The organism is Actinoplanes sp. NPDC049118, assembly GCF_040648555.1.
In the GTDB taxonomy this organism is placed as follows: Bacteria; Actinomycetota; Actinomycetes; order Mycobacteriales; family Micromonosporaceae; genus Actinoplanes.
On sequence record NZ_JBEZDY010000016.1, the window covers coordinates 153,020 to 200,958 of the forward strand.

The 47,939-nt window shown below is 68.5% G+C and carries 44 protein-coding genes and 8 pseudogenes (1 of these 52 cut by a window edge); 21 read left to right on the top strand and 31 right to left on the bottom strand.

The window, feature by feature from the left end; translation table 11 throughout:
* Together AB0B58_RS25750 and AB0B58_RS25755 are read right to left on the bottom strand one after the other, a co-directional pair.
* Positions 1–36, bottom strand: the beginning of a protein-coding gene (locus AB0B58_RS25750) for an SDR family oxidoreductase (RefSeq protein ID WP_360228440.1). It extends 720 nt beyond the left edge of the window; only the first 36 of its 756 coding nucleotides appear in the window; the start codon lies at positions 34–36; the stop codon falls past the left edge of the window.
* On the bottom strand, positions 33–1,046 hold the full coding sequence (locus AB0B58_RS25755; protein ID WP_360228443.1) for an NADP-dependent oxidoreductase: 1,014 nt from the start codon (positions 1,044–1,046) through the stop codon (positions 33–35). Before AB0B58_RS25755 ends, AB0B58_RS25750 begins: the two co-directional genes overlap by 4 nt.
* 141 nt (positions 1,047–1,187) lie before the next feature.
* Here AB0B58_RS25755 and AB0B58_RS25760 point away from each other — a divergent pair, with 141 nt between their 5' ends.
* Complete coding sequence (locus AB0B58_RS25760) at positions 1,188–1,796, top strand: TetR/AcrR family transcriptional regulator (RefSeq protein WP_360228446.1); 609 nt, start codon at positions 1,188–1,190, stop codon at positions 1,794–1,796.
* Positions 1,797–2,565: 769 nt separating this feature from the next.
* Here AB0B58_RS25760 and AB0B58_RS25765 read toward each other — a convergent pair.
* Complete coding sequence (locus AB0B58_RS25765; protein ID WP_360228449.1) at positions 2,566–3,594, bottom strand: M14 family zinc carboxypeptidase; 1,029 nt, start codon at positions 3,592–3,594, stop codon at positions 2,566–2,568.
* A gap of 250 nt (positions 3,595–3,844) precedes the next feature.
* On the opposite strand from AB0B58_RS25765, the gene AB0B58_RS25770 reads away from it, so the two are divergent.
* Together AB0B58_RS25770 and AB0B58_RS25775 are read left to right on the top strand one after the other, a co-directional pair.
* The gene (locus AB0B58_RS25770; protein ID WP_360228452.1) at positions 3,845–4,240 is read left to right on the top strand and encodes a hypothetical protein; all 396 of its coding nucleotides are present in this window, start codon (positions 3,845–3,847) and stop codon (positions 4,238–4,240) included.
* Between the two features lie 96 nt (positions 4,241–4,336).
* A complete protein-coding gene (locus AB0B58_RS25775) occupies positions 4,337–4,570 on the top strand; it encodes a hypothetical protein (RefSeq protein ID WP_360228455.1) in 234 nt (77 codons plus the stop codon).
* Positions 4,571–4,593: 23 nt separating this feature from the next.
* Here the strand turns inward: AB0B58_RS25775 and AB0B58_RS25780 are convergent.
* The 7 genes and pseudogenes from AB0B58_RS25780 to AB0B58_RS25810 all read right to left on the bottom strand — a co-directional run.
* Positions 4,594–4,981: pseudogene (locus tag AB0B58_RS25780) on the bottom strand (AAA family ATPase); the annotation flags it as partial.
* A 738-nt stretch (positions 4,982–5,719) separates the two neighbouring features.
* On the bottom strand, positions 5,720–5,995 hold the full coding sequence (locus AB0B58_RS25785) for a hypothetical protein (RefSeq protein ID WP_360228458.1): 276 nt from the start codon (positions 5,993–5,995) through the stop codon (positions 5,720–5,722).
* A gap of 244 nt (positions 5,996–6,239) precedes the next feature.
* Entirely contained in the window at positions 6,240–7,994 is a 1,755-nt protein-coding gene (locus tag AB0B58_RS25790) for a GMC family oxidoreductase (RefSeq protein ID WP_360228461.1), read from the bottom strand.
* Between the two features lie 167 nt (positions 7,995–8,161).
* Positions 8,162–9,514 carry an MFS transporter gene (locus tag AB0B58_RS25795; RefSeq protein WP_360228464.1) on the bottom strand — a complete coding sequence of 451 codons (1,353 nt, stop codon included), beginning with the start codon at positions 9,512–9,514 and terminating at the stop codon, positions 8,162–8,164.
* Positions 9,515–9,542: 28 nt separating this feature from the next.
* Positions 9,543–11,033, bottom strand: a complete 1,491-nt coding sequence (locus tag AB0B58_RS25800; RefSeq protein WP_360228467.1) for an NAD(P)/FAD-dependent oxidoreductase — start codon at positions 11,031–11,033, stop codon at positions 9,543–9,545.
* Entirely contained in the window at positions 11,030–11,881 is an 852-nt protein-coding gene (locus tag AB0B58_RS25805) for an SDR family NAD(P)-dependent oxidoreductase (protein WP_360228470.1), read from the bottom strand. Before AB0B58_RS25805 ends, AB0B58_RS25800 begins: the two co-directional genes overlap by 4 nt.
* A 35-nt stretch (positions 11,882–11,916) precedes the next feature.
* Positions 11,917–13,263: a cytochrome P450 gene (locus AB0B58_RS25810; RefSeq protein ID WP_360228473.1), complete on the bottom strand. Its 1,347-nt coding sequence runs from the start codon at positions 13,261–13,263 to the stop codon at positions 11,917–11,919.
* 569 nt (positions 13,264–13,832) lie between these two features.
* Between AB0B58_RS25810 and AB0B58_RS25815 the strand changes: the two genes are divergently transcribed.
* A complete protein-coding gene (locus AB0B58_RS25815) occupies positions 13,833–14,474 on the top strand; it encodes a hypothetical protein (RefSeq protein WP_360228476.1) in 642 nt (213 codons plus the stop codon).
* An 862-nt stretch (positions 14,475–15,336) separates the two neighbouring features.
* Here the strand turns inward: AB0B58_RS25815 and AB0B58_RS25820 are convergent.
* Entirely contained in the window at positions 15,337–15,573 is a 237-nt protein-coding gene (locus AB0B58_RS25820; protein ID WP_360228479.1) for a hypothetical protein, read from the bottom strand.
* Between the two features lie 385 nt (positions 15,574–15,958).
* Between AB0B58_RS25820 and AB0B58_RS25825 the strand changes: the two genes are divergently transcribed.
* From AB0B58_RS25825 to AB0B58_RS25855, 7 genes are all read left to right on the top strand, one after another.
* Positions 15,959–17,050 (top strand): ABC transporter ATP-binding protein, encoded by a 1,092-nt coding sequence (locus tag AB0B58_RS25825; RefSeq protein WP_360228482.1) that lies wholly within the window; start codon positions 15,959–15,961, stop codon positions 17,048–17,050.
* Positions 17,043–18,146 carry an ABC transporter ATP-binding protein gene (locus AB0B58_RS25830; protein WP_360228485.1) on the top strand — a complete coding sequence of 368 codons (1,104 nt, stop codon included), beginning with the start codon at positions 17,043–17,045 and terminating at the stop codon, positions 18,144–18,146. Before AB0B58_RS25825 ends, AB0B58_RS25830 begins: the two co-directional genes overlap by 8 nt.
* Complete coding sequence (locus AB0B58_RS25835; RefSeq protein WP_360228488.1) at positions 18,143–19,117, top strand: sugar ABC transporter permease; 975 nt, start codon at positions 18,143–18,145, stop codon at positions 19,115–19,117. The genes AB0B58_RS25830 and AB0B58_RS25835 overlap by 4 nt, the downstream gene beginning before the upstream one ends.
* 123 nt (positions 19,118–19,240) lie before the next feature.
* Positions 19,241–19,993, top strand: a complete 753-nt coding sequence (locus tag AB0B58_RS25840) for a carbohydrate ABC transporter permease (protein ID WP_360228575.1) — start codon at positions 19,241–19,243, stop codon at positions 19,991–19,993.
* 2 nt (positions 19,994–19,995) lie between these two features.
* Complete coding sequence (locus AB0B58_RS25845; RefSeq protein WP_360228491.1) at positions 19,996–20,271, top strand: DUF2160 family membrane protein; 276 nt, start codon at positions 19,996–19,998, stop codon at positions 20,269–20,271.
* Between the two features lie 22 nt (positions 20,272–20,293).
* Complete coding sequence (locus AB0B58_RS25850) at positions 20,294–22,081, top strand: ABC transporter substrate-binding protein (RefSeq protein WP_360228494.1); 1,788 nt, start codon at positions 20,294–20,296, stop codon at positions 22,079–22,081.
* 149 nt (positions 22,082–22,230) lie between these two features.
* Positions 22,231–23,226: a sugar-binding domain-containing protein gene (locus AB0B58_RS25855; RefSeq protein ID WP_360228497.1), complete on the top strand. Its 996-nt coding sequence runs from the start codon at positions 22,231–22,233 to the stop codon at positions 23,224–23,226.
* Positions 23,227–23,310: 84 nt separating this feature from the next.
* Here the strand turns inward: AB0B58_RS25855 and AB0B58_RS25860 are convergent.
* Positions 23,311–23,478, bottom strand: a pseudogene (locus AB0B58_RS25860) (IS3 family transposase); the annotation flags it as partial.
* Between the two features lie 408 nt (positions 23,479–23,886).
* A complete protein-coding gene (locus AB0B58_RS25865) occupies positions 23,887–24,774 on the bottom strand; it encodes a PIG-L family deacetylase (RefSeq protein ID WP_360228500.1) in 888 nt (295 codons plus the stop codon).
* Positions 24,775–25,064: 290 nt separating this feature from the next.
* Between AB0B58_RS25865 and AB0B58_RS25870 the strand changes: the two genes are divergently transcribed.
* Complete coding sequence (locus tag AB0B58_RS25870; RefSeq protein WP_360228503.1) at positions 25,065–27,416, top strand: helix-turn-helix transcriptional regulator; 2,352 nt, start codon at positions 25,065–25,067, stop codon at positions 27,414–27,416.
* Between the two features lie 3 nt (positions 27,417–27,419).
* Here the strand turns inward: AB0B58_RS25870 and AB0B58_RS25875 are convergent.
* Positions 27,420–27,726 (bottom strand): annotated as a pseudogene (locus tag AB0B58_RS25875) (transposase); the annotation flags it as partial.
* A gap of 99 nt (positions 27,727–27,825) precedes the next feature.
* On the opposite strand from AB0B58_RS25875, the gene AB0B58_RS25880 reads away from it, so the two are divergent.
* The gene (locus AB0B58_RS25880; protein ID WP_360228506.1) at positions 27,826–28,323 is read left to right on the top strand and encodes an NUDIX hydrolase; all 498 of its coding nucleotides are present in this window, start codon (positions 27,826–27,828) and stop codon (positions 28,321–28,323) included.
* 126 nt (positions 28,324–28,449) lie between these two features.
* Here AB0B58_RS25880 and AB0B58_RS25885 read toward each other — a convergent pair.
* Positions 28,450–28,575, bottom strand: a pseudogene (locus tag AB0B58_RS25885) (DUF4352 domain-containing protein); the annotation flags it as partial.
* A 507-nt stretch (positions 28,576–29,082) separates the two neighbouring features.
* On the bottom strand, positions 29,083–30,021 hold the full coding sequence (locus tag AB0B58_RS25890) for an alpha/beta hydrolase (RefSeq protein WP_360228509.1): 939 nt from the start codon (positions 30,019–30,021) through the stop codon (positions 29,083–29,085).
* A 9-nt stretch (positions 30,022–30,030) separates the two neighbouring features.
* On the opposite strand from AB0B58_RS25890, the gene AB0B58_RS25895 reads away from it, so the two are divergent.
* Positions 30,031–31,032 carry a WYL domain-containing protein gene (locus AB0B58_RS25895; protein ID WP_360228512.1) on the top strand — a complete coding sequence of 334 codons (1,002 nt, stop codon included), beginning with the start codon at positions 30,031–30,033 and terminating at the stop codon, positions 31,030–31,032.
* 370 nt (positions 31,033–31,402) lie between these two features.
* Here the strand turns inward: AB0B58_RS25895 and AB0B58_RS25900 are convergent, their stop codons facing one another.
* On the bottom strand, positions 31,403–31,741 hold the full coding sequence (locus AB0B58_RS25900; RefSeq protein ID WP_360228515.1) for a hypothetical protein: 339 nt from the start codon (positions 31,739–31,741) through the stop codon (positions 31,403–31,405).
* 416 nt (positions 31,742–32,157) lie between these two features.
* Between AB0B58_RS25900 and AB0B58_RS25905 the strand changes: the two genes are divergently transcribed.
* Positions 32,158–32,484, top strand: a complete 327-nt coding sequence (locus AB0B58_RS25905; RefSeq protein ID WP_360228518.1) for a hypothetical protein — start codon at positions 32,158–32,160, stop codon at positions 32,482–32,484.
* Between the two features lie 379 nt (positions 32,485–32,863).
* On the opposite strand, the gene AB0B58_RS25910 is transcribed toward AB0B58_RS25905, so the two are convergent.
* The 3 genes and pseudogenes from AB0B58_RS25910 to AB0B58_RS25920 all read right to left on the bottom strand — a co-directional run.
* The gene (locus tag AB0B58_RS25910) at positions 32,864–33,277 is read right to left on the bottom strand and encodes a patatin-like phospholipase family protein (RefSeq protein WP_360228521.1); all 414 of its coding nucleotides are present in this window, start codon (positions 33,275–33,277) and stop codon (positions 32,864–32,866) included.
* Positions 33,278–33,286: 9 nt separating this feature from the next.
* Positions 33,287–33,946: a hypothetical protein gene (locus AB0B58_RS25915; protein ID WP_360228524.1), complete on the bottom strand. Its 660-nt coding sequence runs from the start codon at positions 33,944–33,946 to the stop codon at positions 33,287–33,289.
* Between the two features lie 550 nt (positions 33,947–34,496).
* A pseudogene (locus tag AB0B58_RS25920) lies at positions 34,497–34,799 on the bottom strand (DDE-type integrase/transposase/recombinase); the annotation flags it as partial.
* Positions 34,800–34,992: 193 nt separating this feature from the next.
* On the opposite strand from AB0B58_RS25920, the gene AB0B58_RS25925 reads away from it, so the two are divergent.
* A complete protein-coding gene (locus tag AB0B58_RS25925; RefSeq protein ID WP_360228527.1) occupies positions 34,993–35,274 on the top strand; it encodes a hypothetical protein in 282 nt (93 codons plus the stop codon).
* 206 nt (positions 35,275–35,480) lie between these two features.
* On the opposite strand, the gene AB0B58_RS25930 is transcribed toward AB0B58_RS25925, so the two are convergent.
* From AB0B58_RS25930 to AB0B58_RS25940, 3 genes are all read right to left on the bottom strand, one after another.
* On the bottom strand, positions 35,481–37,619 hold the full coding sequence (locus AB0B58_RS25930; protein ID WP_360228530.1) for a fibronectin type III domain-containing protein: 2,139 nt from the start codon (positions 37,617–37,619) through the stop codon (positions 35,481–35,483).
* 360 nt (positions 37,620–37,979) lie between these two features.
* Positions 37,980–38,201 (bottom strand): hypothetical protein, encoded by a 222-nt coding sequence (locus tag AB0B58_RS25935; RefSeq protein WP_360228533.1) that lies wholly within the window; start codon positions 38,199–38,201, stop codon positions 37,980–37,982.
* 141 nt (positions 38,202–38,342) lie between these two features.
* Positions 38,343–39,053 carry a hypothetical protein gene (locus tag AB0B58_RS25940; protein ID WP_360228536.1) on the bottom strand — a complete coding sequence of 237 codons (711 nt, stop codon included), beginning with the start codon at positions 39,051–39,053 and terminating at the stop codon, positions 38,343–38,345.
* Between the two features lie 529 nt (positions 39,054–39,582).
* On the opposite strand from AB0B58_RS25940, the gene AB0B58_RS25945 reads away from it, so the two are divergent.
* Positions 39,583–40,788, top strand: coding sequence for a cytochrome P450 (locus AB0B58_RS25945; protein ID WP_360228539.1), 1,206 nt, complete (start codon positions 39,583–39,585; stop codon positions 40,786–40,788).
* A gap of 420 nt (positions 40,789–41,208) precedes the next feature.
* Positions 41,209–41,388 (top strand): annotated as a pseudogene (locus tag AB0B58_RS25950) (transposase); the annotation flags it as partial.
* A 60-nt stretch (positions 41,389–41,448) separates the two neighbouring features.
* Here AB0B58_RS25950 and AB0B58_RS25955 read toward each other — a convergent pair.
* A pseudogene (locus AB0B58_RS25955) lies at positions 41,449–41,520 on the bottom strand (hypothetical protein); the annotation flags it as partial.
* Between the two features lies 1 nt (position 41,521).
* A complete protein-coding gene (locus AB0B58_RS25960) occupies positions 41,522–41,785 on the bottom strand; it encodes an AAC(3) family N-acetyltransferase (RefSeq protein WP_360228542.1) in 264 nt (87 codons plus the stop codon).
* On the opposite strand from AB0B58_RS25960, the gene AB0B58_RS25965 reads away from it, so the two are divergent.
* The gene (locus AB0B58_RS25965) at positions 41,707–41,889 is read left to right on the top strand and encodes a hypothetical protein (protein WP_360228581.1); all 183 of its coding nucleotides are present in this window, start codon (positions 41,707–41,709) and stop codon (positions 41,887–41,889) included. The genes AB0B58_RS25960 and AB0B58_RS25965 overlap by 79 nt on opposite strands.
* A 59-nt stretch (positions 41,890–41,948) precedes the next feature.
* Here the strand turns inward: AB0B58_RS25965 and AB0B58_RS25970 are convergent, their stop codons facing one another.
* Together AB0B58_RS25970 and AB0B58_RS25975 are read right to left on the bottom strand one after the other, a co-directional pair.
* A complete protein-coding gene (locus AB0B58_RS25970; protein WP_360228545.1) occupies positions 41,949–42,347 on the bottom strand; it encodes a hypothetical protein in 399 nt (132 codons plus the stop codon).
* Positions 42,322–42,692: pseudogene (locus AB0B58_RS25975) on the bottom strand (DDE-type integrase/transposase/recombinase); the annotation flags it as partial. The gene AB0B58_RS25970 and the pseudogene AB0B58_RS25975, both read right to left, overlap by 26 nt.
* Positions 42,693–42,994: 302 nt before the next feature.
* On the opposite strand from AB0B58_RS25975, the gene AB0B58_RS25980 reads away from it, so the two are divergent.
* Entirely contained in the window at positions 42,995–43,552 is a 558-nt protein-coding gene (locus tag AB0B58_RS25980; protein WP_360228548.1) for a hypothetical protein, read from the top strand.
* Positions 43,553–43,783: 231 nt separating this feature from the next.
* On the top strand, positions 43,784–44,656 hold the full coding sequence (locus tag AB0B58_RS25985; protein WP_360228551.1) for a hypothetical protein: 873 nt from the start codon (positions 43,784–43,786) through the stop codon (positions 44,654–44,656).
* A gap of 141 nt (positions 44,657–44,797) precedes the next feature.
* Here the strand turns inward: AB0B58_RS25985 and AB0B58_RS25990 are convergent, their stop codons facing one another.
* The 4 genes from AB0B58_RS25990 to AB0B58_RS26005 all read right to left on the bottom strand — a co-directional run bounded on the left by AB0B58_RS25990 (position 44,798) and on the right by AB0B58_RS26005 (position 47,624).
* On the bottom strand, positions 44,798–44,935 hold the full coding sequence (locus AB0B58_RS25990; RefSeq protein WP_360228554.1) for a hypothetical protein: 138 nt from the start codon (positions 44,933–44,935) through the stop codon (positions 44,798–44,800).
* Positions 44,936–45,007: 72 nt separating this feature from the next.
* Complete coding sequence (locus AB0B58_RS25995; protein ID WP_360228557.1) at positions 45,008–45,262, bottom strand: hypothetical protein; 255 nt, start codon at positions 45,260–45,262, stop codon at positions 45,008–45,010.
* Positions 45,263–45,360: 98 nt separating this feature from the next.
* Positions 45,361–45,744: a hypothetical protein gene (locus tag AB0B58_RS26000; RefSeq protein WP_360228560.1), complete on the bottom strand. Its 384-nt coding sequence runs from the start codon at positions 45,742–45,744 to the stop codon at positions 45,361–45,363.
* 356 nt (positions 45,745–46,100) lie between these two features.
* Positions 46,101–47,624, bottom strand: coding sequence for a GGDEF domain-containing protein (locus AB0B58_RS26005; protein ID WP_360228563.1), 1,524 nt, complete (start codon positions 47,622–47,624; stop codon positions 46,101–46,103).
* Between the last annotated feature and the right edge of the window lie 315 nt (positions 47,625–47,939).

Sequence of the window (47,939 nt, forward strand, 5' to 3'; positions counted from 1 at the left end):
CACGATCGCCGTCCGCCCGGCGAACCGGCCGCTCACGCGGTCCCGACCTGGAGAACGAGCTTTCCGGTGTTGTCGCCGTTGAAGAGCCGAAGCAGGGTGTCGGGGAACGCCTGCACGCCGCCGCCCACCACGTCCTCCAGCGACCGCAGCTTTCCGGTCGACAGCCACCCTGCCAACTCGGCGGTGGCCTCGGGATACCGGCCGGCGTAGTCGAATACCACCATCCCGGTCATCGAGGCGCGGTTCACCAGCAGCGACATGTAGTTGGCCGGGCCCTTGACCTGATCGGTCGCGTTGTACTGCGAGATCGCGCCGCAGATGATGATGCGCGCGCCCCGCGCCAGACGGGTCAGCACGGCGTCGAGAATGTCGCCGCCGACATTGTCGAAGTAGACGTCGACGCCGTCGGGTGCCGCCTCGTGCAGAGCCTTGCGCACGTCCTCGGACTTGTAATCGATGCAGGCGTCGAAGCCGAGCTCCTCCACGACCAGACGGCACTTGCGCTCGCCGCCGGCGATGCCGATGACTCGACATCCGTTGATCTTGGCGATCTGGCCGACCACGCTGCCGACCGCACCCGCCGCGCCGGAGACCACGACGGTCTGGCCGCGCTCGGGTCGTCCGATGTCGAGCAGCCCGAAGTAGGCGGTCATGCCCGGCATGCCCAAGACACCGAGGTACACCGGCAGCGGCGCCTGCGCGGGATCGACCTTGGTCAGGCCCCGGCCGTCCGACAGGTGGTACTCCTGCACGCCGAGCATTCCCGACACGTAGTCACCGACCGCGTACTGCGGGTTGCGAGAGGCGATCACCCGGCCCACGCCGCCCGCGCGCATGACCGCACCGATCTCCACCGGGGGGATGTAGGACCTGCCCTCGTTCATCCAGCCGCGCATGGCCGGGTCCAGCGACAGATAGATCGTCTCGATCAGCAGCTGGCCCTCACCCGGCTCCGCGACCGGCTGCTCGACGAAGTCCCAATCCGAGGGCGCCGGCAGGCCGACCGGTCGCTTGGCGAGCCGGTACTGACGATTTGTGCGACCCATACGCCCCTCCTTAAACTGCTGACTAAGCGCTTGCTTACTTGCTCAGCTTGCGAGAAGCGTCCCGGTCCGTCAAGAGGTTCGGTCGCCGCGTGACGTGGCCCATCTCACACCCCGTCAGGCACCTGAGAGGATGGAAGCGCTATGACCGAGACCACGGACCTGCCCCGGGCTGCGGCCACCCGCGCGAGGCTTCTCGACGCCGCGGTAAGCGCGTTCGCCGAACGCGGTTTTCACGCCACGACGACCCGCGACATCGCAGCGGCGGCCGGGATGAGTCCCGCGGCCCTGTATGTGCACCACCAGTCGAAGGAAGAGTTGCTCTACCTGATCTCCCGGTCCGGCCACGAACGCACGCTCGCGCTCGTACGCGACGGTCTGGTCGGCTCCGAAGATCCGGTGAAGCAGCTGGTCAGCGTGGTGCGGCGGTTCGCCATCGACCACGCGCGCGGGCACACGGTGGCCCGGGTCGTGAACTACGAACTCGCAGCGCTCAGCCCTGAGCACTTCGAGGAGATCCGGCAGATCCGCCAGGAGATCGACCACGAGGTGCGACGCCTGGTGGAGTCCGGTATGGCCGCGGGCGTCTTTCAGGTCAGGGATGCAGGGATGACGACCCTGGCGCTGTTGTCGCTGGGGATCGATATCGCCCGCTGGTACCGGGACGAGGGCACGTGGACGCCGGAGGACATCGGCGACCACTACGCGGAGCTCGCCCTGCGGATCGTCGGAGTGGACCTGTCGAGCTTGTAGAGCGCCACCCGGGCTGGTCCCCCTTCGACAGGCGCTCGCTCTGATGAGTGGTGGGCGGGGGGAGCCGCTTTCCGTTGTGCAGGTGAATCCACACATCCCGGCGGCTGTCGGCCGCCCGGATGGGTTCTCGGTGGTGGGCTGTATCGGCCGGTTCGTCGGGCGTCCCTGTTCACCGTCACCGCCCAGGGCCGGGCCGAGGTGATCGCGCTGGCCGACGGCTCCGTCGTCACGACCGGAACGCTGCCGCGGCACGGGCTGGCGCAGACCGAGGACCACTCGGCCGTCACCATGCAGGGCCGGCAGCTCTACCAGGACCACACGGTGCGGGGCCGGACCACGATCACCGCCTACGACATCGACACGCCGCGGCAGCTGTGGACCGTCGGGCGGCTCGTTCGGCTGCGGGCCGGTGGTGTGCATCAACGACGGGGAGTCGCTGTCCGGCCACGACCGGGCGACCGGCGCGCGGCTGTGGCGGCTGACCGAGCATCCGGCCGAAGATCTTGCACGGAGCTTCCGGCGGCACACGCGTCCTCCGGGCGCACAGCGATGTGCTCCGGCGCCGTAACCGCTCACCCGTCCGGGGCGGGGCGGGGCGTGCCGGACGATGCCGGGAGCGCGGCGTCTTCTCGTCCGGGTCGGCGGTTGCGCATGGTGGGCCGCGGTGGCGGTGGCGGAGGCGGTCACGGCCGGGTCGGCGAACCGCGCGGCGGGGTGGATGCCGGCGTCGGGGCAGCGAGCTCGAGCGCCCCGACGACCTGTCAGCGGGTCAGGCGGCGTCCGCAAGGAGCAGCGTTGACGCGGCACCCGGCAGCGCCGGGCCGCGCTCGGGAACGGTGTCGGCGCGGGCCGGATCGGCGCGCCACAGCGAGCCGTCGGCGGCCCCCTGCGCCGTCGCGATCATCGACACGGAGGCCGTGCGGATCTGGAACTCCACCCGCTCCGCCGGGAGGTCGGAGAGCTCCACGAGGAGCGATGCGCTGCCGAGGATGCCATACGCGTTCCGCGCGATGCCCTCGTAGTCACCGCCCGGGTAGCGGGTGACGTTGGCCCCGGCCAGGCGGGTCATCGCGTCGTAGTTGCGCACCGCCAGCCGCCGCGACGCGGTGACCGCGGCACTCGGCGCCAGCGGGCTGGTCGGCCAGAGGACCGAGGCCGTCGTCTCCCGCCCGTCGGGCTGCAGATAACGCCCCTGCATGTGGTAGTCGACCACCACGCGGGGGTGGGTGGCGTGCCAGTACCGCAGCATGGCCCGGGACTCCGGTACGGGGTTGTCCACGATCGGCGTCAACGGGTTGTGGAACCGGTTGATGTCGTAGCCGACGCCCGGTTCCGAGTATTCGCCGGAGGCGCTCGGGTCGTGGTTGTAGCGCTGGTTGCGGACCGCGCCGTCCGGGTTGGCCTGCACCACCATGTCCACGGTCACCTGGCCGGCCAGCCACCGGTGCCAGGGCGTGCTCGGCACGCCGAGGGTCCACAGCGCCCGCACGGCGGCCGGGGTGCCCAGCGGCTCGTCGCCGTGCTGCTGCGTCACATAGAGCAGCCGCGTTGTGCCGTGCCCGAAGGTGGCCAGCCGCAGCGGCCGGCCCTCGTTGCTGCGGCCGATGACGCCGACCCGGACCCGCCCGTTACTCGCCTTGGCGATACGCGCCAGAGCCCGGCCCACCTCGTCCGGGCTGGGCCGGGCGGAGATCAGGCTGGTGGGCGCCGTGGGCGCCGTGGGCGCCGCTTTGGCGATGCCCGGAGTGGCGATCAGCCCGGCGGCGAGGAGAACGGCGGCGGCGATCTTCCATCTCAACGGACTGCCCTCCAGATCGAGCGATTTCGATGGCATCACCTACTCTAGGAGCACACTGCCCAGGTCGCATCACGGAGTGCCGCCACGGATCGGCAGGCGTCGTAACCGGACCCAACGGTCACCGAAATGAGCCGGGACCGCCTCGGGCATAGGCTTCGACGGTGGCGGCTCAGCGCCTCACACCGTGCTTTATGGATCGGAGGACATCATGCGGAAAATCGTGCCCGTTCTTGCGGCGTCTGTTCTGACCTTGTCCACCGCCCTCATGTCCCCCGCCGGTGCCGCCTGGGCCGCGCAGGCTGGCCTCACGGTCACCGCGCGCGTGGCGCTACGCAACGCGGGAGGCGAGAGCGTGACGCTGGCCGGCACGTACAGCTGCGGCCCTTTCACCGGTGGCGTGCCGGACCGAGGCGTGATCGACCTGACCGTCAGCCAGTCGGCCGGCGGCGTCTCGATCAATGGGTACGGATACCTGGAGCCGACGGTCTGCGATGGCGTTGCGCATCGGTACGCCGTCGAGGTGACGGCGGTAGGCGAGCAGGGGTTCCGGCGCGGCACAGCGCAGTGGAGCTCGTCCGGCTACGTCGAGGGCGATGACGGCCTGCAGCACGGCTCGGTGCCGCCCACCCCGATCCGGATCCGGTAGCAAGCACGGTGGCGGACCTGGGGATGCCGCCGGATCACACCGCCGACGAGTATTACTCCATGCTGCGGGGGCCCTACAACCCACGCCTGCCAACGGATGACGCACCGCTCGGGCCAGGCGGCCGGAGTAGCCCCGATCGGATCGGCCGATCGGGTCGTCGATGCGGTCCAGGCCTGGCTGGAAGGCGCGGGGGCGCGGCGCCACGAGGCCTGGCAGGACTTCGCCGCACATCCCCCGGCCACTCTGTCGACGTTCACCCACGGCGTCGAAACGCTGTTGGCCGCGACGGTGCGTGGGGTGCGGACCCGCGGCTGGTCTGCTGCCGTCTGAGCTCGTCGAGATCCTCGAACGGGTCATCCAGCCGCCGCAGGGAGGTAGGTATCCTCGAGGCTGGCCCGCCGCACCTCCAGATCACTGATCTCGGCGCCGTGCCGGGCGAACAACTCCCGCACGAACGTCGTGGGCTCCCGCGTGGATTCCACGAAGTGTCGTCCGTGGAGGCTCCACCGCACCTCGCCCTCGCCGGCGACCCGCCGGGCCAGTTGGTCGGCGCTGCCGTCGGCAACGATCCGGCCGTCGGCCAGGATCAGGATGCGGTCGGCCAGTTTCTCCGCCTCGTCCAGATCGTGGGTGGTCAGCAGGATCGTCGTGTCTTCGAGGTCGGCCAGGCGGTGGATCAGCTCGTGGAACTCACGCCGGGCATGCGGGGTCGAGTCCCGCCGTCGGCTCGTCGAGGAATACCCGATCGTGAGCCCGCGCGGCGCGAGGTCTAAGCCGATCACGATGCTGCCGTTGGCCATGTCGTCATCCCCGCCGGCCCATTCGAGTAGCTCGACGCGTTGCAGCGTTCGACCGGCCGGCTCGGCGAGTTGCGGCATGTGCTCTGGACGCCAGGCGAGACTGAAGAGGGAATTGCCGTCGCAGGGATCCTCGATTGCGTGGGCCGGGTCGACAGTGCTCCACGTGTCGCAGAGATCGCCGAAGCTTCTGATGATGGATTCCGACCCGCTCGTCACCGAGGTCCAGCATCGGTGCGCCTGTGAACCGGCCACCGGCATCGAGCTCCCAGACCCGCCAGACATGCTGAAGGGTGCTACCGGCCAAGCGCGCGAGTCGCCAGCCGTGGACGGCAGTGATGCTGTCCCGGCCGTTGAGCCAGCGCGGCTCGTAGTCCTGAAATCCGAAGCGCGCCATGCTCCGATTCTGTCGAGTGCCCGCCCGCAGACGCATTCGAATTTTGGGCCGTTGTGTTGAGCCGTCGACGGGCACGGCGAGCCGTCGGGTGATGCGGCTCGGATGGCTCGGGCAAGTTCGCTGACGCCGCGGACGAGAACGAGCCGCGCGGTCGCGCTGCAACGCCTCACGACTGCGGCCTCGCGACTCGCCGGGTACACCGGACCCTCAACGCCCTTGGTGTGCCGCCGCCGTCGGCGCACGACCGGGTCCCGCAAACCACACCGCGCCGGGACCGCCTGGACGCTACGAACGGTAGCCGCGATCTTGGCGAACCCGCGCTACACCGGCGCCGCTGAGCGCACGATCGGTGGCGCTGAGCCTGATGCGCGGCGCCCGGCCGCCGCGCATTTCGGCCCGTGACCTGACCTTGCTCGGGGAGATGTTCGCCATCTCCGCCGCGACCATGCGGGTCACGATGGCGCGCATGGTCGCGGCCGGGACCTCGTGGTCAGCGACGCGATCTACACGCTCGCGCCGCACCACCTGGAACGGCAGACCGTCACCGACAATCTGCTGCATCCGCGTCGCCGCCCGTTACGCCGGCATGTGGCGCATGGCCGTGGTGGTCGACCACAGGCGAGCCCCATCGACCGGCTGACCGCGGCCGCCGCCACGGTCCGACACCTGTGCACCGATCCCGCGCCGTCGACCACTCCCCTTGGAGCAGCGATGAAGACTCACGACGTGCTCAACCAAGCCCACGAGTGGCCGGTGCGGCGGCAGACTCGCCTCTCATGCCCTACACGCCCCTGCGCGAGCGGCCCTAACCGCCGGTGAGGTGGCGGGCCAGGCGCAGGCTCAGTGCGGCCAGGGTCAGCGTCGGGTTGGCCGCCGGCGAGGTCGGGAAAACCGAGTTGTCGCAAACGTACAGGTTGTCGTACCCGAGGAAACGCAGGTCGACGTCGACCACCCCGGCCCCGCCGCCGGTCATGCGCAGCGTGCCGACCTCGTGGGCCACGCCGCCGAGCTTGGCCGCGGCCAGGTCTAGGTTCTCGCCGGTGATGGCCTGGGCGCCGAAGCCGTCGAGGATCTGCTTGCCGATCCCACGCACCTCGTCCTGCACGGCGCCGCCCAGGGGCGCCGGCCGCACGTCGACCAGCACGGGCAGGTGCGGCGGCCCGGACACAGAGACCCGGTTGGTCGGCACCAACGGGGCGTGGAACAGGAACACGACCTCGCCGAGGGTGGCGCCGCCCTTCAGTTCGCGGTGCCGCCGCAGGTTGTCGGGGTCGACATAGCGGCCCTGGTTGAAGTCGGCGCCCAGCTCCAGCACCACGTTGTACGGGTGCTGGTCGGCTGAGGTGTCCCGGTGCCGCGACCAGACCTTCGCCGACGACTGGGCGCGCGACCACGGCGAGCCGGCCGGGACCGAGAAGTGCGTGTACAGGATCGGGTGGTCGGTGATGCCGTACCCGATGAGGCCGGCCGGGTCGTCGAGGCCGGACTGCAGCGCGATCTTCGCGGACTCGATGGTGCCGGCGCTGAGCACGACCGTGTTCGCACGGTACTGCCGCTGGCGGCGGGCAAGCAGGTCGTAGCAGTCGACACCGGTGGCGTGGCCGCCGTCGTGGAGGATCCGCTGGACGGCGTGGTTCAGGTTGATCGTCGGCAGCCGGGCGCCGGGGTCGGCGACCAGCCGGTCCTCGGTGAGCAGGTCGGCGGTGGAGAACATGCCGCCTGGGATGGACAACGGCGTGTAGCCCTCGTACTGCACGGCGACGGGCGCGTCGAGGTGGTCGTAGTCGGGCAGCAGCGTGGCCAGGTGCTGCTTGACGTCCTGCTGGTACGTGGAGCTGAGCGGGCCGTTGCGGTTGAGGGCGTCCTCGGCCAGCCGGTATCCGGTGGTCAGCAGGTAGTCGCGGACCGGCTGTGGCCAGGAGGCCAGTTCCCAGGCGCCCATCCGCGGGATGAGCCCACCCCAGAACACCGAGCGGCCACCGAGGTTGAACGCCTGCGCGCCGCCGAAGTACGAGCCGGGCACGTTCACGTAGTTGGCGAAGCTGAAGTCGGGGAACAGCCCCCACACGTTCTTGTCGAACTTCCCGATCTGCAGCCGCCTGGGGAGGTTCGCCACGTGGGTGGGGAACAGGTACGACCCGGCCTCGAGGACCAGCACGTCGGCGCCCGCGTCGCTCAACTGGTCGGCGAGCAGGCCGCCGCCCATGCCCGAGCCGACGACGATGACGTCGTACACGTGCTGTTGATCATGATTTGGCCGGAAGAAGAGCTGCTGCACGCGCGAGTTCTCGGTGACGACGGCCGGCATCGGATCGAAGCGCACGGCGTCGTCGTCGAAGTCGAACGGCCCGCCGCCAGCGGGGAGCGCCAGGTTCGGCCCATCCATCCACGTGCCGTCCAGCACGAACTTGAACTCGGAAGGGCCGTCCGGGAGGACGAACCGCCACGCCCCGTCCTCGAACACGCCCGGATGGTCCTCGCCCCAGGCGTCGCTCACGGTCCGGACGACCACGGACTCGTCGGGCGGATGAAGCTCGGTAAAGAAGCGCACTTCGGCCATGGCTCCAGTTCACCCCGGGCGGGTACCGGCGGCGCAGTCGTCGATCTGAATTCCGGTGGCCAGGAAAAGTATAGAATCACACCTTTGACGGATAATCTGTGTTGTACGGCAATACGGACACGCGGTCATGAATGTCGGCGACGGACCAGCCTGTCTCCGCCGCGCGGCTACCCGCCGGTGCCGCCACCGCGAGCGGTCCGGCCTGCCTGCTTCGCGACGGCCTGCTTCGCGGTGGCCGGCGAAACCCGCCGCCAGCCACCGCCGAACATGAACAGCGCGGGGAGGAAGAGCACGTTGCAGAGCGTCGCGATGAGCAGCCACCGGCTCCATCCCGTGCCACCGGCCGCGACGACCGGCGACCCGACCAGGACCACCACGATCATGAGCCGGACGGAGAGGCCGAACGCGCCCCAGGCCGTGGCCTGCAGGTCCGGCCGCAGATCCTCCATGTCCTCGGAGAAGAGCGCCATCCAGGGTGCATACGTAGCCGCGATCGCGACGCCGAGCAGTGCGTTGACCCCGATCAGCTGAGCGACGCTTGCCCGGCCGCTGTCGGCCAGCATGACGAGGAGGACCATGCCGACGATCCCACCGATGGCGCCGACCAGGATGACGGGCTTACGCGCCTGCAGGCGATCTGAGAGCCGCCCGGCGACGATCAGCGTCAAGAGAGTGAATGCCCAGTTGACGGCCATGACGGATGCGGCACGGCTCGCCGTGAGCCCGAAGGTCTGCACGAGCAGCGTCGGCCCGAAGATCTGCATTGTCCAGTACCAGACCAACCACAGGGTGATGCCCGCGAGGTGTGCCCAGAAGACCCGATACGCCGTGAGCCCTCGGGCGGCGCGCAGGTCGACCGCGCCGTCGCCGTCCGCCGCCGCCATGTCCGACTCCGAGGTGATGACGCGCGCCCGCAACTGCGGCGACAGGTCCGCGATGAAGAACATGATCACGATGCAGGACACCAGCGCGACGGTGCCCATGATGATGACCAGCGACTGCCAGGTCCCGGAGATAGGCAGCGCCACGCCGGCGATGCCGGCGGCCAGGAAGTTCGCACCGATCGGTCCCCAGGTCCAGAATCCGAACGCGGTGGCGCGTCCCAGCCGCGGCGAGAAGTCCCGGACCAGTCCGGCGGTCGTCGTGATCGCCGCGCCCTCGACGAACAGCAACAGGCAACGGACCACCAGAAACTGCGTCGGCGTCTGCACCAGCACGGTCGCGTAGTTGCACAAGGCCGCGAGCACCAGCGCGGGTATCAGAAGCAGGACGCGGCCGTGCCGATCGGCGAGCCGGCCACCGATCGCAGCCGAGATACCGCCGACGACCACGGCCACCGCGCCGATCAGGCCGTAGGTCTTCAGCGACATGCCCAGGTCGTCGAGCAGCAGCGGCACGACGGGCGAGATCTGGCCCTCGAAGTTGACGATGAGGCTGGCCATTACGGCCATAAGCAGGTAGCGCATCCGCCGGGAACCAGTGGGGTACTGCGCCAGCTCGCGTGCGTAGAACGGTCGCACGAGGTCACCTTCCCGCAGCGCTGGTCGGCTACGCCGTCTGGCGGGCGGCCTCGTGATTCACGGGTCGGCGGGAGAACCGCATGGCGCCATCCTCGATCCGGCCGTGTCTAAGCTTCAGTAGGTCGTGCGCGTAGCTCATGCCGAGCCGCCACGGTGCCCGCGAGCCGGCCTTGGGGAAATCGTCGATGGAGCGCAGCACGTAGCCGGCCTGGAAGTCGAGTAGTGGCCGCTCGGTGACGGCTGGGTCGTCGTTCGCCGGCACGCACTGGTCGTAGCCGTGCGCGTCGAGATACCGCAGCAGCCGGATGACGTACTCGCTGACGAGGTCGGCCTTGAGGGTCCAGGACGCGTTCGTGTAGCCGACCGTGAAGGCGAAGTTCGGTACGCCGCTGAGCATCATGCCCCGATAGGCCATGGTGTCCGGAAGCTTGACCGCGTGGCCGTCGACGGCGAGTCGGAGGCCACCGAGCGCCAGCAGCTGCAGCCCGGTGGCAGTGACGACGACGTCCGCCTCGAGTTCGGCGCCGGACTCCAGGCGCAGTCCCGCCTCGGTGAACTCCGCGATCCGGTCGGTGATCACGGACGCCCGGCCCTGGCTGATCGCGGCGAACAGGTCGCCGTCGGGTACGAAGCACAGCCGCTGGTCCCACGGCCGGTAGCGCGGTTTGAAGTGGGTGTCGACGGCGTATCCGGGCGGCAGCTGCCGGACCGCCGCCCGGCGCAGCATGGCCGCGACCATGTCCGGGCGCCGCCGGCTGAGCTGGTAGAGCAGCGTGCTGATCGCGACGTTCTTCCACCGCACGATCGGGTAGGCGCGGCGTGCACCGACCAGGCGCCGCAGCCGGTTCGCAATCGGGTCCTCGGCGGGCAACGACAGGATGTAGGTGGGCGAGCGCTGCAGCATCGTCACGTGTTCGGCCCGCTCGGCCATGGCCGGCACGAGCGTCACGGCCGTCGCACCGCTGCCGATCACGACGACCTTTTTGGCGGTGTAGTCGAGGTCCTCGGGCCAGCGCTGCGGGTGGACGACGGCACCGCCGAACCGCTCAATGCCGGGCAGGTCCGGCGCGTATCCGGCGTCGTAGCGGTAGTAGCCGCTGCAGACGTGCAGGAAGTTGGTGGTCAGTCGGACGGTCTCGCCGTCATGGACCGCTTCCACCGTCCAGCGCGCGTCCGGCGTGGACCACTCCGCGCGCACCACCCGGTGCCCGAAACGGATGCGTCGGTCAAGGCCCGCCTCGGCGGCGGTGTCGCGGATGTAGCGCAGGATGGCGGGCCCGTCGGCGATGGCCTTGGCCTGCGTCCACGGCCGGAACCGGTAGCCGAGCGTGTGCATGTCGGAGTCGGACCTTACGCCGGGGTATCGGAACAGGTCCCATGTCCCACCGATCGCGTCACGGGCCTCGAGGATCGCGAATGTCCGGCCGGGGAAGGCCGACTGGAGCTGGTGCGCGGCGCCGATGCCGGACAGGCCGGCGCCGATGATCAGCACATCGAGATGCTCGGTCGTCGTTGTCACACGGACTCCCTCTGCCGGGCACGCAGCCTGGCCTGCAGGCGCGAGATCACGCCGTAGTAGTGCGTTGGCGCGATCCGGGCGAGTGCATCGAACAGGTAGGCGTCCGGCCCGACGAGAATCCGGGCCTTGCCGCGCTCGACGCCGTGGTGGATGATCGCCGCCGCCTTGTCCGGCGACGTCATGGTGACGGCCTCGAACTGTGCCGCCATCTGTTCCTTCGTCCGCCCGAGGCCCTCGGGGTCAGTACGGAACCGCGCGTTGCGGGCGATGTTCGTGGTGATGCCGCCCGGGTGCACCGTCACGGCCCGCACGCCGGTGCCGCGCAGTTCCTGGCGCAGGGCGTCGGTGAACCCGCGGATGGCGAACTTGGCGGCGCAGTAGGCGCTCTGGTAGGGCACGCCGAGGAGCCCGAACACGCTCGAGGTGTTCACGATGACGCCGTCGTCCTGCTCGATGAGGACCGGTAGGAACGCCCGGGTCCCGTGGACCACGCCCCAGAAGTTGGTCTGGAACAGCCAGTCGTCGTCCTCCGGAACGGCGCCCGCGACGGTCGACGTGACGGCGACGCCGGCATTGTTGAATACCGCCGCCAGCGGCGCCGGGAGCCACCCGCGCACCTCGTCGGCGAACCGCAGCTGATCGGCCGCGTCCCGGACGTCCAGGACCCGGCTGAACACCGGACCGGACAGCGTCGCGGCGGTCGCCGCCAGCCCGGCCTCGTCCACGTCGGCGATGGCCACGGGCGAGCCCAGCCCCGACAGCCGCTGGGCCAGGCTGCGCCCGATGCCGGAGGCGGCGCCGGTGATCATCACGGGGCGGCCGGCGATCCGACGAGATCGTCGGGGCATCGGCCCTCTCGCCGACCCGGACCCGCCGCGCTCGGTCACGATCGCGCTCCGACGTCGCCGGCCGCGGCGGACGGCAGCGGGGCGGCGCTGCGGCGGCGGACAACCGCGCGACCGCCCCGGGCCGGGGCGTTGGCCACGCCGCGCGAGTGCCAGCGCTCGCCGGGCTCGTCGGTCGGCACCAGGGTGAGGTCGCGCAGCATCGTATGCAGGACAACGTTCATCTCCATGTTCGCAAACGCGGCACCGAGGCACCGGCGGCTGCCGCCGCCGTACGGAATCCACTGGTACAGGTCCGGTCGGGTGCCGAGGAAGCGGTGTGGATCGAACGTCCGGGCGTTTGGGAACAACGACTCGTTGTCGTGCATCAGCGTGATGCTGACCAGTACCGCGTACCCCTTCGGCACGGTCCACCGGCCCACCTGGAAGTGGTCGGCCCGCACCTGCCGTCCGACAAAGTCGATCACCGGACGGGTGCGCTGCACCTCGATGATCGCCGCCTCGCGCAGCGTGTCGCCACCCGCGTCCACCTCGTCCACGAGCTCGCTCAGGACCGCCGGGTGACGGCGAAGCCGCTCGATCGCCCAGGCGAGCGTCGTCGCGGTCGTCTCGTGCCCGGCGGCGAGCAGCGTGAGCAGCTGATCGGCGATCTCGCTGCCGCTCATCTCCGTGCCGTCGTCGTAGCGACTCTGCAGCATCAGCGCGAGGATGTCGTCGCGCTCGTCAAGATTCGCGTCCCGCCGTCCGTTGGCGACCAGCCGTCCCACGATCGCGTCGTACTCGCGGCGCATCGCCCAGTAACGCCCCCACGGGCTCCACCAACCGAGGTCGACTCTCGGCACGGGTAGCACGGCCAACCGCGAGCCGAGCTTGATCATCCGTGGCAGCAGCTCGCGCAGGTCGGCGTACTCGGCACCCGCGGAGCCGAACACCGCGCGCAGGATGACGTTGAGGGTGATCCGCATCATCGACGGCAGTGTCGCGAAGGCCGGGCCCTGCGGCCACGACGCCAGCTCCCGCACCGTCTCCTCTTCGACGATCGTCTCGTAGACCGCCAGCCGGCGGCCGTGGAACGGCGGGACAAGCAGCCTGCGCTGCCTGCGGTGCTCCTCACCGACGAGCGCGAACAACGAGCCTGGACCGAGCACCCGACCGAGATTCCGGTCGGGCTTTTCCGCGAAGTTCGGGCTGGTCATGAACACCTGCCTGACCTCGATGGGGTCGCTGATGACCACGGCGCGGCCGAACGTCGGCACGTTGACGGTGAAAGCGTCCCCGTAACGGTCTCGCATCCGGCGCATCCCGCGGTGCGGAACGGCCAGTGCATACACGCCCTGTACGGCACGAGGTTTCGTGGGACCCGGCGGAAGCGTCACGGTCGTCATCGGAGCATCACCTCCAAAGCGGTACGCGGACGTACCAATGGGAACGGTACGCTCGCGTACCGCTCCGTACAAGGGACCCGGTGACTGAGGCTTGTCTTCCTGGGATCGGCGTTAACTCTCCAGGAAGGACACCTGGCGTCATGCATATCGAGGCCGGCCAGCCCCCCGATGCCACAGCTGACCGGCGCGGCCCCGGTACTGGGATGGGGTTCGAGACACCGACGATCTTGGCAAGTGCCTGCTCAGCTCCTCGGCCGGGCGGACCTCCGAGGGTGCGCGCACGGGGCATGCGCGAACGACACGATCATCTCGGAACGAACCGCCGCCTCGAACATGATCACGGAGGTGTCCGAGCGCATGCCACCCGGCGGCCGGCACACCACGGCTCTGCCAACCTCAAGCGCCGGGCAGAGTAGCGCGGCGAACTGCCGAGGCCACGGCGCTGACACATTCCTCCCGACACCGATTGTCGGAAAGCGGCCTACCTCCTGACCCCGCTACGCAACATAGACCGAAGATGATTAATCAGGCCTCGGGAGACGAGGGGAATCGATAGAACGGGATCTTTCATGAATCTGATCGACAAAGTGCGGCGCGTCATCGTCGGACGCCGCAGCGTCGCGGCGCTGCTGTCGCTGACGGCGACCGCGGCGCTCGCCATCGGTGCGAGTAACGCCCCAGCCGTTGCCGCGCCGCAAGCTGCAGCCCCGGCGCCAGTGCCTCTGGCCCAGGCCGTCAACCTCCTCAAGACCACCAAGGCCACCACTACGGTTGCCGGTTCGGCCGCAGCGCTCGCCTGCCAACCGGTCGTCATCCAGTCGAAAGCCAACGGTCTACTGACGTCGGCCGAGATCGGATATTCCGGCGGCAACTACGGCATGTTGCGCGCTCGCGCCGGCGCACAAGGCCCGTGGGAGGTCTACAACCTCTGCACATACGGCTCCAACTACGTGCTGGTGGCCAACGCCAACGGCAGTTACGTGTCGACCGAACTGGGCTACACCGGCGGCAACTACGCCATGCTGCGAGCCCGCGCCACCGCTATCGGCCCGTGGGAGCAGTACCAGATCCTTCCCTACGGTAGCGGCGTCGTCATCAGATCCACCGCCAACGGCAGTTACGTGTCGACCGAACTGGGCTACACCGGCGGCAACTACGCCATGCTGCGAGCCCGCGCCACGGCCATCGGCCCGTGGGAGCAGTACTACTGACCCGGGACGTTGCCTGGGAATACCCTCGCGTATGTCGAGAGAACACCTGCTGAATCCGCCAGGGGTGCCCGAGGGCGGTCAGCCGGCGGCGGGCAGGTAGTCGTCGAGTCCAGCGCGATCAGGGCTGGGCGGCCAGCCGCTGCACGCCTGGCTCGCCACGAACGTCGGCGCCGAGCTCGTCGACGCGGTCGTGCCACCCTGCCGCCCGATTGCCCGGCCCTGATCCCCGACTGCGGGACGCACACTGCTCGACCAGCGATCTCTGGTCTGGAGACAACGATCGTCAGGGCGGGGCGGCCGGGTTCCGGTGGAACGGTGGAACTCACCAGTATCGCGAGAATCCACCGTGCATAGTGTCCGACTCTCAAACTCGGGATAACACACGACGATCGCGGCTAGGGAACTGGCATACGGCTCATGACACCTTCAATCGCCCGGCCACTCACCCACCTGACGTGTCTGGCCGGGCTCAGGCTCTCTCGGCTCGACGGCCGAGTTCGACCAGTGTGCTCAGCCGCTCCCAGCGGTTGAGCCCGACCGCCGCCACGGCGAGCGCCGCTACGGGTCGCCAGCAGAATTGCCCACTGGAAAGGGCGCAGCAGGATCGGCGGCCCTCGAGCTCGTCGTGCGTGGTCATGGAATCCCCGTCTCCAGTCGTCATCGGGACCTCAGCGTCGGTGGAGACCAGGCAGGCCGCCAGCGCGTTGGAACACCAGTACAACTTGGATCCGTCTGTGTCCCCAGCGCGGGTTCTCCCGGGCCAGTCGGACGACAAGGACGTACAGCCCGTCGCTGATTCGCGGTCGTCCGGGCCGGTTCGAGTAGGTCCAGTACGGGCTTACCAGGCGGCGGCGCCAGGACATCAGGGTGGCCGGAGCGACGGTCCGATGTCTCCATGGCTCGCGGGGAAGGGCGCGGACCAGGGCGCAGAGCACGGCCCGATCCGGCCAGGACAGCTGCGACCGACCTGGCGACGCAGGGCAGCGACTTCGTGGCGCAGCACCATCAGCTCGGCGGCCATCGCGGACTCGCCGCGTGCCACCCGCGGCAGCCAGCCGAACATCCGAACCGCGGTCAGGTACGGCAGTCGAACAACCATGCACCGCATCCTCGGGGCGCTCGGGAGACGCCAGCTCACATCGTGTGCGAGCAGTTCTGGCGCGGTACAGGCCCGTAACGCGCGGCTTCCCGTCCGGCCCTGGCCACCTCGGGGCGCCGGAACCAGAGCTGAAGCGTGGTCCTCAGGACACTGCCCCGCTCCAGCCGATGGGATGTCACCACAATCTCGACCTAAACATTGTCGAATGTGAATTGTTTACCTGCCACGGAATGACAATCGATGCTTTCCGATGCACATCAATTCAGATCATCGTCCGGCGTTCTGCACGTTTGTTCACCGCAATTGCCCTTGCGTCCGCAAAGCTCCTAGGCTGAGACGCCACGAGGGCATATATCGACCTGGTAAGCAGGGAGGATCGAATGGCGTGGAGCTCATTCTCGATCGCGTCCAGGTACGGCAGCGGGGAGACGTCTGGCTCCACGAGGTGAACCTCGAACTGCGCGGCGGCATGACCGTACTCATCGGACCGACGACTGCGGGGAAAACGACGTTAATGCGCGTCGTGGCGGGACTTCTCCCGCCCACGGCCGGACGTGTGCTCGTCAATGGGGCCGATGTCACGGCGACCTCGGTCCGGAAGCGGTCTGTCGCCTTCGTCTATCAGCAGTTCATCAACTACCCCTCGCTGTCGGTGTACGAGAACATCGCCTCGCCGCTGCGGCAGGCGCCCGGCTTCGCTTCGGCCCGGATCGACCGCCGGGTGCGCGAGATCGCCGAGATCATGGGCATCGGCGCGCTGCTCGGCCGCCGGCCCGCCGAGCTGTCCGGCGGCCAGCAGCAGCGAACGGCCATTGCCCGGGCACTCGCCCGGCCGGTCGACGTGCTGCTGCTGGACGAGCCGCTCGCGAACCTCGACTACAAGCTGCGGGAGCAGCTGCGCAGCGACCTCAAGAGCATGTTCCGCGACGCCCCGGGTGTGGTGCTGTACTCCACCTCGGATCCGGCCGAGGCGCTGATGTTCGCGGAGCCGACCGTCGTCCTGGGCGAGGGGCGGGTCCAGCAGGTGGGCGACGTGGCCGACCTGTATGAGCAGCCGCCGACGTTGGCGGTTGCGGCGACGCTCAGCGACCCCCCACTGAACCGCCTACCCGGAGTCGTCCGCGAGGGCCGGATCGAATGCCTGGGTGCGGCCTTCCCTGCCGCCGCGGCGCGGGCGACGAGCCACGACGTGACCCTCGGCGTACGCCCGCACCGTGTCACGGTCGAACGGACCGGCCCGGACGACCTCGCGTTTCCCGGCGAGATCCGGCTCGCGGAGATGACCGGCAGCGACACCTTCCTGCACCTGCTCCTGCCGGATCGGCGCCATCTCGTGGCCCAGCTGTCCGGCACCCACCGGTTCACCCCGGGGGAGCCGGCCGTGGCCTACATCGACCCGGCACACATCTTCGTCTTCGACGAGACCGGTGGCCGCCTGGGCGACCCGTCGGCCGTGGAGGCCGAGCCGCATGGTTGACATCCACCTGGACGGCGTAGGCCACAGCTACGACGGCGGCCGGACCTGGGCGCTGCGGCCGATGACACGGACCCTGCACGCAGCCAGGGCGTACGCGCTGCTAGGCCCGAGCGGCTGCGGCAAGACCACGCTGCTCAACATCATCTCGGGTCTGCTCACGCCGACCGTCGGGCGGATCTGGTTCGGTGATCGGGAGGTTACCAGGGTCCCGACCGCCGCTCGCAACATCGCGCAGGTATTCCAGTTCCCTGTGCTCTACGAGGGCATGTCGGTGTACGACAACCTCGCCTTCCCGCTGCGTAACCGCGGCTGGCCGAAGGCAGAGATCGACCGGCGGGTGCGTGCGGTGTCGCATCTGCTAGGACTGGACAGCCACCTGCACCGCCGGTCCCGGCGGCTGGACCCGGGGCGCCAGCAGATCGTCAGCCTGGGCCGTGGGCTGGTCCGCTCCGACGTGGCGGCGGTACTGCTCGACGAGCCCCTCACGGTGGTCGACCCGGCGCTGCGGTGGACGTTGCGCAGCACGCTGAAGGAGATCCACCGCGACACCGGGCACACCCTGGTCTACGTCACCCATGACCAGACCGAGGCGTTGACCTTCGCCGACGAGGTGATGGTGCTCCAGGACGGTGACGTCGTGCAGTCGGGCGAGCCGACTGAGCTGTTCCTGTCGCCGGCGCACGAGTTCGTGGGTCACTTCATCGGCTCGCCGGGCATGAACATGATCCCCGCCGACCTCGTCGACGGTGTGGTACGCGTCGGTGACACGCCCGTCGGGCGCGCGGCGGACACCGACGGTGCCCTTCCCTCGGGTCCGGTGCGTATCGGTGTCCGTCCCGAGTTCGTCCGAATCTCCGCCGTGCCCACCGCGCCGGGGCTGCCGGCACGGGTCACCGCGGTCGACCGGATGGGGGCGTACCACCTGGTGCATGCCGAGATCGACGGTCGTCGGCTCAGCGCCAAGGTGGACACCGGTTCCCGGTACGCGCCGGGCGCGCTCGAATACTTCCACTTCGTCCCCGACCGGGCCTTCCTGTTCCGGGACGCGATCCGGTGCGGCACGATCGCCGCCCAGGACGGCGCGGAGCGGGCATGAGCGACCACACCGAGCGTAGCGAGGGCCGGGAGCACCATGCGAAGGGTGGGCCCCGCGTGAGCGACGGCCACCCAGCCACCGGCGAGCACGGGAGTGATCGGCCGGCGGACACCCGGCCGAAGGACAACCGGGCCTGGATCCTGGTCCTTCCCGTGGTGGCCTCGGTGGCCTTCACCGCGGTGATCCCGCTGATGACGGTGGTCAACTTCTCGGTACAGGACGTATTCAGCCCGACAGACCGGATCTTCGTCGGGCTGGAGTGGTACCGGTCCGTCGTCCGCGACGCGGAGGTCCGTGCCGCCTTCCTGCGTACGCTGATGTTCTCCGTCCAGGTCCTGCTGGTGGAGATCCCGCTCGGGGTGGCTATCGCCGTGGCGATGCCACGCCGCGGCCGGGCGGTGTCGTCGGCTCTGGTGGTCGTCGCGCTGCCGCTGCTGATCCCGTGGAACGTCGTGGGCACCATCTGGCAGATCTTCGCCCGCGCCGACATCGGACTGGGCGGCTGGACCGTCAACCACGTGCTGGGCGTGGACTTCAACTACACGCTGGACGCTCACGACGCCTGGACGACAGTGCTGCTGATGGATGTCTGGCACTGGACCCCGCTGGTGGCGTTGCTGGCGTACGCGGGCCTGCGGTCCATTCCCGAGCCGTACTATCAGGCCGCCCAGATCGACAGCGCCTCGTCCTGGACGGTCTTCCGCCACATCCAGCTGCCCCGGTTGCGTGGCGTGCTGACGATCGCGATCCTGCTCCGGTTCATGGACAGCTTCATGATCTACACCGAGCCGTTCGTGGTGACCGGTGGCGGTCCCGGCAACGCCACCTCCTTCCTGAGCATCCTGCTGTCGAAGGTCGCCGTCGGGCAGTTCGACCTGGGACCGGCCGGCGCTTTCTCGCTGCTGTACTTCCTGTTCGTTCAGGTCGTCTGCTTCGTCTTCTTCGTCGTGCTGACCAGAACCGGGAGGTGAGCGGTGGCCGTCACCGCACGCGAGACCGCGCCGGACACCCGGCGGCCGACGGCCGCGGCGGCGCGCGCCCGGCGCCGGCTGCCCTGGGCCCGTGCCGCCTTCTGGCTGTACGCGGCCGCGCTGATGCTGCCGATCCTGTGGATGTTCGGCATGTCGATCCGGCCCAACGAGGACATCCTCGGCAGCTTCTCCCTCCTGCCGCAACGGGTGACGCTCGAGCACTACCGGACGTTCTTCACCGACTCGGTGTGGTACTCGAGCTACCTGAACTCCATCGCCTACACGTCGCTGAACGCGCTGATGTCGCTGGTCGTGGCGATCCCGGCGGCGTACGCCTTCTCGCGGTTCCGGTTCGCCGGCGACAAGCACCTGTTCTTCTGGCTGCTGACGAACCGGATGGCCCCGGTGGCGGTCTTCCTGCTGCCGTTCTTCCAGATCTACTCCAGCGTCGGGCTGTTCGACACCTACCTGGGCGTCGCCGTCGCGCACATGCTGTTCAACGTCCCGCTCGCGGTATGGATCCTCGAGGGTTTCATGTCCGGCATCCCGCGCGAGATCGACGAGACCGCGGCGATCGACGGCTACTCGCTGACCCGGTTCTTCGTCCGGATCTTCCTGCCGCTGATCCGCTCGGCGATCGGCGTCACCGCGTTCTTCTGCTTCATGTTCAGCTGGGTCGAACTGCTCATCGCCCGGACCATCACCTCGGTCGACGCCAAACCCATCGCCGCCACGATGACCCGGACCGTCAGCGCCGCGGGGGTGGACTGGGGGCTGCTCGCCGCGGCGGGCGTGATGACGATCATTCCGGGGGCGATCGTCATCTGGTTCGTACGCAACTACATCGCCAAGGGCTTCGCCCTCGGGAGGGTCTGACCGTGCTCGGCTGGATGGTCTGGACCGCACCCACGGCGGCGATCTTCATCGGACTCGGGGTCCTGCTGGCGGGGATGGGGGTCTGGGGCCGGCTGTCGCCCCCGGTCGCCCGGCGCGGCTTCCTGCGGATCGAGACCGACCGCGGCGACCGGCTCTACATCGCGCTGATCACCGCAGCCATCGTGCTGGCCGGCTGGCTGGCCGTCACCGACCTGTCGATGTGGCTGGCGTCGGCGTGCGCACTGCTCGTCGCGGCCGTCATCGGACGGTGGGGTTGACATCACATCGAGAGGAGTCACCGTGTCACGACGATCGTCGGCAAGGTCACGCATCGGCGGGTGGGTAGCGTCCCTGACCGCGCTGAGCCTGGTGCTGGCCGGATGCACCGGAGGGGACGACGACACCCCCAAGAGCAGCTTCAAGGTGGAGGACGGTCAGGCCGCGGCCCGCAGGTGGGTCACAACCGAGTTCACACCCAGTACGCTCGCGCAGGCGCAGCAGCTGGCGGAGCTGGAATGGTTCCTCAAGGCGGCCGCGCCGTACCGGGGCATGCAGATCAACGTCGTCTCGGAGACGATCACCACCCACCAGTACGAGTCGCAGGTACTGGCAAAGGCGTTCACCGAGATCACCGGGATCAAGGTCAAGCACGACCTGATCCAGGAGGGCGACGTCATCGAGAAGCTGCAGACCCAGATCCAGGGCGACAAGAACATCTACGACGCGTACGTCAACGACTCCGACCTGATCGGCACCCACTCCCGCGGAGACTACGTCCTCCCCCTGTCGGACTACATGACCGGCGAGGGCAAGGACGTCACCTCCCCCACGCTCGACGTACCGGACTTCATCGGCACCAGCTTCACCACCGGCCCGGACCACAAGCTCTACCAGCTGCCCGACCAACAGTTCGCGAACCTCTACTGGTTCCGCTACGACTGGTTCACCGATCCCGAGATCAAGCGGCAGTTCAAGGCCGCCTACGGCTACGACCTCGGCGTGCCGGAGAACTGGGCGGCCTACGAGGACATCGCCGACTTCTTCACCAACAAGGTGAACGGCAACGGCACCATCGACGGCAAGAAGGTCTACGGCCACATGGACTACGGCCGCAAGGATCCGTCCCTGGGCTGGCGGTTCACCGACGCGTGGCTGTCCATGGCAGGCAACGGCGACCCCGGCCTGCCCAACGGGCTGCCCGTGGACGACTGGGGCATCCGGGTGGAGAACTGCCGCCCGGTCGGGTCCTCGGTCAGCCGCGGCGGCGACACCAACGGCCCCGCCTCGGTGTACGCCCTGACCAAATACGTCGACTGGCTGAAGAAGTACGCGCCGAAGGAGGCGGCCGGGATGAACTTCAGCGAGGCCGGCCCGGTGCCCGCGCAGGGCGCGGTGGCGCAGCAGGTTTTCTGGTACACCGCGTTCACCGCGGACATGACCAAGAAGGGCCTGCCGGTCGTCAACGCGGACGGCACGCCGAAGTGGCGGATGGCGCCCAGCCCGCACGGCGCGTACTGGAAGAACGGCAACAAGCTGGGCTACCAGGACGCGGGCTCGTGGACCCTGCTGAAGAACACGCCGGCCAAGCGCCGCGCCGCCGCCTGGCTGTACGCGCAGTTCGTCACGGCCAAGACCGTGTCGTTGAAGAAGTCGATCACCGGACTGACATTCATCCGCGACTCCGACATCCGCAGCGACTACCTCACCCGCAACGCCAAGAACTACGGCGGCCTGATCGAGTTCTACCGCTCGCCGGCCCGCAAGCAGTGGACCCCGACAGGTACGAACGTGCCGGACTACCCGAAGCTCGCCCAGTTGTGGTGGCAGAACGTCGCCACCGCCGTGACCGGTGAGACCACCCCCCAGCAGTCGATGGACAACCTGGCCCGGCAGCAGGACGAGATCCTGGCCCGGCTCGAGCGCCGCGGCTACGGCGGTTCCTGCGCGCCGAAGCTGAACCCGGAGGTGGACCCCCAGTCCTGGGTCGACCGGCCGGGGGCTCCCGCGCCGAAGCTCTCCGACGAGCGGGGCCGGCCCCAGACGGTCGACTACGACAAGCTGCTGGCCAACTGGAAGGCCATCGGCTGACGCCGGCGCACAGACCCGTACGCGGCCGCCCGCGCACAACCGTGCGCGGGCGGCCCACGGAAGCGCGGAAATTTCCATCCAAGAGCATCGATTGTTCGGCTAAGGTGCATCGAAGGGAACGAATCAAAGGCTGACCGGGCAAGGCGGGGATGGCAGAGACGCGGCAGGCGCTGGCCGTGACGGCGGCCCGGATGTACTACGGTGCGGGCCAGTCCACTCAGGAGATCGCCGACTATCTGCGGGTCTCCCGTTCCACGGTGTCCCGGCTGCTCACCTTCGCACGCGAGGCGGGGGTGGTCGAGGTACGGGTGCACGAGACCGCCGACGCGTCCACGCGGCTGACCGCCGACCTGACGGCCCGCCATCCGCACGTCCGGTTTCAGATCATCGGAGTACACCCGGGAGCCAGCAGCGGCCGGATCAACACCGCCGTCGCGCGGTACGCCGCACACGCGATCGCCGCGATGGTGGAACCGGGAATGACGATCGGCATCGCCTGGGGCAACACCGTCAGCAGTCTCATCGACTACCTAGGCCCCAAGCCGGTCGACGACCTCGTCGTGGTGCAGCTCAACGGCGCCGGAAACGGTGCGAGCTTCGGCCTGGCATACGCCTCGGACATCATCGTCCGGTTCGCCGAGAACTTCGCCGCGAGCCCCCACCTCTTTCCGGTGCCGGCGTTCTTCGACCACGCCGAGACCAAGGAGGCCCTCTGGAGGGAGCGCAGCATCCAGCAGATTCTGGCGCTACAGGAGAACGCCGACCTGCTGGTGTTCAGCACCGGCGCGCTGGTCGGCGATCCGGCCAGCCACATCTACACCGCCGGCTTCCTCGGCGAGCGCGACGTCCGCGACCTGCGCGGCGCCGGCGTGGTCGGGGACATCGGGACCGTCTTCTTCGACGAACAGGGCTCCGGCGACCTGCCGATCAACCGCCGCTCCAGCGGGCCGCCGCTGGGGCTGTACGCCCGGGCCCGCCGCTCGGTCTGCGTGGCGTCCGGGGTCGGCAAGGTCCCCGGCCTGGGCGCCGCGCTGTCCGCCGGATTCATCTCGGACCTGATCGTGGACAGCCGCACCGCCGCCGAGTTGGTGCGCCGCGCCACCACAGCGGCGCCTGTACGGCCGCACCGGCGCCGCATGCGGTGACCGATCAGCAGGTGACCGGAGTCCGGCCGATGGCCGATCGGCGCCGTCGGCAGCCAGTCCGGCGTCCACCCCGTTACGGCCATGCCGATGACCGTGCGTGGCGAGTTCGGCGTGTATCCGCGGCGCTCCGTAGGTGCCCCGAGATTGCGCGTGCACGGCGGTGATCTTCTCGATCAGGACCTGGTCGACGCGGTCCCGCTTGGTCCGCGCGCCCCGAGTGTGCTGGTAGTAGGCGGATCGGGAGACCTTCATCAGCTCGCACTGCCGTATACACCGAGGTGTTGTTCCATGGTGCGCTCATCGGTTTCAAAATCGATGAGGACCGCGTCATCACCGTCAACAGCTGCATGCCGCGGTCCTGATGCCCCGCGCGGACGGCCTGGAGTACCACCCCGCCAACGCCTGAAGCGCGACGAGTCGGCGAGTTGCCGTGTAACAACAAGCACCACTGCAAGGCGTGACGCCGGTACCGGAGTTCTTGGCACAGTGATCCGCGCCGAACCCGGCCGGGCGAGGCAATGATGCCGCCGGCATCACGCTTGTCGCCCGGCCGGGACCAGCACTCATCAGGCCATCGGCTCCTTGGCATCCGGCAGTGCACGCGGATGAGGTTCGCCAGTCACTCCGGTGAGAGCGAGGGCGACCTCTGGCGGGTGGCTTTCAGGGTTTTCCCGGCCGGTAGTTGGACGGAAGGGTGTACACGAACTCGCGGGCGTCGTAGTGCGCGCCCTCCATCATGAAGTCGACGCTGTGGTAGCCCAGGGCGTAGAGGTTCCGGTCCGGATCCCAGGTGTTGTAGGCGTAGAGCGCGTTGCGCTTCGCCCTCATGTGCGAGTCGGGGATGTTCAGCACATAAGCGGCGCCCCTGCCGCGCTCGTTCATCGGCAGGCTGTACCCGTAGATGTGGTTGAAACGCACGTCGGTCAGCGTTCCGTCGTTCATGAGCCGGTATGCGGCGTCGCTGCATGCCTTGTGGGTGGGGCTCGGCCGTTGCCCGGGGAGGATGTCCATCCAACCGGCCGCGAACTTGTGCGACGCCCCGGGGTACTGCTCGGCGAGGGCCTTCACCTTCGCCGTGATTTTGTCCACGGCCTTGTTGTACGGGTCTTCGGCAAGCTTCCACATGATGATCTTGTCGACGCCGAGCGCCTTGGCCGACGCCCTGAACTCGGCGTTCCGCGCCGGCACGACCATGCTGGTGCCGTCCGTCGGCCAGCCCAGGTTGTGGTAGTCGCTGGGCGACGCGCACTTGGCGCCGAGCCTGGTGCACCTACCCTGGTTCATTATCTCGGCCAGTTCGCCGTTCACCCCCAAGCTCACCAGGACCAGGTATACGGGCCGGCCGGCCGCCTTGTGCTGCATGATCGATCCGGCCATGCCGATCGCCTCGTCGTCCTGGTGCGGCGAGTAGAAGATGGCCGGCTTGGCGGCCGCGGAAGCCCTGGACGGCCACAGACCGGCCTGCGCCACCCCTGCCGCCGCCAGCGCTCCGGCTGCCAGGACTCGGCGCCTGGACATTGCGGTGCGGTGCTCCTCGTGCTCGCTCACGTGTGCTCCCCTTCAGATGGTCGTACGGCGGTCGTGCAGGGACAGGGGCAACTTGATCGACCATTGTCGATTCACTTGCCGGCGGCGCGGGTACGGCCGTGCGTCAGCGACCGCCCGCGGGCGCATACGTTCGGCGGGCGACCTGCGGTTCCTGCCCGAGATGTCGCCCCGGCCGGAATTGAGTGGACCATGACCGCGCCGGGGCTTTCCAGGCGGTTTTACCGGCAGAAGTAGCGACCGGAATACTTGTGCCGGAACCGGGCCGCGCTACCCAGAACGGGAAATCGACCATGACCGCAGGTACACCGGACAGAGGCGTCTTCGGGCAACGGCTTTGGGACCTGCGCAGGAAGGTCGGGCTCAGCCAGGAGGAGCTGTCACACGCCGCGGGCGTGAGCGTCCGCGCGCTCGCGGACCTGGAACGCGGCCGGACCCGGGGTCCGCACCGGCGCACCGTGCAGGCCCTCGCCGACGGGCTGATGCTGGACGCCGCCGCTGCCGAGGCGCTGGAACAGGCGGCCTGCCTCGGACGGCCCCGTCCCCGGCAGAGCACGCCGCCGGCGCACAGCACCATGGCCCTGCCTCGCGACATCCGCGACTTCACAGCGCGCGTCCCGGCACTCGAGGATCTGCTCGTCCTCGTGCAGCACGCCGACCCCGCGCAGCCACCGGTCAGCGTGGTCTCGGGGCAGCCCGGGCTGGGCAAGACCGCTTTCGCCGTGCACGCCGCTCACCGGCTGGCCCCGCACTTCCCGGACGGGCAGCTGGCCCTCGACCTGCGCGGCACGGATCCGGAGCCGACCACGCCCCGGGACGCGCTCGGACGCCTGCTACGAGCGATGGGTGTGGCCGATTGGGCAGTTCCAGCCGGTACGGACGACCGGGTGGGGCTGTTCCGGTCCGTCACCGGCGACCGCCGCCTGCTGCTTCTGCTGGACAACGCGGCGGACGAGACCCAGGTCCGCCCGCTGCTCCCCGCCACCGGACCGTCGCTGACCCTCGTCACCAGCCGCCATGCCCTGGCCGGCCTCGAAGCGGTCCACCGGACACACCTCGAACCCCTGCGGCGGGAGGAGTCCGTCGAAATGTTGACGCGGATCGTCGGCGCCGAACGGGTACGGCGCGAGGCCCAGGCCGCACGCGACCTCGCGAACCTGTGCGGCCACCTGCCGCTGGCTGTCCGGATCGCCGGCCAGCGCCTCGCCGCACGGCCCGGCGAACGCCTCGGCAAGCTGGTCACCCAACTCGCTGCCGAGGGCCGCCGGCTGGACGTCCTGCAAGCCGGCGGTCTGCGAGTGCGGGCCGCATTCACCCTGTCGTACGAGCGGCTGCCGCCCGCCACGAAGCAGCTCTTCCGCCGCGCCGCCCTGGCCGCCGGTCCTAACTTCAGCCCGGAGTCCGCGGGTGTGCTGGCCGGCCTGTCGATCGCCCAAGCGGCCGAGTACGCGGAGGAACTGGTGGACGCGGGGCTCCTCCAGCCTGAACCCGCCGCCGAACGTTACCGCTTCCACGACCTGCTGAAGCTGTTCGCCGCCGAACGGCTGGCCGCGGAGGACGACACCGAGACGTACGAGGCCGCCCAGGACAGGGCCGCCCAGTGGATGCTACGCAGGGCCACCACCGCCGCCCTCTACTTCGACGCCGAGTGCCGCCAGGACCCGCCCACCGGAGACCCCGATCCCGAGGATTCCCCCGGCGACCGCACGCAGGCCCGCGCCTGGCTGGAGGCGGAGCGCGACCAGTGGCTCGCCGCTCTGCGCCGGGCCGGGGCGACCGGACACCACCAGCAGGTCATCGACACGGCGGAAGCCATGCACTGGTTCTCCGACCTGAACCAGCACTGGGAGCAGTGGGCCGAGGTGTTCCGCCACGCCGTCGACGCGGCTCGCGCCCTCGGCAGCAGGCCGGACGAGGCGATCCAGCTCAACTACCTGGCCTGGGCCTACAACCTCTGCGTCCACGACTACCCCGCCGCCCTCGCCGCTGCGGACGCGGCCCTAGAGGTGGCGCGCGGGATCGGGGATGGACTCCAGACCGGGTGGGCGCTGGGCCATGGTGCGGCGGCGCTGCACCGGATGGGCAGGACCGACGAGTCCCTCGACCGGTTCGGCGAAGCGGCATCATGTCTACGTGCCGCCGCCTCTCCCGAGGCCCGTCTCGCCGAACTCACGATCCTGAATGCCTTCGGCAACAACCTGCGCCAGTGCGGACGGGCCGAGGAGGCGCTGGGCATCCACCTGCGCAGCGAGGCCGTCTGCCGGGCCGGGATCCCGGGGCAGCGGCGAGACCTGATCGCGTCGTACCGCGCGAGCGCTCAGCAACAGATGGGCAACGACCTCGCGGCGCTGGGCCGCCTCGACGAGGCGGAAGGCTTGCTCCGGCAGGCCCTGGCCCAGTTCGAGGCGGCCGGAATGGCCGCCTGGAGCGCCCCCGCCCGCCTCGAACTCGGGATCGTGCTGCGTAAACTTGCCCGCCACGAGGAGGCCCGGCGGGCCCTGCTCGTGGCCCGCGACGCTCTAGCCGAACTCAACGCCCCTCGGCACGGCGAGGCCGTCGCGGAACTGCGTGCGCTCGACGAGGTCGTCACCGTGCGGATGCCCGAGAACCTCGTCCGTCCTGATGCCACCCGGTTGGCGAGATGAGAGCGCCGACAGGGACAGGACTATGTCCTCGACGCCGGTCAGTCGGCGTTGCCGCTTGCGGACGATCTGCGGCTCGAACGAGCCGTCCCGGTCACGCGGGACGGTGATCTCGCCGTCCACCTGCGGCCTCGATCACTCGCTTGGTCAGCTGCTGCAGCAGGCCACCTTCGCCGGTCAGCTGCAGGCCCGCCGCGCGGGCCTGCTCGACCAGCCGGCCGACCAACTCGGCATCCACGCCTCCCGACGTGCTCACCGGGTCCTTCTTGTTCGCCACCGCGGAAGTATCCACGGCATCAGTCGTGACGGTCATCAGGTGCGTCTCCTTGCTCAGGAGTTACACCGTTGTTCTTACAGGCCCCTCAAGCCCGGCGGATGGCCGATCGGTCGCGCCAGATCTAGCATGATCTCCATGAGCGACGTCAACGCTGGTGAGCTACCCGAGCCGGCGTTCGTACTGCCGACCATCCCGGCCTCTGCCGGAGCTCTGGTACGTGGCCGCAAGGGCCGATTGCTCATCCTGAAGCCGACCTACAAGGGCGGTTGGACGATCCCGGGTGGGATTGTCGAGATCGGCGAGTCACCCTGGGATGCGTGTCGCCGCGAAACCAAGGAGGAGTGCGGCCTCGACGTCACCACGGGGCGGCTTGTGTGCGTGGACTTCCTGCGCCCACGGCCTGGCCGTCCGGGTGGTATGCGCTTCCTTTTCGATTGCGGCGTCTACGACGACGCCGTCTTGGACACGGTGGTCATCCAGCCGGTCGAGATCGCCAAAAGCCGGATCCTGCCGATCGACACGGCGCTGCCTCTGCTTAGCGGACCGGTCCGACGTCGGGTACGCGCCGCCTGGAAGACAAAACGGGTGCGCTATCTCGAGGACGGCCGCCCTGTGCCGGGGATCAGCTCTTAGCGGTCGGGAACGGGCGACCGCAAATCGAGGAGGAGGGGACGGTACTGGGCTACCAGCTTGCCGATGAACCCCGCCCGATCATCTGATCAGCCAATGAAACGTCATGGCGACGAACCACGGTCGGTTCTACGGCAAGGCGTCTCGGACGCCGTCGAAGAGGTACGAGCCGTGCAGCTCCATGGTGGAAGCGACGTCGCCTTCCGGGACGTCGAACACTATCTTGCCGCTTCCATTCCCGCCGGGGCCGATCTTCGCAGCAAGGTTTGCGTGTCTCGGTTGGCGAGCAGACCGGCGAGTTCGTCACCGCTGAACTCGGTGCCGGCGGCGTCGGAAACCTTCTGCACTCTGCCCAGAAAGAATTGGGGCCGGTCCGCGCACGTGATCTTCGAGCGCATGTCAGTGTGACGGCTGCCTCCGGGCTCTAGCGGCCGCATGCGGCAGCTGTGCATGTCCGCCCGCGACGCTTACCGGGGCCCGTTGACAGGTTGTGTCGGTGAGCAACCCGATGTCGCCGGGATGTGGCAGGCCCCTTGTGACCGCTGGTGTCTACCGCTGCTGAGCGGCGCCGAGGTCAGACATCGATGTGCTTCTCGATGCCGAGACTGCAGGCTACGTGAGCGCCTACCCCTGAGTCCTTGAGAGCACGGCGGCGCACCATAGCGGGTTGGTGGCTGACGCCACCAACCCGCAGGAGGCATGACCAGCGACTACAACCGGCGAGCCCTCAGCGGACCGCGAAGCGGATCTCCTGCTGGAATGCTAGGCGGCATCCCGCTGGTCCAGCCACTTCAGAATCGCCTCGGTCGTTTCATCCGGCTTCTCCTGCTGGATCCAATGACCGCAGTCCAGACTGACCACTTCCACATTCGGCACGAATTCCGTCAGTCTCTCAGACCTCGCGACCGTGTCGCGGTCGCCGTAGATCATGAGGGTGGGCTGTCGGATGATCGGGTCCACATCCGCCAGTAGGCGCCAGTTGCGGTCCAGGTTTCGGTACCAGTTGATTCCGCCCGTGAACCCCTTTGATTCGAAAGCGGAAACGAAGACGGCCAGTTCGCTGTCACTCATGACGGGCTCACCGAGTGGGGATTCCGCTCGGGCGAGGTTGATCAACGCATTGCCCGGCTGAGGCTCTGCGGGAGGCACGTCCTTCCGGTAAAGGTTCCGAAGGAACTGGTACGTGTTCTCCTCGAACACGGCGTCCGCGACGCCCGGCTGCCGGTTGAAGTGGACGAAGTAGAAGTCGCTGCCGAGTACGGCTTCCATGACCTCGATCCAGGGCACTTCTCCGCGCTCGAGGTACGGCAGGCTCAGGTTGATCACCTTGTTGACACGGTTCGGGTGCAACAGGGTCAGGCCCCAGACGACGGCTGCACCCCAGTCATGACCGACGAAGGTGGCATCCTCGTATCCATAGTGATCGAGCAGTGCGACGAGGTCACCCGACAGGTGTGCGATGTCGTAGTCGGTGACTTCGGTCGGGCGGGACGAGTTACCGTAACCCCGCTGGTTCGGGACGATCACGTGGTAGCCCGCTGCCGCGAGGGCGGGCATCTGATGGCGCCAGGAGAAGGCGTGCTCCGGCCAGCCGTGACAGAGCACGATGGGGTTCCCCGCGTTCTGCCGGCCTGCTTCGAAGACTTCGAGTTCCACACCGTTGACCGAAATGCGGGTGGGCTCGGGAAAATCGGTTGTCATGCCGACATCTTGCGGACCGATACCGGTCATCCCCTGACCGGTTTTGGTGGAAGTGTTGTCGGGGTGAGAGCCGACCGGTTGATGGCCATCCTCCTTCTGCTGCAACATCGCGAGCAGGTGACAGCAGCGGAGGTCGCCCGGGAGCTGGAGATCTCCGAACGCACCGCCCGCCGCGACCTCGACGCCCTGGGCATGGCCGGGGTGCCGGTGTACTCCATGCAGGGCCGGGGCGGCGGCTGGCGCCTCGTGGGCGGCGCCCGCACCGACCTGTCCGGGTTGACCGCAAGTGAGGCCCGCGCCCTGTTCCTGGTCGCCGGTCCCGCCTCGTCTGTGACGCCGGCCGTGAAAGCGGCGCTGCGCAAGCTCGTCCATGCCCTGCCGGAACCGTTCCGGGTGCAGGCCGAGGCGGCAGCGTCGTCGCTCGTCATGGACCCGCGACGATGGGGATCGAGCCGGGTCGAGCCCCGACCACCGCGCTTCCTCGACGAACTCCAGGACGCGGTGATCCGCGGCGTCCAGGTTCGGCTCGGCTACGTCGACCGCGAAGGCAGCGAAACCGAGAGAACCGTTCACCCGCTGGGCATCGTCGCCAAAGGTCCGTCGTGGTACCTCGTCGCCAACACCGAGGCCGGCCGGCGGACCTTCCGGATCGACCGCATGTCGTCCGCCGACCCGACCGGCGACCCCGTGAACCGGCCCGAGAACTTCGATCTTGCCGAGAGCTGGCGCGCGATCGCCGACGAAGTCGAACGCAAACGAACGCCCCTCGAGGTCCGGGCGGTGTGCGCGCCCCACGGGATAGGCGTGCTCCGGATGGGGTTCGGCGGTCGGCTCGAGGTGGGAGGTTCCACGACCGACGGCCGCATCGAGGTCGTGATCCGCGGCAACGACGAATACATACTCGCCGGCGAGCTTGCCGGGCTGGTCGCATGGATCGAGGTGACCGGTCCTCCGGGTGTGCGAGACCACCTGGCCTCGATCGGCAACGCGCTCGTCGAGCGATACGGCTGAGGCCGGCACGGACGTCGTACGGCGAAGCGATAACCGAGGTCATCGGGCATGCAGGTGGACGCACCTATCGCCGTAGCCACAGACGTCGCCGATCAGACCGAGGCCGCTGCACCGGCGCCCGCTGAGCCGTCGATGAGCGAGGCCAAGGCCCCCGGTCGCGCGGCGGCCGGTCCGGCACCCCGCGACGCGCAGGAGCCGAATGGCCAATCGGCGCCGGGCAGCAAGAAACCCCATACAGATCTCCCAAGAACAGCGCCGGACACCGCGCCAACATCCTCAACTGCGAGAGCATCGCCGTCGACGTCGGCCTGGTAATCAAGGCCGACGGCGGCACCTACTGGACTCAGGGCTTCGGCCGGCCTATGGGAGGTCAGACCGGGCAGCCGGAGCCCAGCCCGCCGATGTACACGGCCGCCGCCACCAGGCCGAGCAGCGCGGGGATCAAGCCTGCCGCCCAGCCGAGGAGAAGCGGACGATGCTCAGCGGTCCGCCGGTACATCGTCGCGACGACGACGGCGGTCAGGGTCAGATCCACCGCCATCGCCAGCAGCAGCGCGAGTACCGCGCCGTCGCCCGCGTCACAGCCTTCCAGCTCCGCCGCCACCATGGCGACGAAACAGAGGGCGGAGAAGAAATGGACCGCCGTGGCGATGCCGAAGGTTTGCCTGGTCACGTTGCCTGGTCGCCGATCGATCACTTGATAGCCCATTTCGTCTCCCCTGTCACTCATCCACGTTGTCACCTGCAGATCCAGTTGATCAGCGACCGCAAACGACTCGTCCCACGACCCGACTCCGGGCTCGTACTCACCGAATCGCGCGGTCTATCATGGACCCTTCCCGCCTCGGTACCCGATCCGCGCGTACTGGCTATCGGTGAAATTGCGACTGCGGTCGATGGGCAGCTCTCACTGATCCGCTTGGCTGCCAGGAAGGAACCGGCTCGCATCGACCTCACCGAGTCCTCGGCCGTGGCGTCGAGATCGTAATCAATCTTGCCGCCGGAGTACTCCTTGGCCTCCTCAGACGCGGATTCACCAGATCAGCCACCCACCCGCGCACTACCTCCGCGAGGACACAGCACCAACCCGATCGACACCTTCCTCCGCGACGAACTGGCGCCAGCTTGGCCGACAACCTGCGCCGCGTCGCCGATGCTCAGTACCGCGTAGCGCTTGCAGCCCACGACGAGACCGGCGAGATCGACAAGCTGCGCCAGAGCATGACCGAGGCCGACAACAAGATCAACCACTCCCGGGCCACCCTAGACGCCGGCGGCGACCCCGCGCTCATCGCCGACTGGATCGCGGAGACGACCGCTATCAGGAAGACCGCTCAGGCCCGGCTCGGCCTCACCGAGGCACCGCCGCAGCAGATGCCGCGATCAGCTCGACGCCATCGCGGACGCGTTCAACGACCTGCTGGGGCTGATTCGTGGCGCCGACCCGCGTGACAGGGCGGAGTTGTCCAGCCGGCTCGGCCTTCGGCTGACCTACCAGCCTGGCCGGGAAACGGTGATCGCCGAGGTTGTCACCCCGGCGATCACTCGTGTCTTTGATTGGTTTCCGAGGCCAAACACTAGGGATACGCACACAGTGATCGCAGCCAGCGAGCTGGCCCGGGCACCATGATTTTGCGTTTGGGGCCTGGCCGTCACTGGCGTGGTCCTTGGCCGCAGCGAACCAGAACCGACGGGCTGCGTCATGCGCCGTGTGAGTTGCCACCGAAAATCCACGCCGCCGTCCTGTTTCCGCTACTTCAACGACCTCATCGTCACCGAGCCCGCCGAAGCTCTCATTGCAACTTGCTCGGTGGCGCGATCGTCGTCACCGTCATGCTCCGGCCGGGATCAGCAGCCGCGCGGCCGGCCAGTCGTCGCGTCGACGCCCGAGGCGATGGCCGTGCGCCGCTCGGACTCCGGCACCGTGCGGGCCTTCAGCGCGGCCCGGCGCAGCCGCGCCCGGCCGCGGGCCCGGCCGCCGGGCCAGCACGAAGCCGAGCAGCACCCGCGTGCCGATGGCGGCGCTGCGGTTGCCGGCCGCGTCCGCCGACTCGTGCTCGTAGAGCTCGGCGACGCCGGCCCCGCCGGTCAGCTGGGCGGCCACGACCGAACCGGCTGAGGTGCCGACGAACAGGTCGGCGGTGGTGAGATCCACGCCCCGCTCGGCGAGGCCGTGCAGCAGGCCGATCTCCCAGGCGACGCCGCTGACGCCGCCACCGCCCAGCACCAGCGCGCGTTTCTCCATGGACGTCTGTCAACCTTTACCGGCCGTCCCGCGGGTGCGCCAGCGCCCGGGCTCTGGCGCCCGGGAGTTCGGGGAGATCGAGTTCTGGGAGTTCGGGAAGGTCGAGTTCTGGAATTTCGGGGAGGTCGAGCTCCGGAAGTTCGGGAAGGTCGAGCTCCGGAAGTTCGGGAAGGTCGAGCTCCGGAAGTTCGGGAAGGTCGAGCTTTGGCAGTTCGGGAAGGTCGGGTCTTGGGTGTGCGGGAAAGCCGAGCCCTCCTGGGTGAGCGGGTCGGTCGGGTCTTGGGTGTGCGGGAAAGCCGAGCCCTCCTGGGTGAGCGGGTCGGTCCGGTCTTGGGTGTGCGGGAAAGCCGAGCCCTCCTGGGTGAGCGGGACGGTCGGGTCTTGGGTGTACGGGAAAGCCGATCCCTCCTGGGTGTGCCGGACGGTCCGGCCTTGGGTGTACGGGAAAGCCGAGCCCTCCTGGGTGTGCCGGACGGTCCGGCCTTGGGTGTACGGGAAAGCCGAGCCCTCCTGGGTGTGCCGGACGGTCGGGCCTTGGGTGTACGGGAAAGCCGGGTCCTGGGAGTTCGACAAGGCCAGTGCCCGGGCGTCCGGGAAGGCCGGGTCCTGGGAGTTCGACAAGGCCGGCGCCCGGGCGTCCGGGAAGATCGGGTCCTGGGAGTTCGACAAGGCCGGCGCCCGGGCGTCCGGGAAGGCCGGCCCCCGGCCAGGTGCCGGCCTTCGCGGGCGCCGAGCGGGCCGCGGTGATTGGCGCGACGGTGGGACTCGGGCGCGTGCCGGCGGTCGTCGCGGCGATGGGGCCGGCCGCGGCGCCGGGGCGCGGGGTGGTGGACGGCGCGGGGCTCGGCGCGGATGCGGCGTCGCCCAGCCCGTCGGCACGCGAAGCGCCGGTGGTATCGCGGGCATCGATCATTCGGTCGGTTACGAGCACGCTCCACCCGAGGGTCGACAACAGCCCGAACGCACCGATCAGGACGATCCGCCTCCGGAGCCGGTAACGGCGAGAGTCCTCCGACGGGTATACCGCGCTCGGGTCGTGGTCCGGTGGCGGCGCCTCGGCGGCGCCGTCGTCGTGCACATTGCGCATGCTTCAGTCCTCTGCGGTCTTGGCAAGCGGGCCGGCCCCGCACGACGTCGCGGCGGCAGGCCCTGAGATCTCGTTGCCCATATTTATCGGACATCAGGGGGTAAAACGGTGATTTCGCCCATTTGTCACCTGCTATGACGCCCCAACAAGGCGTTGACGTGCGCCGCGCCGAACGTCGAGTTGCCGTTCATGCCGGACATGCGGCACCCTCCGGCAGCAATCTGAGCCCATTCGGCCGGCTCTCCTGGGAGTGGGCAAGTCGGCTTGTTGCAGCTCGTCGAGCACGCCGGGGTATACCGGCGCGGCGTCGGTGACCACTTCGACCGGAAGCACCTTCAACGTGCGCAGCGTGCGGGTGAAGAAGAGGCGGGCGGCTGCAGTGTCCCGCCGGGTCGAGACGAGCACGTCGATGACCTGGCCATACTGGTAGACGGCCGGTAGACGTAACGCGCTCTCGCCCGGAGCCCGGCGGTCTGCGGTTCGCGTTCTACGGCCGGATCCTGACCACTGACCATCAGGATCTCGGCTCGTCTCGGCACTGGCAACTCACTGCGGCGACGGACCTGATCGCCGAGCACGGGCGCATCGTGGCCGAGTACGTCGATGCCGGTGTGTCGCGGCGGATGGCATGGCCCTGACCGGTCCGAGGCGGCGCGCCTACTGCCGCAAGGATCACCTCATCGACTTGCTGCAGCACAACCGGGCTATCGTGCGCTCGCATCCGCGGCTGGGGGCCGCCAGCCCGGCGACGGTCGCTGACGTCCTGCGCCGCCACGGCATGATCCTGGTCGGTGACCACGACGGCTGGAGCGTCGAAACCGACGACACCAGCATCGCCCTGGCCGCCGCGCTTCTGCCCGCCGTACTACAAGCGAAAATCCCCGCCCAACGGGACGGGGATCAACAGTAATTTGCGTGTCCGAGCTCAACACAGTGGATACGCCTACGGTGACCGTGGCCGGAGAATTGGCCTGCGCACCGTAATTCTGCGGGACTGAAAGGTCTGTCTTACAGTCCCGCTCTTGGATGAAACTTGATCGAGGCGGCTTCGGTGGCACCGACTGCAAGACGGCGAAACCCCGCCCTCCGAAGGGGGCGGGGTTTCGGTGGTGCCGGTCAGGCCAGCTCGTACCCGAAGTCCAGCGTCAGGTCGTCCGGGACGTCCGAAGAGTCGGAGACCGCGTTGTACCAGACGTCGAATACCATGACCCGGCTGGTGCCGGCCGGGACGACGTTGCCGGGCTGGCCATCGGTGAAGATGGCGCGTTCGACCCAGACCCGGTCACCGTCCTGCACGTCCTGGTACCGCACCCGGAACTCCCGGGCGGTGGCGGTGTCATTGGTGACAGTCACCGCGACCTGCGTGGACCAGTAGGTGCCTTCCGGGTACTCGGTGTGCTTGATGTCGAACACGTCGGGCAGGTTGATCCGGGTACCCGGCTGCGTGCTGAACTTGACGCCGCAGGTGCTGGCGGCCTTCGTCACGGCAAGCGTGCAGGTGGAGTCGTACGACACCGCCGCGTCTTCCCGGCCCACCAGGTCGACGTTGACGCTGATCGTCGCGGTGCTGGCGTTGCCGGCCTTGTCGACAGCGGTGCCGGTGACCTTCTGACCGGCGCCGTTGGTCGTCACCTTGACGTCGGCGGGGCAGGTGGCAAGGCCGGAGCCCGTGTCGGTGCAGGTGAAGTGGACGGTCGGCGCGGTGGTGTACCAGCCGTCGGCGTTCGCGTCGCCGCCGATCACCGAGGCCTTGATCACCGGCAGGGTGCGGTCAAGGTTGATGATCACGCTGTCGGTGGCGGAGTTGCCCGCCTTGTCCCACGCGGTGCCGGTGATCTTCTGGTTGACGCCGTCCGAGGTGACGGTGGTATCGGTGGGGCAGACGTTGACGGTGTTGTAGCCCGAGACGGTGTCGGTGCAGGTGTAGTGGATCGACGGGGCGGCGGTGTACCAGCCCTCGGCGCTCTTGGTGCCGGTGACCTTGGCGGTGACCGTCGGCGGCGTCTGGTCGATGCTCAGCGCCTGCGTGATGGTGGCGGTGTTGCCCGCCTTGTCCACCGCGGTGCCGGAGAACTTCAGGCCGTAGCCGTCCTTGTCGGCGACCACGTCGGCCGGACAGGTCGCGATCGCGCTGTCACTGTCGGCGCAGTTGAAGTGGATCGTGACGGCCGAGCGGAACCAGCCGTTCTTCGACGCCTGCGACAGCGTCGTGGTGATCGTCGGCGGCGTCCGGTCCGAGCCGGTGGTCACCGTCGTCGTGGTCGTCGACGAGTCGGTGCCGGGCTCGCCCGGGGTGCCGGGCGCGGCCGACGGGTCGGCCGGCGCGGGTGCGCTCGACGCGGGGGTGCTCGGCGTGGCGCCCGGGGCCGGCACGCTGGTCGGCGGGGTCACCGGAGCGGGCGTCGAGGAGGGCTTCCAGACCGGCACGGAGCCGCTGACCGCGTTGCTGCCGCCGTTGGCGTTGTACGCCTTGACCTCGATCATCCACGACTTGGCGGCGTCGAGGTTCAGCGTGGCCTTGGTGGCCGTCGCGTCGACCTTCAGGGAGCTGGTGATCTTGTCCTGGCCGTAGCTGATCAGGTAGTAGGCGGGCGTGGGGCCGTTGGTGGCCGGCTTCCACAGCACCTCGACGGTGCTCGCAGCGTCGGCGCGGCGCTGCACCACCAGGTCGGTGACCTCGGCCGGACGGAACCGGTCGATTGTCGACTTCGCCGGCGTGCACTGCCCGTACGCGTTCACCGTGCTCACGGCAATGTTGTACGCCCGAGCCGGGTCAACGCCCTTGTAACGGAACGTGGTGTCCGTGATGGTCTCGTCGGCGATCACGCCGCCGTCCGAGACGCGGGAGAACACGACGTGGTAGCCGGTCAGCGGGGACTCGCCGGCCCACGACGGGGCCTTCCACGACTCCCAGGCGGTGGTGCCGTCGTCCTCGCGGCCGTTGGTCACACCCGAGATGTAGGTCGGAGCGAGGGACTTCACGGTCCAGTAGGTGGTGCTGGAGGTGTTGCCGTCGGCGTCCGCGGCACCCACCCGGATCTTGTACGAGCTGCACGCGTCGGGCGCGTCGAGCGTGTAGCTGAGCGCGGACGACGGCACGTTGATCACCGACTCGACGTTGCCGGCGATGCTCTCGACGACGTAGTGGTCGGCGCCGGTGACCGGCTTCCACGACACGTTGATCTTGCGTACGTCGTCGGTCGCGCGGCCGACCGTAAAGCTCTTCGGGGCCGCCGGCGCGGCTGCGTGAGCCACTCCCGGCATGCCGACAGCGATCACCGCCCCCGCCAGCAATCCACAGCTCACGCCGGTGAGCATCCGCCTCGCGCCCATCAATTCCTCATCTCGGTTGGTTCCCGTACGGCATGTTGATCGGCGGCGAACCTCAAGTTGAGCTCAAGCGCACCTCCTATCGTGATCAATGAAGACGTCACAGGGCGCGCGGCGACGTACACCCGGGCCGGCTTGCCAGGCGGCACAGGATCGCGCGCGTTATCCAGCAGATTCACCAGCTGCCGCCGCAGCGTGTCGAAGTCGCTGCGGCGGCTGTCGGCGCCGGGACCGCCGATGCTCGGCGATAGCGCTCCGGACCCCGGACCCGGACGCCGCTCGATCTCAGTGCGGGAAGTGGCCCGGAAGACACGGCCGAGGGGTGGCGTCGACGAGGCCGCCGAGAAAGCCCGAGGCGATGAGTTCGACGGGTGGGGCTGCGCGGTCTGGTATTTCGAGGTTGGCGATGACGGCTGGCCCGCCCGCCAGGTCGAGGTCTACGACGCGGGCCGGGTTCTCCGCTATGGCCGTGGACACGATGACGACCGCTACGGAGGCCTCGGTCAAGCAAGCCTCTGTGACTTGGACGAGGACTGGCGTGCCTTCGAAATCACGGGGGCGGAGTTCGAGCGGGTCTGGCACCAGGACGCGAGTAGGAACCCTGCCGATCAACACGGCGTGGCATGTGACGCTGGCTTGTTGGACCAGTCAGGAACTCGCGCCAGGCCCGAGCCTCAGTCGCAAGGGTTCCGGGCCGTCCGTGTGCAGCAGGCCAATCTGCTCTGCGCTGGTGAGCGCATCACGGACCTCCGCTTCGCTGACCAGGAGGCGTTTTGCCAGGTCGGAGGTCGGGGTTTCCAGCGGCAGCTGGGGTGTCCATCGCAGTACTGCTTCGATGTCCTGGATGAGACGGGAACCCATGACAGCCTCGGTGCGGGCGAGCCAGACGGGAGCCCATATCGCCGTGTCAGGCCAGAATTGCAGCAACCAGTGATAGCGCGATCCTGGACGGTCCTCGGCGTCTTCTCGTCGGCGGGCGATCCGGACGCGAAACCATTCAGCGTCGCCGAGCTCGAGGTCGACCTGAGCGCCGGGCCCGCAGGTCACCCAGGCTAGAGATATCGTGCCGGAGCTTGACCGGTACGGGGTCTCGAGCACCTCGTCGAACTTCGCATGGCTGGTGGACGGCGGTTCGGCGTGCAGTTCGAGGCGAACAAGATGATCGTCCAGGTCGGGGGCATCGGCGTAGATCCAGCCGGCGCCCGACCCAGCGAACGTGCCGTTCGGCGTGTCGCCCCGGTCGCGGTAGTGCGGTATTTCGGGCTCCTCGTCGGGCCACGCGACGTTCGGGTCTTTGAGGACGAGGAGGCTGTACTCCGGCCGGTAGTCATCGGCTTCGAACATCCGGACGACGCCCATTCGCATCAAGCTACAGAAGGTCACTCTACGACCCGAGGACCGGCCGGTGACCGACGCACCCGCATCGGCTGCTCGGGCGCCGGCTACAGTAACCAAACGCCTACACGCCATCGAGGACCAGGTTGCGCCGGACGACGGCCGCTCTGTAGGACAGCAGCAGGAAGACGGCGATGGTGGCGATCCTCAGCCACGGCACATCGGTGATGCGCCGGTCGACGGCGATGGAAATCGCTCAGTCCCAGGTTCGGTCTGGTGATCAGGCATAGGAACGCGGTGATGGCGCGTTCGGCGGTGGCGTACTGCGACCACAGACCAACCGCGCCGATCCGTGCCGGTCAGTGCTTTGAACCACAGCGTCGAGGCCTGTCCCGGTGGTCGGCCGGACGCGCGGGGTCGGTCATCCGAGCCGGGTAGCCGGTGAGGTGGTGAGAGCGAAATAGGTCACTGCATGTGTCGCCGAGATACCTCTGCGGATACGGTGACGAGAGCGCAGATCCATATCTGTCGATCTATTTCATGAGGAGTGCGGATGACGACGACCCCGACTGTGGATTTGCCGTTCCTCGACATCACCGCCCCGGACTTCCGTTTCGACTCTCCGGCGGTCGCCGCCGCACGCGAAGCGAACTGGTGCGCGATGACACCCATGGGCCTCATCGTGCTGCGGTACGCCGAGATGCATCAACTGCTGCGCGACCCACGGCTGGCGCAGAACGGCGAAAGCTACCTCGATCTGATGGGCATCTCGGACGGACCGCTGTTCGACTGGTTCGTGCCGATGATCCTGCACCGACGCGGAGCGGATCACCTACAGCTGCGGCGGCTGGTCAGCAAGGCATTCGCACCGCGCATGATCGAAGGCCTGCGGCCCTTCATGCGTGAGGTCGCGACCGAGCTGACCGGCGCGCTCGCGGATCGCGACGAGTGTGAGTTCATGGCGGATTTCGCCGATCCGATGCCGGTGCGTGTGATGTCCGCGCTGCTCGGTGTCCCGGCAGCGGATTACGACTTGTTCCGGCGCTGGTCGACCGATGTCGGGCTGGTGTTCAGCTTCAACCTGCCACAGGTGCGTACCCGGGTGGAGGAGGCGGTCGTCGGGCTGCACGCGTATGTGGACTCGCTGATCGAGCAGCGTCGCGTCGATCCGCGGGAGGACCTGCTGTCGGCGCTCATCGCCGCCGAGGAGAGCGGGGAGCGCCTGAGCACGGCGGATCTGCGCAACCTCGCGGTGACTCTCGTGTTCGCCGGGCACGACACCACACGCAACCAGCTCGGCCTTGCCCTGGCGACGTTCGCCGCACATCCCGACCAGTGGCGGCTGCTCGGTACGCGTTCGGAGCTCGTGCCGCAGGCGGTGGAGGAGGTCATGCGCTGGGCACCGTCGGTGCCGACCAACTTCCGATTCGCGGTCGAGGACCTCGACCTGCAGGGTGTCCACATCCCCACGGGGACCTTCGTCATGCTCGGGACGCAGGCGGCCAGCCGCGACCCTCGAGTCCTCAGTGACGGCGACCGTTTCGACATCACGTTCCCTCGCGAGACGCCGCACCTGACCTTCGGCGGTGGCCCGCATTTCTGCGTCGGGGCCGCGACCGCGCGCGCCGAAATCGCGGAGTCACTCATCGCGCTCACTGGCCGGCTGGGGCCACCGTCGATCACCGGTCCCGTGCCGTGGCGGCCGCCCACCGCACTCTACGGGCCCGAGAGCCTGCCGCTGCGGTTCGAGCGCCGCTGACCACGATCGCCTCAGCGACCTTCTCCACGAACGATCGTGCCGCTTGACCAGCTGTCACAGTTCCGGACCCGGCTGGTTACCCACGACCTGCACAGGGCACCGCGTTCGAGGTCCACGACGGACGATCCAGCTCCGCCGCGGAGAAGGACGCCTTGGATTCAGGCGATCAACGCAACGCTGCTCGATGCCCTCGTCGGGGCTCTGTTGCGTTAAGACCTTGGTAAATGAGGGGTTCCGGCGGCGCGCGCTGGGCAGAAGATCGACGGCCATGTCTGTGTTCGGCGTGGTGGCGTGACATGAGGAAGGGCCTTCGGATACGAGCGAGGTGACGAAACCAGCACGACCGAAGGCCCAACCCTGTCTGTATACCTTGTCGCCGGCGTCGCCGCAGCTGCCACCCCGGCCACCCTCGCCGATCACCTGCCCACCACCCGAGCCCGCCACTACCCGTCGGACACCAGCGACGCCGAATGGCAGGTCCTCGCCCCGCACGTACCCGCCGGGACCGGACGCGGACGGCCGATCATCTACCCGCGCCGCGACATCGTCGACGCGATCCGCTACCTCGACCGGACCGGCTGCCAGTGGAACGCCCTGCCCGGCCGCGAAGTCAACCAGCTGTCGCTGGTTCATGAGTCGGGCCGCGGCGTTGCCGATTCGTCCGACGGTTACCGCCCCGGTGGCTTCGAAGTCGGCGCCAAGTTCGGCGAAGTCGCTCGCGTCCCCATCCACATCAACCCAGGTGACCCCAGCGGCCGGCGCCGTCGGCCTGTCGGATCGAGGAACTAGTAGTGGTGCGGGGCGCAGCAGGCTGGCGCCGCTCAGCGAGGTGCAACGAGGTGTTGGCCCCGTGTCCGCACCCCAACAGCAGCACCTTGCCGTTGAGCCGGCGCGGCCGCCGCCGCCGGGCAGCGGCTGGTGCTGGTCGTGGACGGACTGGACGAGGCGGAAACCTTCGAAGGAGATCTGCCGCTCGGGCTGCCCACCCGGCTGCCACGCGGCGTGATCATGGTGGTCACCTGCCGCACCGGGAGCCGGCTGCTCGGGATGCGGCTGCCCTGGGAGATAACCACCTCGACTTGGCCGACGAACGCAACCTAGCCGACATGCGGCTGTTCCTGCAGCGCACCGCAGCGAAGGTCGCCGAGATCGTCGCCTGCCTAGCCGACGCGGGAATACCCGGCGACGAGTTCGTGGCCCAGCTTGTCGACCGGTGCGGCGGCGTCTGGGTGTACCTGCGCTACATCCTGGACGCGCTGCGGTTGGGTTTGCGCTCTCCGCTGGCTCTGGAGGAGCTGCCGTCCGATCTGGTTGGCTACACAGAGGCGCTGTGGCCGTCCGACGACGGCGACCAGGCCCGTACGCGGCTGCTCGTCACGCTCGCGGCGGTGACCGAGCCGCTGCCGGTCGCCGTGCTCGCCGAGTTGGCCGGCCTGCCGGACGCGGTCGAGGTTGAGCGGCTCTGTGCCGAGCAGCTGCGACCGTTCCTCACCTGCAACGTGGACGTCGCGGCGTCCGCCGGTATGGCATCTATCACAACGGTGGGCGAGCGTCGACACCGAGTTCGTAGTGGCCGCGGCGCAGGTTCTGCAGGAAGGCGTGCCCGGCGATCACCGCCTGTGCGGTCCGTCGGTTTGCAGTCCGCGCATCGGTCTCAGCCTGCGTTTGAGCTGACCGTGATCGGCTTCTATCCGGTTGTTCGCATACTGCTCGACGTGATGCCACGCCCCCGGCACCAGTCCGTCGAGCACGGCCGGGTAGACCGGCGCGGCGTCGGTAACCACCTCACCCGGGACCACCTTCAGCATCCGCAGCGCGCGGGCGAAGAACCGACGAGCGGCTGCGGCGTCCCGGCGGGGCGAGAGCAACACGTCGATGACCTGGCCGTGATCATCGACGGCCCTCGGCCGGGAACCGGAACCCGGCGAAGGCGGACGCGACAGGCGACCAGACAGGAGACCGGGCTGCATACTCCACCGTTCAAGCCTGCCTTGATCTTCCGATCAGCGAATGCAACGGAGCCCCATCAAGTGAGCCGCACTGGCAGCTACGACGGGTGATCGCCGGGTCGCAGGGGGGTGAATATGTCATTTGCGCTATCCCCGATCTCAGGTCGCCAGCCCTAGGGTCCTGCCAGCGCCGACCCGTCGGCGTGCGGGGATAGACAACTCCGCGAGGTTGACTGTGCACAAATCGGAGATGGACTGTGAAATACGGCAAGCTCACCGCTCTCAGCGCCCTCTTGACGGCCACGCTGGTCGTGACCGGCTGCGGATCGGCGGACGGCACCGGGACGGAATCCGGCTCGGCCGATGCTGCCGACGCGGCCGCCGTGAGGGAGGGAGAAACGGGCGGCGCATGCGAGCTCCTGACGGCCGCCGACCTAGTGGAGGTGGAGGCGAAGGACACCTACGGCAAGGGCTACCACACAGAACTGTTCCTTGACGATCAGGCCTGCTGGTTCAAGCCGTACGGTGGCCAGTCCTGGCTGGAGTTGAGGGTCACGAGTGACGGCCGGCCCGGATCCACACAATTCGATGAGCTCCGAGAGGAAGCCTCAGATCACAAGCCGCTGAGCGGGGTCGGCGACGGCGCGATCTCGGACACCTCTCAAGAAATGGAGACCATTGTGGTGTTCTACAAAGGTGACAAGGTAGGCAAGATAACGAGGAACTACATGGGTGGTGCGCCCGACGCGCAGAAGCGTGAGGCCGACATCGTCCTCACGGCGGACCTCGCCAAAAGGGTGATCGCTCGCCTTTGAGCGGCCGCGCGGAAGTGCTCGCAGCCGTGTTGGCCGGCGACCCGCCCCGCCACCGGCAGCGGCGCCGCCCGCATCAGATAGTCATGCGCCACACAATGGTAACGCCAAGTAGTCGGCGGCTGTCCTCGATCCTGCTCGTCGCCGACGGGTCGTACCTGCGCTGAAACTCGGAAACAGCGAGCCACCGGTGTCACCGCCCGGTGGCTTGTCGCGGACCTGTGGTCGACCGGGTTGCGCGTGATGGTCAGGATGATGCCCGGAGAAATCCGCTACCCCTCGGGAGATGAGATGGCGAAGAAGCCTGGTGACCGGCTCGAAGCGGCGATGGCCAGGCGTCGGTTCTGGCGAGCGTACGCCTTCGACGATGCGGACGGATTCAACTTCGAACGGGCGGGTGGGCGTATTGACGAGAAGCTCAAGGGGGGCGTGCGAATCTTCATGCCGGTCGCCGGTCCGTACCGTCTGCGGCTGGATGCGTCGTTCGACGTGGCCCTGCACGAGTTGAACCTGTATGTCGCCGCCGAATACGACGACGTCGACGAGGAAGTGGACGACGCCGACGGCGAAGTGGACGAGGTCGAGGGCGCGGAGAAGGACACCGACGACTGGGAGGACTGGACCGGCTACGCGTACGAGATCGGCCACTGGGACCAGGCCCGGTGGCACCCGTGGTGCCTGCGCTGGGAGGAGGCGCAGGCCGTGGTGGCGTACATGCGTGCCAACCCGTCGACCTACGAGCCGAACGAGGATTCCGACAACGAGTGCACGGTTTCGCCGGACATGGCGATGCTGCTGCTGAGCCGGTTCGTCGGCCATGAACCCGGCGACACCGAGGGCCTGGAGGCGCACCGCGCCCAGGTGGCGGGGCAGTTCGTCCGGATGGGCGTGTTCGACCCGGCGCAGGCGCGGCGGATCGCCGAGAACATGGTCATTCCGCCGCCGGAAGACGACTTCACCTGGACCTGCTCCGACACCCACGGCTGGATGTTCGGCGGCGCCTATAGCTGCTACTCCAACCGCAACACCGACCACAGTCGCTTCCCGTTCGAGCACTTCGCCCGATTTCGGGTAATGCTCGGGCTCGACGCAAAGCCCCGCGGCTGAGCGCCGCGCAAGCGCGTGCCAACGGCTCCGGAACAGGGCGGCGTTCGACCATCTGGAAGCCGTCGCCGCGACCAGCTCAGCGCGTGGGCTCGGCGCTGGCCAGGGCACACGACCAAGCGCACCTACCGACGGTGACCTGCTCTAGGTGAAGGCCGTCGGTCGACGCGGGCAGCTCCCGGTACGGCAATCCGTGAGCACCTCCGGGACGAGCAGGTCGACGGGGACGCTGCGCTGCAGCCCGTCGACCTGCGTGGTGGCGAGCCAGCTTCCCGGTTCCACGCCGGCGCCTTGGGTTCAGCACCGGGCTGGACGGCGTCGTCGGGCGGCGGCCCCTCACCCACCGCCCGACGATCATGGCTCCCGGATCACCGGCTCGCAGAAGAAGAGCAGATCGTCGGAGTCTGCTTCGCAGGTGTTTCCGGTATCCCCGATGAAGCCACCGTCGACGTAGTCCCGGTTGCCCACGCCGTCGACGGAGCGCAGGGTGTCCTGGCCTTTCCCGCCGATAAGGGTGTCGCTGCCGGAACCGGCGTCGATGATATCCCTACCGTCCTCGCCGGTGATCAGGTTGGCGCCGCTGTCACCGGTCAGGACGTCGTCGCTCATCGATCTCGCGAATGGTGGTGGCGCGCGGTGACTCCTTGGCCTCGACTGCACCGCCCGGATTTCGCATGTGGGCTCGTAGACGGGCTCGATGAGCAGGATTACACCGGCGGTCGGTGAAGACGGTCGGAGCCGGTGAGGCCTGCCCGCTGCAGATTCTGCCGGATCAGCGATAGAATGGCAGGCTTTCCCATCGCCTCCATCACCGCGATTAGCGTCGCGGTCGCGGCGGACGGTTGCTCGCCGAATGCCTCGGGGTGCAGGATCGCCAGACGCTGGTATTCGATTGCCGATTCCATTGCCGCATCACGGGCGGCTGACAGGTCACGGCGGCAGCGTACGCACACCATGGCGTAACTGCGCAGGCTATGCGCGAGGTCTGCTCGATGAGCTGCGGGACTGGCCCCCGCCAGCGCGCGCCAGATCGCGACGGCCTCGCGTGCAGCTGCCACGGCCTCGCGGCCCGGCGCTGTCTCGGACAGCACCGTGCCGAGGTTGGTCAGGGCTTCCTCCCGGGGTCACGATGCCACCGGCCTGCCGACCCGGTCAGGGCCGCAGTTCCCCGCACCGCGGGACCTTCGCCCGTACCGCCCGGACCCGCCGGGACTTCCGCCCCCGACAGGAACCACGCCGCGGAGTGCTCGTGTAGGCGACGGGTGACTCAGGGCGCCGACAAGCAGTCGAGGGCCGAGACATTGAAGACCTGTCGACCAGAGGTGCCCGGCGAGGCGATCTCGATCCGGCGACCGGCAGTTGCTGGCGCGGTCAGTGGCACGGCCACCTTGAAAATACCGTCGCGGTAGGTGGCCTCGATGGTGAACGAGCCCGGCGATTCGGCCCGCTAGCCCAGACCCGCGGCGGCTGTGCCACGTTGTACGGACCCGCAGCGGCTGCGCTTGTTTCCATACATGGCCAGGTCGGCACGGTGCAGGAGTTCTTCGGCGTGGCCTGTGCCTTCGGCGCAGCCGATGCTCGCGGAAAGCGGAACGTCGTTGCCGTCGATCTGAACCGTGCCGTTGAGGGCGGCTGTCAGGTCGGGTAAGCGGTGGCCTGCGTAGCCGGGCATGAGGACGGCGAACTCGTCGCCGCCGAGGCGGGCCGCAGTATCGCCCGTACGCATGCTGGAGCGCAGCCGGGCGCCGACCTCGATGAGCAGCCGGTCGCCGGCGGCGTGCCCGTAGGTGTCGTTGACGGGTTTGAAGTCGTTGAGGTCGATGAGGAAAACGGTGACCGGCCCGTCTGTGAGCAACGCGGTCAGGCGTTGCATGAGGCGGGCTCGATTCGGTAAGCCCGTCAAGTCGTCGCGGAAGGCCTGTTCAGTCAGCTGCGCGGTGAGCTGCTCACGCTCGCGGAGCAGTTCGGCGATGTGCTGGAATGCGGCGAGCTGACGGAAGATCACCAGGGTGGTCGTGACGCCGCAGCCCGCGCAGATCAACCAGGTGCGCCAGGTAGGCCCCTGTGTCATGAGCAGGGCTGTGGTCAGCGCCCAAGTGATGGCCATCGCGGCGTAGGGAAGTGCGCTGTAGGGCCGCCGGGACCCCCGATCGACCCGAGATGGCGAATGCGGCTGGCATACCTGCGTGCGTAGACCGATGGCGAGTAAGGCGCTGCCGGTGAGACTTCCGGCCAGCAGCCAGCCGCTGAAGCGTGGCGACTGATACACGGAATCGGGAACTGCTCGCAGGACTGCCTGCAGCACAGCGGCGGCGCTCAGGATTCCCGCAGCGGTGCGGGTGAACGGCGAATGACCGCTCACCACGAGCCGGACGAACGCGAAAACGACAAGAAGGAACAGGCCGGGCTGTAGCAGCATGGCGATGGCTAGATGACGCGCCCAATGCAGGCTGGGCTCTCCTGGTGGGACCTCGAAGACCCACACCCCGACCGTCGTGGCGCCGGCCATGACCGTGGCGACGTCGAGCCGAAGGCGGGCGCGCGCGCCCGACGTGATTTTCAGCGGAGATCGCAGCAGTCCGACGACAAGCAGAAGTATGGAAATGCCGACCGTGGCCTGCTGGACCTCGATCGCCGCCACCGCGAAACCCGGTCCCTCGTGCTGCATCACGCCGGCGACCCGCACCAGATCACCGGCCGCCAGGACAGCCCCCGCGGCGGTAATGCATATGAAAAGCCGCCGCGGCCCACCACCCTGCCGGTTTGGCGCTGCCAGCTGCCAAGCAACTGCGGCAAAGGCGGCATGCGCGATCGCCATCAGCAACCAGAAGGCAACCAAGCGCACCGGACCACCCGCCGTGGTGAGGCCGAAACCCACGATGGCCACCGCGCTCAAGGCGGCGAAGGCGGCGACGACGGGATCGCGGTGAATCGCGGCAGAACGAGCGGGATGCGACTCCTCACGCGCCACCGACGCCTCCTTCGCACCGCACTAGACAGCCTGGCTTGTGACACCCATCGGCCGCGATGTCAGAAACGTGAGGAAGTAGTTGAGGGCGGTGCGAGGATCCACGCCGCTGCCGTCACACTCGCCGCCGTCGCCAGTGGCCTCCTCCGCCCCAGGCTCGCCCAGTTCAGCATCGACCGTCGCGGGTTCGGCCGGGAGCACGTTCAGATGTCCCTGCCGGCGCCCGACCGGCCCGCTGAGGTCGGGACCTTGGTCCCGAGATGATCGGGCACTTGAGCTCAGGCGTGCCCTGGGCCGCTCCGGCAGAGTCGAAGGCAC

Excerpts from the sequence above, each read along its gene's own strand:
- AB0B58_RS25785 (WP_360228458.1), bottom strand. The coding sequence starts at position 5,995 with ATGCAGCAGATTGTCGGTGACGGTCTGCCGTTCCAGGTGGTGCGGCGC.
- AB0B58_RS25870 (WP_360228503.1), top strand. The coding sequence starts at position 25,065 with ATGACCGCAGGTACACCGGACAGAGGCGTCTTCGGGCAACGGCTTTGG.
- AB0B58_RS25925 (WP_360228527.1), top strand. The coding sequence starts at position 34,993 with ATGGCCCTGACCGGTCCGAGGCGGCGCGCCTACTGCCGCAAGGATCAC.
- AB0B58_RS25830 (WP_360228485.1), top strand. The coding sequence starts at position 17,043 with ATGGTTGACATCCACCTGGACGGCGTAGGCCACAGCTACGACGGCGGC.
- AB0B58_RS25945 (WP_360228539.1), top strand. The coding sequence starts at position 39,583 with ATGACGACGACCCCGACTGTGGATTTGCCGTTCCTCGACATCACCGCC.
- AB0B58_RS25755 (WP_360228443.1), bottom strand. The coding sequence starts at position 1,046 with ATGGGTCGCACAAATCGTCAGTACCGGCTCGCCAAGCGACCGGTCGGC.
- AB0B58_RS25810 (WP_360228473.1), bottom strand. The coding sequence starts at position 13,263 with ATGACGACCGTGACGCTTCCGCCGGGTCCCACGAAACCTCGTGCCGTA.
- AB0B58_RS25760 (WP_360228446.1), top strand. The coding sequence starts at position 1,188 with ATGACCGAGACCACGGACCTGCCCCGGGCTGCGGCCACCCGCGCGAGG.
- AB0B58_RS25820 (WP_360228479.1), bottom strand. The coding sequence starts at position 15,573 with ATGGTTGTTCGACTGCCGTACCTGACCGCGGTTCGGATGTTCGGCTGG.
- AB0B58_RS25840 (WP_360228575.1), top strand. The coding sequence starts at position 19,241 with ATGCTGCCGATCCTGTGGATGTTCGGCATGTCGATCCGGCCCAACGAG.
- AB0B58_RS25775 (WP_360228455.1), top strand. The coding sequence starts at position 4,337 with ATGACGCACCGCTCGGGCCAGGCGGCCGGAGTAGCCCCGATCGGATCG.
- AB0B58_RS25790 (WP_360228461.1), bottom strand. The coding sequence starts at position 7,994 with ATGGCCGAAGTGCGCTTCTTTACCGAGCTTCATCCGCCCGACGAGTCC.
- AB0B58_RS25995 (WP_360228557.1), bottom strand. The coding sequence starts at position 45,262 with ATGAGCGACGACGTCCTGACCGGTGACAGCGGCGCCAACCTGATCACC.
- AB0B58_RS25910 (WP_360228521.1), bottom strand. The coding sequence starts at position 33,277 with ATGGAGAAACGCGCGCTGGTGCTGGGCGGTGGCGGCGTCAGCGGCGTC.
- AB0B58_RS25900 (WP_360228515.1), bottom strand. The coding sequence starts at position 31,741 with ATGGGCTATCAAGTGATCGATCGGCGACCAGGCAACGTGACCAGGCAA.
- AB0B58_RS25855 (WP_360228497.1), top strand. The coding sequence starts at position 22,231 with ATGGCAGAGACGCGGCAGGCGCTGGCCGTGACGGCGGCCCGGATGTAC.
- AB0B58_RS25815 (WP_360228476.1), top strand. The coding sequence starts at position 13,833 with ATGAATCTGATCGACAAAGTGCGGCGCGTCATCGTCGGACGCCGCAGC.
- AB0B58_RS25835 (WP_360228488.1), top strand. The coding sequence starts at position 18,143 with ATGAGCGACCACACCGAGCGTAGCGAGGGCCGGGAGCACCATGCGAAG.
- AB0B58_RS25890 (WP_360228509.1), bottom strand. The coding sequence starts at position 30,021 with ATGACAACCGATTTTCCCGAGCCCACCCGCATTTCGGTCAACGGTGTG.
- AB0B58_RS25940 (WP_360228536.1), bottom strand. The coding sequence starts at position 39,053 with ATGGGCGTCGTCCGGATGTTCGAAGCCGATGACTACCGGCCGGAGTAC.
- AB0B58_RS25880 (WP_360228506.1), top strand. The coding sequence starts at position 27,826 with ATGAGCGACGTCAACGCTGGTGAGCTACCCGAGCCGGCGTTCGTACTG.
- AB0B58_RS25805 (WP_360228470.1), bottom strand. The coding sequence starts at position 11,881 with ATGCCCCGACGATCTCGTCGGATCGCCGGCCGCCCCGTGATGATCACC.